The sequence below is a fragment of the Corynebacterium sp. MSK218 genome, from assembly GCF_030232655.1.
GTDB lineage: Bacteria > Actinomycetota > Actinomycetes > Mycobacteriales > Mycobacteriaceae > Corynebacterium.
This window is the reverse complement of sequence record NZ_JASPGN010000009.1, coordinates 1-57671: the sequence shown is the minus strand read 5'-3', so window position 1 is coordinate 57671 and position 57671 is coordinate 1. Positions and strand designations below refer to the sequence as shown.

Genomic DNA, 57671 nt, shown 5'->3' with positions numbered 1-57671 from the left:
GCCGCCATCGAACGCCGGGCTGAGGCCGCCCGTTATCTGCGCATGCTCATGCTGCGCCACCGCGATGCCGCCCGCCAGCGCTATGCGGAGCCGTTCGTCACGGCACTCAATGGTTTGGCACGCACCGTCTTTGGCAACGACGTGGATTTCCACCTGTCAGAAGAACTCAAGGTAGAAACGCGCAGCCGCAATGGTGACACCGTGGATTTTGAGGGCCTATCCGGTGGTGCCAAGGAGCAGTTGGGAATTTTGACGCGGTTTGCCATCGCGCAGCTCGTTTCTGGGGATTCCGTGCCCATCATTATTGATGATGCATTGGGGTCTACCGATTCTTCCCGCCTGCAGCTCATGGCAGCGCTTTTCACTAAGGCAGGAAAGAATTCCCAGGTCATAGTGCTGACCTGTATGCCGCAGCGCTATTCCTGGGTTGGCGGGCGTACCGAATTGAGCATGGAAAAATTAAAAGAGCTGTAACCCCTAGGTGTAGGGTTGTTGTCATGACTGCGGAAACTCGATGGCTTAACGAAGACGAACAAGACCTGTGGCGTCACATCCTTGCCTGCATCCGCAAAATCAACCGCGGCATGGAGGAGACCCTCTTGGCCTGCGGAGATATCTCGATGTCTGAGTATTCCGTACTGGTGTCCCTCTCGGAGGCCCACAACCATCGGTTGCGCCTGCGCGAACTGTGCTCCGAGCTGGAGTGGGACCGCTCCCGCGCTTCACATCAAATCACGCGTATGGAAAAGCGTGGACTCGTGACCAAAGAAAAATGCGAAGGCGATGCTAGGGGAGTCGAGGTCGTTATCACGAAACTCGGCATTGAGCGCCTTCAAGCATCCGTACCGGAACACGTTGAGTCCGTTCGCCGAATGGTCTTTGACCACCTTGACCCCGCTGATGCCCCGGCGCTGATGCGTTTCTGTGAGGGAGTAGTAGCGGAGAATAACCTGCCCGGCTATAAGGATTTTGTCCCCGACGATCTCCTGCGCGGACGCCGCTCTTAAGACCGAGCAACACACGGGTACAGTGGGCTCGGACAGCATTCTCGCCAGGAGGTGAATCCCCACATCATGATGGGACAAGAACTTTTCGAGCACCCGGAACGCCAATACGCTCAGTACCGCATTGAAGCGCTGAAGGAGTTGAGCGCGCAGGTGGGCCCAGTCGAGGACGTCGACGAGCTCAGCGATGAGCAGGCCGCGGCTTTTGAGCAGGCTCTAGAACAGCACCCAGAAAGTGCTGTGACCTTTGATGAGCTTTCCCAGCAATGGATCGTTGGTGCTGAGGATGACATCAATCGCATGTTCCAGGACCGCGAAGAATTCATCGAGGCGTTGGAGAATAACGAGGATCCTGGGGTCTAGCTCACACACGGTGTCAAACTTCCGACGGATAGCGACGGAAAATCAGCGGATAACTACGGCAGGTACTGCATAACCTGCTAACATACTTTGTGTTAATGGGCGAGCGTCCCTCAGCCGTGGGGGAGATGACTCCAGCATGAGCTCCTCAGACAAGGGAGCTAAATGAAAGGATTGAACATGACCAATCAGCGTGATTTTGCTCAGGAACAGCGCGAGGCTGCCGCACGCGACAAGTCTGACGGTTGGGTATCCGTCTTCGTTCAGTGGATTCCCATGATGCTCATTTCCTTGGTTATCCTGACTGCCCTCTTCTTCGGCATGTATTACATCGAGCACGGCACCTTGGACATCACTCAGGAGATCGTGAACCCGTTCATCACTCAGTAGAAGACGAACGCGGCGGCTTCATCGTGTGAAACCGCCCCTCATACTCTTCACCCAAAGCCCTTGGCGCATTGCGCTAAGGGCTTTTGCGTTTTGCTCCACCGCCCGTGTTCGGATGCGACAAGTTCAAGACCAGTGTGGTTTCTCCACCCGCCACACTGACCGCGCATGGGTTAGGTTCCGTGCGCAGAAGCCGCAAAAACCTTGGGGTCTAATAGGAGAGGCCTGTGGGGAGGACGTAAGGAAGGTACCTTTTGGGCAAAACTACCCCCGCTAGAGGTAAAAACTTTCGCATGTATACTAGCGCGGGGATGCGGGGTAGGCCTAACCTCGGCACGGTAAGGCAAGTTGTCAATACAAGGAGTGCTGCCGTGCGCTATACCAACGGTAATTACGAAGCTTTTGCCCGCCCCCGCAAGCCCGAAGGCGCAGACGAAAAGACTGCGTGGATCCTCGGATCCGGTCTGGCTGGTCTTTCTGCCGCCGCCTTCCTCGTGCGCGATGCCCAGGTCCCGGGAGAAAACATCCACATTCTTGAGCAGTCTGACATCGCCGGTGGTGCTCTCGATGGCATCAAAGAGCCGGAGGATGGTTTTGTCATCCGCGGCGGCCGCGAGATGGAGAATCATTTTGAGTGCCTGTGGGACCTGTTCCGCTCCGTGCCATCGCTAGAAATCGACGACGCCAGCGTGCTCGATGAGTTCTACTGGCTCAACCTTGATGATCCCAACTACTCACTGCAGCGCGCCACTGTGAACCGCGGGCAGGACGCGAAGACCGAGGGCAAGTTCACGCTGAGCCGTAAGGCTCAGAAGGAGCTCATCAAGCTCTTCCTAGCTACGCGCGAAGAAGTGGAAAACGTCCGCATCAACGAGTGGTTCACTGAGGACTTCCTGGAATCCAACTTCTGGATGTACTGGCGCACGATGTTCGCCTTCGAGGAGTGGCACTCCGCTCTCGAGATGAAGCTCTACGTCCACCGCTTCATTCACCACATTGGCGGCCTGCCTGACTTTTCCGCGCTAAAGTTCACCAAGTACAACCAGTACGAATCCCTCGTGCTGCCGCTGACGAAGTACCTCCAGGATCACGGTGTGCAGTTCGAATACGGCACGCGTGTGACCGACGTGGACTTCCGTATCGCTAACGGTGAGAAGCAAGCTACCTATATCCACTGGGAAAAGAATGGTGAAGAGGGTGGGGTGGCCCTGACAGAAAACGACCTCGCCTTCCTTACCATCGGGTCTCTAGTGGAGAACTCCGACAACGGTAACCACCACCGCGCGGCCAAGCTCAACGAGGGCCCAGCGCCGGCGTGGGACCTCTGGCGCCGCATTGCCGCCAAGGATCCGTCGTTTGGCCGTCCCGATGTCTTCGGCAGCCACATTCCGGAGACCAAGTGGGAGTCATGCACGGTGACCACGTTGGATGAGCGCATCCCGCGCTACATCGAAAAGATTGCTAAGCGTGACCCGTTCTCCGGCAAAGTAGTCACCGGCGGCATTGTCACTGCTCGTGACTCCAGCTGGCTGATGTCTTGGACGGTCAACCGCCAGCCGCACTTCAAGAACCAGCCGGATGACCAGATTGTGGTCTGGGTCTACGCACTCTACTCCGACAAACCCGGTGACTACACGGGCAAGACCATTGAGGAATCCACCGGTGAGGAAATTACCCGTGAGTGGCTCTACCACCTGGGTGTGCCTGTTGATCAGATTGATGAAATGGCCGCCACGGGTGCGAAGGCCGTTCCGGTCATGATGCCCTACGTGACCGCGTTCTTCATGCCGCGCCAGGCCGGCGACCGCCCGGACGTCGTTCCGGAGGGCGCGAAGAACTTCGCGTTCATCGGCCAATTTGCTGAGTCCGCGCAGCGTGACTGCATCTTCACCACGGAGTACTCGGTGCGCACCCCGATGGAGGCCGTCTACACGCTCATGGACCTCGAGCGCGGAGTGCCGGAGGTCTTCAACTCCACCTTCGACGTGCGCGCGCTTCTCGACGCCACTGTGCAGCTCCGTGACGGCGAAGCCCTCGGCTCTGGCCGTGATACGAAGGCGGGCCGCTTCATGCGCAAGCACTTCCTGGACAAGGTCGAGGACAACGAGATTGGTGAATTACTCCACGAAGCCGGCTTACTCAAGCCGCGCTCCTAAGTAGTATCGAGGGCTATGAGTGACAACGTTTATGTGCGCTACCTCAATGGCCCTCTCCGGTGGCTCGGAATCATCGTTGGCATCGCTGTTGTGGCAGCGCTTGTACCAACGATGACCGATTCTAACTGGGTAGCCATACTTTTCGGTGCGCTGGTCATCGCAGCAACGCTGGCCTGTATTGCCATGCGGGTTAAGCTCGTTGTGCGCGACGACGGCGTAACGGCATCTGTCTTGGGTGTTTTCAAGAAGACGATGTCGCTCGACGACATTACCGGCGTGAGTGTCGGTCCGGAGACTGGGCTGAAAGAGGGCGCGGGTCCCCGTGTTGTCGATGGTTCAGGGGCCTATATCGTCTCAGGGCCCACCGTGCGTATTGAGCAAGGCGCCTCCTCTTTTATCGCCTCGGCGAAGAATCCAGAAGAAGTTGCTGCGGACATTCAGTCCCGACTGTCGTAGTGCCGCATCGTGGGAAAGCGAGGAAAATGAATCTTAGACGTTCCACTGCCGGCAAATCACCTCACAGTCATCAGGGCTCACATTAGGGCTCGCTTTCACAGCAATGGCAAACCGGCGGAACAGATCGTTATCGCTTTCGTGTGCAACGAACCGCGAGTCTCCTCGGTTGATGTCCTCTGGGCGAACTGAATGCACTTCGTTGCAATTTACAATCGAACGTATTCGAAGCAGAGAACTTTCTCCCGGTTCGATTAAGACGAGAGTAAGCGACGGGTCTTCCACAAAGTCTCTGTAGAGAGTCGAGATGATGGACTGAGTTTTCTCGACCTTGGACGTGGCATTTACCATTAGCAAATTTCCGTTGCTTGCTACTGCTAGGACGAAAAAGCAATGTTCGGTCGCTGATTCAAATGGAGGATTGCCCTGAAACCAAAAGGCGTAGCCGGGAAAAAGACGATCTGCGGGTTCTGAGCTACCTAGGAGCTCGGCGATTGTTGGCACGAGACACTTCTCTTACATCAGATTTAGACCGGTAGTGCTCGACAGCTCCGCTCTTTCTCTGTAAGCTTCTCGGGCAGCAGAGAGAATTTCCGCATCTTCGAGAAAATATGGGTCGACATCAGGATTTCTAAAAAAATCAAAATTATTGATTTTCACGGAAGTTGATGGATTCGCTCTGATACGGGCTTCCTGTGCGAGCCACTCTGGGTAGCGATGACTGATGTCATTGGCAAGTTCAAATCGCCCGAAACTGTTAAAAGTTCGAGAAGCTTTGAGAAGCATTGTCTGATCGACGAGAGACAAAGTACTGGTGCCAATTTCAGAAATTGGAACAATGTCATGGCCACGGATTTCGAAAGAGTTCTTCCAAAGCTCAACGTCTTCCGGAGCAGCCGTTGCATCCTGGTTAATTAGCCTGTAGGCAAAGGATGGTACCGGGCCCAGCTTCATGGCAGCGTAAAGGGGATCGGTGATTGTGTGACCGAACCTTCTCAAACTGTACCGGTCAGCAGCCCAAAGATTCTTGACAACCTTGAGACGCTTGTCGGCGTCCATGCCGCCCTCACTGATCAGTAGGTTAACGGCTTCGACTACTTTTCGTGCGTTTCGTGACGGGGTAGCCATCATTTAAATGCCCTCTCGGTCCCCCAGATTTGTGTTTCCCTTATAGTAGCACCCTGAATCGAACCTATTTCGCAGATCGCACAAGCCCCGGCAAAAAGTGCCCCTGACAACAGTGCCCCTGACAGGGATCGAACCTGCGACCTTCGGTACCGGAAACCGATGCTCTAATCCGCTGAGCTACAAGGGCATCGCTGGCGAAATGCCAACGATGCGATTCTAGCGCATTGGGGTGAGTGCCTAGAAATTGACTCGCGCAGTGAGTGGTCCTTCAGGGAGTGCGGCTGGTGAGGTGATGCGGTGAGGTGCTTACTGCTCGAAGTAGCCGGGGGCGTCGGTGGTGTTGATGTGGCCGGTGCGCAGGTACTCCATGACGATGTCATCGACGGCGCCGTTGCCGGTGGCGAACTGGCCGTGGCCAGGGCCATGCACGGTGACGACATGGGAGTGCATGGCATCCGCCATGCCGTGGAAATCGCTATACGGCGTGAGTGGGTCGCCGGTGGCTTGAAGCTGGAGGGGCGGGGTGGTGAGGCGGGAGCCGTCGAGAAGCACAGGCGTCGTTATAGGTTCGCGCCCGCCACAGAACTGTCCGGAGCGGAATTGGTTGTTCTGCACCGTGAACGGGTCTTTGGTGACGAATGCGGACCAGACAAACGCCGCGCCATAACCGAATTCGTGAGGCGAGTCTGTCTCATTGCACAGCACAAGGTTGGTGGTAAAGCCTTGCGCGCGGGCGGAGGGGTCCGTGGGGAGGGAGTCCGTGGGCTGAGTATTACCGAGGTCAATGGCCTCTATCCCAGCGATGTGGCGGGCTGCCTTTTCCCACGACGAGGGGTAAGGCAGGACTGATGCGGTGATGTGAAGCGTTGGGGAGTCGGATTGGCTGGCACCGAGGTTGCGGAGCTGGTCGAAGAGATTCGCCAGCTGGACCCGAAGTGGGTTCGTCGCGGTCATGACCTCAGCACCACGCTGGCCGGTAAAGGTTAGGGGAGCAGGCAGGTCTTCGGTTCTAGCAGCGGGTGGATGCGCAGTGGGGCGCACACCGGATTCGCCGGCAACCTTGTCTGCCCAGCGACCATATACCTGCAGGGGAGTTGTGCCCAGGTGGTAGGTGGCGTCGTTCGCTGCGATGTAGCCGAAGAAGTCAGCAAGAGCCTGGTTGGTTCCGCGTTGCTGGCTGGCGGCCTGTCGGTTGAGCGGCGCAGACGGGGTGTAACCGGAATCGAGGATGACGCGGTCGGTGTGCTCCGGAAAGAGAGTGGCGTAGGTGGAGGCCACCACGGTGCCGTAGGAGACGCCAGAGGCAATGATCTTTTCCGTGCCCAAGGCGGCGCGGACCTGCTCCCAATCACGGGCGACGTTTGCCGTGGTCATGGAATCGGCATAGCCAGGGAAGGACTGTTCGCAGGCATCGCGCATCAGCTGGCCAAAACGCGTGAGCTGGGCCGCTCCCTCGGCGCCCTCGACTACGGAGCTGTCACAGTCAAGAGGAGTTGAAAAGCGTAAACCCCGGGGCTGTACACCCACCATGTCGTAATGTGCGGTGAGTTCCTCGGGCCAGAGAAAACTAGAGACAGCGTTCAGGGCATCACCGCCGGGGCCACCAGGGTTGATGAAGATTGCGCCGTGGGACTGCGCGGTGGCGGGACGGCGCACGAATCCGACCTGGATGCTGCCGCGCTCGGGAGCATCGTAGAAAGTAGGTACGGTAATGTGACCGCACTCGGCGCCAGGTGCATCGACGTCCGCAGGGCATGGTACCCAATCGATGGCTGGGGTTCCTGCGGGCGCTGGGGTTGGTGAAGGGCCAGCAACGGTGTGTGGTGCGGCATTGGCTAGTGGGCTGGCTATGAGCCCCGCACAGGCGAGCAGTGCGGCGGCAAGCGTGGCGGTCACCGCGCGAGCTGAGCCGAAAACGTGAGAAAGGCGCATAACAGAACTCCTTGCCGGTCTGGCTACAGTTCTAGTTTATGCGCCTTGAGCAGTGCTTTTCTTAGTTTTGACCTCTGCGTGTGAGGCGATGTGCAACCTCACACGCAAGTTACGTGTCCTACTGGTTCTGGGGCTGCTCAGCCTTAGGCTGGTCGAAGAAGCCCGGGGCATCGGCGGTGTTGACTTCGCCGGTGCGCAGGTAGTTAACCACAATGTTGTCAACAGCCTTGTTGCCAACGGCGAAGTGGCCGTGGCCCGGACCATGGACGGTAACCACGCGGGACTGCATCGGGTCCGACAGTCCACGGAAGTGAGCGTACGGGGTCTGCGGGTCACCGGTGGACTGGATCTGCAGTGGCTTGGTAGCCAGGTTTGCACCGTTGACTGCTACCGGCTTGGTAATTGGGGCGCGGCCGCCGCAGCCGGAGCCAGAGGAGTACAGCGAGTTGAACAAGGTGAACGGATCCAGGGTGAAGTAGTTCGACCACAGGAAGTCCGGGATCTTGGTCGGATCCGACGGCGCAGTGTTCTCATTGCACATGATGATGTTCTGCATGCTCGTCGCATTCAAAACCGCCTGCTGAGCCTGCTTCGGGTCCTGCGGACCTTCCTTAGCTGCTTCCTCAAAGTTGATGGGCTCAATGCCGGCAATGTGCTTAGCCAGGGTCTCCCATGCCTCTGGGCGGGGAAGAAGGTCACGGGTGGTGTTCAGCGTAGGTGAGGTCACCTGAAGAGCCTGCGGGTTTCGAGCCTTGCCCACTAGGTGCTCTGCCTGCACGCGCAGCTGGCCGGTGGCGGTCATAATGTTTGCGCCTGGCTGGCCGGCGAACTCCAATCCCGGTGGGAGGTCACCAATCTGCGCATCCGGCGGAAGAACGGTGGGGCGCACGCCGGCCTCGGCAGCGACTACCTGGGACCAGCGCTCGTATGCCTTCAGCGGGGTTTTACCAGCGTGGTAGGTGGCGTCATTCTTAGCCATGTAGGTGAAGAAATCTTCCAGGGCATTTTCATAGCCTGCCTGCTGGGAGGCGAAGATTCCGTTCCAGGCCATGTTCGGGTTCATGCCGGAATCGAGCACCATCTTGTCGGTGTGCTGCGGGAACAAGGTGGCGTAGGTCGAGCCCAGGAAGGTGCCGTAGGACAGGCCAGCGATGTTGATGCGCTCTTCGCCGAGTGCCTGGCGCACGACCTCCCAGTCGCGGGCGGTGTTTTCGGTGGTGATGGAATCGGTGTAGCCAGGGGTGTTCTTTTCACAATCCTGACGGGTGATGGCGCCAATCTGCGTCAGCGCAACGATCGGGCTATCACCAGGGTTGCTTGCCGTGCAATTGACGGGCGCGGATTCACGCAAGCCACGCGGCTGCACGCCGATGATGTCGAACTCCTGCTCTACTTCTTTAGGCCATGCAGCATTGTTGACCCAGCCGTAGGCGTCACCGTTCGGACCACCCGGGTTGGTGAACAGGCTGCCTTTTCGTTCACCGGTTGCCTTCAGGCGGATAAAACCGACCTCAATGGTGCCCTTGTCCGGGGCATCGTAGTAGGTCGGTACGGTCACATGACCGCATTCGGCACGCTCGTGGTCAACCCCCTCTGGGCACTCTCCCCATGTGATGGCAGGCTGGTCAGCGTGGGCAACGGCGGGTACGGCAACTAGGCCGGCAGCGAGAGCTACAGGGCCTAGAACCGAGCCCAGAACGCGAGAAAGGCGCATAGAACAAGGCTCCTAAAATGGTGAGTAGGTACTCGCCTTATCCTATGCGCCATAGGTGATGACTGACAGCTAAGTCAGCATTAAGGAGGGGGAGTGGCTACCCCCGTTTACCTCACTACTTAACAATCACCACAATGAGATCGCGCGGACCGTGGACACCCTCCACACGGGTGAGCTCAATATCGGACGTCGCAGACGGGCCGGAAATCCAGGTGGCTGGGCGCTCCGGGTTCATGCGGGAGACAACCTCCGGGATGCCGTACACGATCTGGTCGTCGCGCACGATGCAGATGTGGCGGTCCGGAACCAGAGTCAGGGCACGGCGGCCACACAGCTCGTTGGACTCCAAGACGATGGTGCCGGTCTGTGCCGAGGTGACGTGGGACTCGGTAAGCACCGCGTCAACGTCGTTCAGCTCGCGCGGATCCTTGGCATTGTCATCCGGGTTGGTGGTGCCCTCGAAACCGTTGAGCAGGCCGGTATCGATACCAGGCGCGTAGGTAACGGTGGAGCAGCCACGGTCCTTCAGGATGGCCACGATGGTGGAATTCAGCCCAGCCTCATCGGTGACGTGGACGTCAGCCTTGTAGTCCTCGAGGCGGTCGACGAGCATGTCGCGCAGTTCATCGTCACTCAGCGTGCCCTCACGCTGGTACTCACGCGGAACCTCGACGTGGTCCGGCAATCCGGCCTGCTTCTGAGCAGAAGAGATACGCTTCAGAATCTCTTCCTTGGCGGCGCTGTTCTTGATGGTCACTTGATGCCCTCCTTCTTGGCTTGGGCGAGGAGTTCTTGGGCTTCGTCAGAGTTGAACCACTGACGGAAGGACTTCTTAGGCGGAACGGCAGTATCGCGTACATCGGACCAACCGGACATGAACAGCGGCAGCTTGTCGATGACACCGTTGAAACCACCGAGGACGCGACCCAGAGCCACCATGTGGGTGACCTGGTTCCACACCTTCGGGTTGCTCCACAGCAGCTGAGGAACCTTGAAGATCTTCTCCTCAATCGGCGGGGTAGCGTTGGTGACCTTCTGGTGGCGGTTTTCCAGAATGACCTGGGAGAGCGGGATGCGTACCGGGCAGACCTCGTCGCAACGGCCACACAGCGAGCAGGCATAGGGCAAGCTTGCCGACGGATCATTGTGGTCCTTCATGCCAGTCAACTGCGGCGTCAGGGAGATACCAATCGGGCCCGGGTAGACGGAGCCGTAGGCGTGGCCACCGGCGCGCTCGTACACCGGGCAGACGTTAAGGCACGCGGAGCAGCGGATGCACTTGAGCGCCTGGCTGCCCACCGGGGAGGACAGGGCAGCGGTGCGGCCGTTGTCCAGGAGAACCAGGTGGAAGTTCTGCGGGCCGTCACCTTCGGTCACGCCGGACCACATCGAGGTGTACGGGTTCATGCGCTCAGCGGTGGAGGAGCGCGGCAGCAGCTGCAGGAAGACCTCAAGGTCCTGGAAAGTTGGGACGAGCTTCTCAATACCCATGACGGTAATGAGGGTCTCCGGCAGGGTCAGGCACATACGGCCGTTGCCCTCGGATTCCACGATGTTGACGGTGCCAGTCTCAGCCACACCGAAGTTTGCGCCGGAGATGGCAACCTTGGCCTTCATGAACTGCTCGCGCAGGAACTGGCGGGATGCCTCAGCAAGCTCAGCAGGCTCGGCCTTGAGGGAGTCATCGGTATTCGGCATCTTGTTGACGAAGATGTCACGGATTTCCGCGCGGTTACGGTGGATGGCCGGGACCAGAATGTGAGACGGCTTATCCTCACCCAGCTGGACAATGAGCTCAGCCAGGTCGGTCTCGCGGGCGTGGATGCCAGCTTCTTCGAGGTGCTCGTTGAGCGCGATTTCCTGGGTAGCCATGGACTTGACCTTGACCACGTCGGTCTCGCCGGTCTCCCGAATGAGGCCCTCGATGATCTCGTTGGCTTCCTTGGCGTCACGGGCCCAGTGCACGATGCCGCCGCGCTTGGTCACCTGCTCCTCAAACTGGAGGAGGAGCTCGCTCATGCGGGCGCCGACGTCCTCCTTGAGGGCGGAACCAGCGTCACGCAGCTGCTCCCAGTCCGGTGTCTCATCGACAGCGCCCTGGCGCTTATTACGAATGGAGGTGGTGGCGTGGTGCAGGTTGCGGCGCTGGGTAGCGTTGTTGAGACCCACGTGTGCCAGCGGCACAAAAGCCTTGGAACCGCGCAGGTTGCCGTAGCCTTCAGGCGCGCGCGGCGGGGTGGTGTCGAGGAAGGAAGTCATTAGAGCATCTTCTCCTTAGAGTAGGCCGCAGACTCCGGGGTCCACGGGTGTTCCTTGGTGGAGGCGAGGATCTCAGCCAGGTGAATGGCGCGCACACCAGCTCGCTGACGGGACAGTGCACCACCGATGTTCATGAGGCAGGAAGAGTCACCACCGGTGACGAACTCTGCATCAGTTTCGCGGACGTGGCGGGTCTTGTCACCGACCATGGCCGCAGAGACCTCGGCGTTCTTGAGGGCGAATGTGCCGCCGAAGCCGCAGCATTCTTCCTTGTTAGGAAGCTCCACTAAGTCGATTCCCTCAACCGCCTGCAGTAGCTGGTAGGGGCGGTCACCAAGCTTGAGGAAGCGCAGGCCGTGGCAGGAAGGGTGGTAGGTCACGCGGTGCGGGAAGAATGCTCCCACGTTGGTCACGCCGGCGACGTCCACGAGGAACTCTGGCAGGTCCAGGGTCTTTTCCGTGGTCTTCTTAGCGCCATCGACATCAGCGGCGGTACCAAAGCGTTGAGCAATCATCGTGTGCTGCTCGCGCACTGCACCCACACAGGAGCCGGAGGCGGAAACCACGTAATCGATGGACGGATCAGCGAAGGCGTCCGCGTAGGAGCGGATCATGCCTAGGGTTTCCTTCTGATAACCGGTGTTGATGTGCATCTGACCGCAGCAGGTCTGCTCTTCAGGGAAGACCACGTCATAGCCCAGACGGGACAGGACGAGGGCCGTGGCCTTGTGCGCATCGGGGAACAGAGAGTCACCGATACAGGTGGAAAACAATGCTATTCGCATTAGTGTTGCGCTCCTTATCTGCCCCGCACGCCCTCTGCCGTCTTCATGGAGAAAACCTGCACGTAGAAAACAGAGCCGCGCAGAACATGTGCCTACAGGTATAGGCAGAATCCTACCGTGGAAAATCAGTTTTCTCGACACGAAAAATTCCCACTACCTGGCACTTTAACGCAACATTAATGTTGTGAATTTCTTACGTGCATAGATGCTGACACATCAGCCGCCGAGCAGTAAGGACTACTCAGCGGCTGGAGGAGCGGGTGCGCCCGAATCCGGGGGCATACGTTCTAAGGGGTGCGCGATGCGCCGACCAATTTCTACGGAACGAGGACGCGGTTCTACGGGACCAGGAAGCCTAGAACGTTGGTCATGAGGAAGACGATGATGCAGACGACGGCAAGGAAGGCTACGGAGTAGCCCACGACGGCTTTGAAGATGCGGGACTCCTCGCCTTCCATTTTCACTGCGGTAGCGGCAATGGCCAGGGACTGTGGGGAAATCATCTTGCCCACAACGCCACCCGAGGTATTGGCGGCCAACATCAGGTCCGGGTTGACGCCGATGCGCTCGGCGGCGGTGACCTGCAGGTTGGCAAAGAGCGCGTTGGCGGAGGTATCGGAACCCGTCACGGCGGTACCAATCCATCCCAGAACCGGGGAGAAGAGTGCGAAGATGCCGCCAACGGAGGCCACAAACTGGCCAATGGAAATGGTCTGACCGGAGTAGTTCATGGTGTAGGCCAGCGCCAGAACCAGGATGATAGTCAGCGCGGAGAACTTCATGCGGTTGATAACTTCGCCGAACTTCGTCAGCGGCGCGGAGGCTTCCAGCGTGTAGCGGCCGTTTTCGTTGAAAGCCATGTAGATGATGCCGGAGATGAGTAGCAGAGTGCCCGGGTTGCCCAGCACGTTGAACTTAAAGGCGGTGTCCATGGCGTTTCCGTCGGCGTCGATAATGGTGCCGTCGAGAAGCGGCCAGGCGATGTTGAGCTGGATGAAACCGAAGATGGCCGGCCATGCAGTGGCCACGGCGAAGACGGCGGTCACCACGGCGTAGGGCAGCAGCGCCATCCAGATGCGGCGGCCGTTGAGGTCAGAGACCTCCTCCTGAGCGGGCAGCTCCATGCGCTCGCGCAGGCTGTCCACGCCCTTGGGCTTCCACACGCGGAGGAAGAGGAAGCCCGCGCCCAGGGAGACAATGCAGGCCACGACGTTGGTGAGCTGGTATGCAAAGAACGTGGCGGCGGCCCACTGCGCGATGGCGAAGGACACACCAATGACCGCTGCGGCAGGGCCGGCCTCCTTGACGCCACGCATGCCGTCGAGGATAAAGAGGATGAAGAAGGGCACGACCGCCGCGATGAGCAGCACCTGCAAGGAGATGAGGCTGGCGATGTCCGCGGTCTGCTCGGCGGTACGACCACCCACGGAACCGGCGGTGGTGACCGGGATACCCACGGCACCGAAGGCCACCGGTGCGGTGTTCGCAATCAACACGGTGGTGGCAGCCTTCAACGGCTTCACACCCAAAGCCAAGATCATCGTGGCGGTAATAGCCACCGGTGCACCGAAGCCGGCAAGGGCCTCCAGCAGGCCACCGAAACAGAAAGCAATGAGGATGGCCTGGATGCGAATATCGCCATCACCCAGCAAGTCAAAGGTCTTGCGCAGGTCCTCGAAGCGTCCGGAAGACACGGTCACTTCGTAGAACCAAATGGCGGTGATGATGACCCAGACGATGGGGAAGAGGCCGAAGAGGCCGCCGCGCAGCGCGGAGGACAGTGCCATATCGGCCGGCATGCCGATGCCGAAGATGGCGATGAGAAGCGCCACGAGAAGTGCGACTGCACCCGAGGTGTGAGCGCGGGCTTTCAGGCCCAGCAGCATGATGAAGAACGCGATCAGCGGCAGGGTAGAGACCGCTGCGGTGGCTCCCACGCTGCCAGCAATGGCATCGGTGGTGATGTTAAAGGTTGACATAAAGCTCAATTCACAGTGTTTCTCGTACCTCCTCCGGGTACTGCCTGCCCCACTGAGAGGCAGTGACCTGTATGAAGGAGGAGGTGCGAGGCGATGGAACGATACAGTTAGCGTGTTTAGCGTAGAACCTCACACCCAGATGTGCCGCATTGTTCACCTGATGGGGGTGAGTGAGCTTCCTAACGCTTGGGCTTCCCAGGTGCGCGAGAGACCTGATAGTGCCTCCCAGCGGCAAGGACGATAGACTTTGGCCCTATGAATCCTGAAGATCTTTCCGCCCTGATCAAAGAAACCGCTGCGGCCGTCCTTACCGAACACGAGCTGGACGCATCCGTCCTACCGGAGACCGTGACCGTCGAGCGCCCGCGTAACCCGGAGCACGGCGACTACGCCACGAACCTGGCCCTCCAGGTGGCCAAGAAGGCGGGCACCCAGCCGCGCGAGTTGGCGCAGTGGCTTGCCGACGCCCTCGCAGGCAACGACGCCATTGATGAGGCCTCCATCGCTGGCCCAGGTTTCCTTAATATCCGCCTAGCTGCTGCGGCCCAGGGCGCGATTGTCTCCCAGGTGCTCGCTGCCGGCGCGGAGTTTGGCCGTAACGACACGTATGCGGGCAAGAAGATCAACCTAGAGTTCGTCTCCGCGAACCCGACTGGCCCCATCCACCTCGGCGGTACTCGCTGGGCAGCAGTGGGCGATTCGCTCGGCCGCGTGCTCGAGGCCTCTGGCGCGGACGTGACCCGCGAGTATTACTTCAACGATCACGGCGGCCAGATCGACCGTTTTGCCCGCTCCCTCGTGGCTGCCGCGAAGGGTGAGCCGACTCCGGAGGATGGCTACGGTGGCGATTACATCAAGGACATTGCCCAGGGCGTGCTCAAGACGAACCCGGCAGCCCTCGAAGGCAGCGATGCCGAAGTGCAGGAGAATTTCCGTGCCGACGGCGTGGAAATGATGTTCGCCCACATTAAGGACTCTCTCCACGAGTTCGGAGTCGACTTCGACGTCTACTTCCATGAGAACTCCCTGTTCGAGTCCGGCGCTGTGGACAAGGCCATCCAGACGCTCAAGGACAACGGCAACCTGTACGAGTCCGACGGCGCGTGGTGGCTCAAGTCCAGCGAATACGGCGATGACAAGGACCGCGTGGTTATCAAGTCTGATGGCGATGCCGCCTACATCGCCGGTGATATCGCCTACGTTGCGGACAAGTTCGACCGCGGCCACGACCTGGCTATCTACATGTTGGGCGCGGATCACCACGGCTACATCGCTCGCCTGCGTGCTTCTGCCCAGGCGCTGGGCTATGACCCGGAGTCCGTGGAGGTGCTCATCGGCCAGATGGTGAACCTGCTGCGTGACGGCAAGGCCGTCAAGATGTCCAAGCGTGCCGGTACTGTCATTACCCTCGATGACCTCGTCGAAGCCATCGGTGTGGACGGCGCGCGCTACTCGCTCGTGCGTTCTTCCGTCGACTCCACCCTGGACATTGACCTGGGCCTGTGGGCCTCCCAGTCCGCGGATAACCCGGTGTACTACGTCCAGTATGGCCATGCCCGCATCTGCTCTATCCTGCGGAAGGCAGCGGACCTGGGTCTGGATACTGCGGCGCTTGGCGACGCCTCCCTCGACCTCCTCACCCACGACAAGGAAGGCGACCTCATTCGTACCTTGGGCGAGTTCCCCGAGGTTGTGGCCACCGCAGCGACCCTGCGCGAGCCGCACCGCATTGCGCGCTACGCCGAGGAGCTTGCGGCCGTCTTCCACCGCTTCTATGACCAGTGCCAGGTCCTTCCGAAGGCAGACGAGGAGACCGAGCCTATTCACCTCGCTCGCTTGGCACTGGCCAGCGCTACCCGCCAGGTCATGGCCAATGCCTTGACCATGGTGGGCGTGAGCGCGCCGGAGAAGATGTAAGAATGGCGGATTTCAATTCTCTTCCCTCTCACGTCTGGCCCCGCAATGCGTCGCGCGGCTCCGACGGCGTGGTGTCCATCGCCGGCGTCAAGCTCACCGAGCTGGCAGAAGAATATGGCACTCCGCTCTACGTCTTCGATGAACAGGATTTCCGCTCGCGCTGCCGCGATATGGCCAAAGCTTTCGGTGGGCCCGACCATGTGCACTACGCCTCCAAGGCGTTCATTACCAAGCGCATTGTGCGCTGGGTCGATGAGGAGGGCCTGTGTCTTGATGTGGCCTCACTCAATGAGGCCAAGCTGGCGCTGGCCGCGGGCTTTCCGCCGGAACGTATGACCGCGCATGGCAACAACAAGGAAGATGAATACCTTGAGCTGTGCGTCGAGAATGGCATCGGCCACGTCGTCCTCGATAACGAGGAGGAGCTCTCCCGCCTCAACGGCATTGCTGCGGCAGCAGGACGTATACAGCCGGTGATGATCCGCGTCAAGCCTGGTGTTGACGCACACACGCACGAATTCATCGCTACCGCTCACGAGGATCAGAAGTTCGGCATTTCGCTCTCTACCGGCGCTGCCTTCACGGCTGCCAGCAAGGTGCTCGAATCCGCCAACCTTAAACTGGCTGGCCTGCACTGTCACGTTGGCTCTTCGGTCTTCAATGCGGATGGCTTCAAGCTGGCCGCCGAGCGCGTGCTCAGCCTGTACAAGCGTATTCACTCTGAGCTCGGTGTAGCGCTCGAGGAGCTGGATCTGGGCGGCGGCTTTGGCATTCCATATATGGAATACGAGGAAGCACTGGATGTGGCCACCTTGGCCAAGGACCTCCTGGAGGCCGTCGAGCGCACCGCTACCGAGCTCGGAATCACGCCGCCCTTCGTCCTTGTGGAGCCCGGCCGCTCCCTGGTGGGGGCGTCCGCCGTGACGCTTTACCGCGTCGGCACCGTCAAGGATGTCGAAACCGGCAAGGCGGATCTACCGATGCGCCGCTACCTGTCGGTCGACGGCGGCATGTCGGACAATATCCGCCCAGCACTCTATGGTTCGGACTATGACGTGCGCGTGGTCAACCGCCGCACGCAGGGCGAGCCGGTGGACTCCCGCATCGTGGGTTTCCACTGCGAGTCGGGCGATATTCTCGTCGACGAGCGCCGATTCCCCTCTGATATTACGACAGGGGACATCCTCGCCTTCGCCACGACCGGCGCCTATCAATACATGATGGCGTCTCGCTACAACGGTGCGCTGCGTCCAGCAGTCGTGTCCGTGCGCGATGGGCAGCACCGCCTCATGCTGCGGCGAGAGACCATCGATGACTTGCTGGCGCTGGACGTCGATTAGCACTGCGGCACCATTTCATTCAAGGGGATGGTGCCGGTCGCGGGGGCACTTCCCAGCGCCTGCATGGAAATAGACAGCTCGTTCTGTATAGTGATGGGCTGTCACGTAAGAACCACACGTAACTTCGCAAAGGGACACCATGACGACGACGAACCGCACCGCTAAGCCCGAAGGCGAGCCCGTAGGAATCGCCCTGCTGGGATTCGGCACCGTAGGCGCCGAGGTTTTCCGCCTCGTGCAGGAAAACGCTAATGCTTTTGCCCATCGTATTGGCGGCCCCGTGGAGATCCGCGGCGTGGCCGTCCACAACAAGAACAAACTGCGCCCGGGCGTGCCCCAGGACTTGCTGACTGATGACGCTAAGGCCCTCGTCCTCCGCGAGGACATCGACCTCGTCGTCGAAGTCATCGGCGGAATCGACTTCCCGCGCGAGCTCGTCCTCGCCGCACTCAACGCCGGCAAGTCCGTGGTCACTGCCAATAAGGCCCTGGTGGCCGCACATGCTGATGAGCTGGCTGAGGCTGCCGACCGCGCCGGCGTGGACCTCTACTTTGAGGCAGCCGTGGCCGCTGCCATTCCGGTGGTGGGCGCCCTGCGCCGCTCCCTGGCTGGTGATCAGATTCAGCGCATCTCCGGCATCGTTAACGGCACCACCAACTTCATCCTTGATGCCATGGAGTCCACCGGCGCCTCCTACGAGGATGCACTGGCAGAAGCCACCCGTCTGGGCTACGCGGAGGCTGACCCCACCGCGGACGTTGAGGGACACGACGCCGCTTCCAAGGCAGCCATCCTCGCCTCCCTGGGCTTCTATACTCGCCTGACCTTTGACGATGTCTACTGCGAGGGCATTTCCAAGGTCACCGCTGAGGACATCAAGGCCGCTAACCAGGCTGGCTACTCCATTAAGCTGCTCGCCATTTGTGAGCGCCTCGTGGACGAGGAGAGCGGTGCGGAGTCCGTCAACGCTCGCGTGCACCCGACCCTCGTGCCCAAGGACCACCCGCTGGCTTCCGTCAGCCAGTCCTACAACGCCATTTTCGTCGAGTCGGAAGCTGCAGGATCTCTTATGTTCTACGGTAACGGTGCCGGTGGTAACCCGACTGCTTCGGCGGTCCTCGGTGACGTCGTGGGCGCTGCCCGCAACATTGTTCACGGCGGCCGCGCCCCGGGGGAGAACACCTACGCCAACCTGCCCATCGCTGAGTTTGGTGAGGTGGAGACCCGCTACCACGTAGACATGGAGGTGGATGACCGCACCGGCGTGCTGTCAGTCATCTCTGGCGTCTTTGCCCGCCATGGTGTTTCCCTGCGCACCGTGCGCCAGGAAGATGGTGAGGAGACCGCTCGCCTCATCGTGGTCACCCACGCTGCGAAGGAAGCGGTGCTTGAGGACATCGTCGCCGCCCTCGGCGAGCTCGACGAGGTCAAGGCCGTCCACTCTGTTATCCGCTTAGGCGTCTAGGAGTTTGCCATGAGCATCGACATCGAAGTGGGCACGAAGGTCACCGTCAAGGTACCGGCTTCCTCGGCCAATCTGGGTCCAGGCTACGACACCCTGGGTATTGCGCTGAGCCTTTACGACACCGTGGAGGTCGAGGTCATCCGCTCTGGCCTGGAGGTGGAGATCTTCGGCGAAGGCGCCGACGATCTGCCGCGAGATGACTCTCACCTCGTGGTGAAGGCGATTCGCTCGGCACTTAAGGCGGCTGATGCCGAGGTTTCCGGCTTGCGCGTGGTGTGCAACAACAACATCCCGCAGTCCCGCGGCCTGGGTTCTTCTGCTTCTGCCGCCGTAGCTGGCGTCGCTGCGGGTAACGGCCTGGCTGGTTCGCCGCTGTCAGAAGAGCAGGTGGTGCAGCTGTCCTCGGCCTTCGAAGGTCACCCGGATAATGCCGCGGCCTCCGTATTGGGCAATGCGGTGGTCTCTTGGACCACCGTGCCTGTCGATGGTCGCTCCTTGCCCGAATACCGTGCTGCGACTCTCGACGTCCACGAGTCCATCAAGGCCACTGCACTGGTGCCGGATTTCCATGCGTCGACGCAGGCCGTGCGCCGCGTGCTTCCTTCCCATGTCACGCACGGCGATGCCGCCTTCAACGTCTCCCGCACAGCAGTCAACGTTGCGGCTTTGACCTCTTACCCGGAACTACTCTGGGAAGGTACGCGCGACCGCCTACACCAGCCTTACCGCGCAGACGTCCTGCCGGTGACCGCTGAGTGGGTTAACCGTCTGCGCAACCGTGACTACGCGGCCTACCTCTCCGGTGCTGGCCCCACCGTCATGGTGTTGCACACCGAGCCCATTGAGGAATCCATCCTGGATGAGGCCCGTGAGCAGGGACTGCGCGTACTTGAGCTGGAGGTCGCTGGACCGGTGACCGTCGAGCGCGGCTAGCCTAGCTAGCTGGATTTTTCCACGTTGATCCGGCACACTCCGTTGCCGGACTTGGGAATGAGCTTGAGGTTTAGACGCCCGCCGGAATCGGCAGCCGCCTGCTCCAAGAAGCCATCGTGGATGGCGCAGACGAAGGGGGAGGGCTCTACTCCGGCGGTCACAAACGGGCAGGCGTGCAGCTCCACATCGGTGCGGCCCTCCTGGTCGAATTGCTCGGCCGAGGTTACTGGGTCAAAGCCCATTTCGCGCATCATCCGGTGCAGCGAGCCGAGCGCTTCAGCACCATGGCTGCTGGCAGCGGTCTTCGCCCACTCGCGGCCAAGCTCCCGCGCCTGCTCTGAGGAATAATCATTGAGCTGCTCCTTAGCCGCCAGGGCTTTAATCAACACACTGATCAGCGTGACGTACTCCTCCGCGACCGAACGGTTGTCCGGCACCCGTACTTGGAAGATCAGGGAGGGGCGCCCGCGCCCTTGGGCCGGGGCGGTGACTACTCGCACCGCGCCGGCGTTGACGAGTTCATCCAGATGCCCGCGCGCGGTGTTGACATGCATGCCCATTTTCTTAGCAATCTCTGCGGCCCGTGCTCCTTGCGGAAACTTCTGCAAAACCGAGAGGACTTCGCGCTGCTTGGGGGAGAGCTTCATCGTGTCGGGAAAGAGCTCGGTCGATGAGCGAGGACTTTGTGTAGAAAATGTGGACATGGACTGTAGCTCCTTGATTAACGCTACGAGGATCCTACATCCAGACCGCTGTTTTTCTACTATTGCGGTCAGTACATATACCGAGATCTTCCTCACGACATGGGTAAATACACTGGATTAAGTACGGGTGTAGACCGTGAGGGCGCTGGCGTCGAGGGCCACGGGCACCACCTGGCCGGGAGCGTTTCTACGCGCTGGCTGGCCCACCGTGACTCGCTGGCCGTCAATATCAACGAGGGTAGTGCTTCCCAAATCAGCCACAATGGTGGCGCTCAAACTGGTGGCGCCCTGCGCGCCAATGGGGTCGAAGCACAGCGCGGTTTGAGGGAAGGCCGCCCAGTGTTCGCCGTTGCGGTCTGGAGCAAACGTGTCTCCTCTGAAGGAACCGCGCAGTACATTAACGCCCGCTAGTTCTGCCATGAAGCGGGTGGTAGGTTGCTCCAGTAGGCGGTCTGCAGGGCCTTGGGAGACGATGTCGCCGGCTTCCATCACTGCGATGTCGTCTGCCAGCGTGGTGAGGTCCACGCGGCTGTGGGTGACGATGACCGTGGTACGGTCAGCGGCCGAGATACGCAGGAGATGGCGCCACCGCGCGGCGGATTCGACGTCCATGGCGGCAAAGGGCTCGTCCACAATCAATACCTCGGGACGAGTGGCAAGCGCGCGCAGTAGGGCGACCTGCGCGGCTTGTCCGCCGGAAAGCTCGGAGACATGCCCGAGCTCCTGCAATCCGGATGCGCTCAGAAGTTCCTGTGTGCGTCCTGCGTCCATGGTCACCATGGTCAAAGCTTGTGCCACGGTGGCGGTGGGCGGTAGCCCGGGGTCCTGGGAGAGCATGACCACGCGCTCGGCGTTAGTTTGTGCTCCTTGCAAGCGCCCGCTAATAAAGCGCATCAGCGTGGTCTTGCCGGCGCCGTTGGGGCCAACCACCGCGGTCACGCGCCCGCCACGGAACGTTGTGGTGGTGTTGTCGACCGTTACGGAAAGCTCGTGGGCAGGCTCCGGCGGGGCGGTTGCTGAGCGAAGCGTATCCGGGTCCATCGGTTGCAGAGCGTGAACAGCTTGTTCGCGGCGCCGGCGCAGCAGCAGGGGCATCCCGGCAGCGGTGAGCGTGAGGATGGCTATCCCAATTAGTATCGCCGACAGAGCGTAGGCATTGTCCGCGCTTACCTCCCGTTCAAGGTAGATGCCGCTCGGCATGGTCCGAGTAGAACCAGGCAGGGAACCGGCGAAGGTGATTGTCGTTCCAAATTCACCTAGTGAGCGAGCGAAAGCGAGCGCACCGCCAGTAAGCACGGCCGGAAGGATAGCGGGGAGGATGATGCGCCGAAGGATGGTCCCTGAACTCAGGCCAATGCCCCGCGCGCTGGCCACGACTTCGGGGTCGAGCTGCCGCAGTGCGGAGTCTACCGCCACAACTACGAAGGGGAGGGTGACAAATAGATGAGCGGCCACGACGCCGGGGAAGGCAAAAGATATGTGCAGCCCTGCTTGCTCCAATGCCGGGCCAAGCAGTCCGCGGCGCCCGAGCAGCGCGGTAAGGGCCAAGCCGCCCACCACAGGAGGCATGGCCAAAGGAAGGTAGACCACCAGTCGCACAAGGTGAGACACGCGGCGCAGCTGCTGGAGCCACAGAGCCAGGCAGGTGCCTAGGAACGTGGACAGAACGGTAGACAATACCGCTGCGGACAGACTGACCCGGAGGAGGTCATGGGTCGCCGGAGCACTCAGCGTGTCTGAGAGCTTCGGCCACGGTACCCGCACTCCAAGGGCGAGGACAGGGGCGAGGATGTAGATCGCGGCGAGCGCGCCGGCGACGATGACCGGCCATGTTGTCCGCGGGTGCTGCTCGCGCAAAATCGCGCGTGACACTTAGTTCACCGGGGTGAAGCCGAACTTTTCCCATGTGCTGTCAAAATCCGACTCGAGGAGAGAGAGGACCTCTTGGGCTTCCTCATGTCGGGGCGAATCAGACACGACCGCGCCCATGATCTCGTTACGGAAGTCTTCCGCGTGGTCGAGCGGGATGGCTTCGACGTCTTCGTTAGCAGCGGCGTCGGTGGAATAGACCCACCCGGCGTCTGCCTCGCCGGAGGCGACCTTACCCAGGACATCAGCTACCTGCCCCTCCAGGGAGGAGGCATGCAGGTCCCAGTTGTTGGCCTCCATGATGCGTGTGGAGATGGCACCGCAGGGCACGCTGGGATCGCAAAGAACCAAGCGAGCGGAGGAATCCAGGTCTGCCGCGGAGCGCAGACCTAAAGGATTGCCCTTCGGCACCACCATGACCATGACGTTGCTCGCGAGGGCCACGGGGGCATCAACGTTTCCCTGAGCGGTTGCGTCATCCATGGTCTCGCGAGAGGCAGTAAGGAGCAGATCTGCGGGCGCTCCTTCATTGATCTGTTGAACGAGCGCGGAAGAGCCGCCATTGTTGAAGGCCAGCGGAGTTTCAGAAGCGCTGGAGAGGTCGTCATTGAGCACGCGCGTGGAGGACGCTGCAAATACCTGCAATGGCTCGTCGGAGCTGGAGGTGCAGCCAGCGACAGTCAGCGCGGCGGCAAGGACGGGGACGGCAATCTTGAGAAGGCGCATGTTCAGTCAGCTTACGGGAGTTCTACGCGGTTCGCGTGAATTTAATATGTACTTCCTTTGGTTCCTTCTTGAGGTACTCACGCGTGAAGGACTCCTCCCGCTGGTCCACCTCCTTGAGCAGCGGAAGCGGGTCGTGGGGAGCAATGAGAATCATGGATTCGCCCACGTTGAGGGTGCCCAGCGCTCCGTGGATGGCACCGTGGCGCACTGCGTGAGGGATTTCGGAGGCGTTGAGGGTGGGGATGTCGTGGCCCTTGGAGGCGTCAACAAGCGGCAAGTTCATTCGGGTTATCCCTTTCGAGTTCTAGGGCGGCGGGCGTTGCTGCCCGTGCCATCAATTTACTACGATTATATCCGTGCAAATAAAAATGTCAGATATGTCTCTGCGTGATGTCTCGCTGGCTTCGCGCCGGCGCTGGCACACCATTGCTTTCAGCCTCGTCGCGTTCTGGATCGCAGTGGGCGTGGGAATCGCAGTGGCGAATTTTTGGGGAGCACCCGTGGTGTGGTGGGACCTCATCCACCCATTCACCCTCGGCGCGCTGACCACCGCCATTCTGGTTTTCAGCACCCACTTCACGGAGGCGCTGACCCGCACCCCGGCCACAGGGTTCCTCGGGGTGGGCGCGCGGGTGGGGCTGGTTCAGGTGGGGCTGGTTCTTCTACTCGTTGATCGCGCAGGCTACGACTGGGGCGTGCTTGCGGATATCGGCTCCGCTTTCGTCATCGCTGCCGTTGCGTGGCACCTGTGGGCGCTGTGGGGCAAGCTCCGTGGGTCATTGTCTGGTTCCTTCGCCGTCACCGTGCCCTTTTATCTGGCTGCGGCCTGCTTCATGGTTCTCTCGGTGCTCGTGGTCATCCTTGCTGCGCACGGGGTGGGAAACTACTCGTTATTGGTGGCAGCGCACTCACGCGGGATGGTGTGGGGCTTTGCCTTGCTTACCATCCTGGGCACGGTCATCACGCTTGTGCCGACGTTTACCCGGACCCCCATTTCCTCGGTGGCCCGGGCGCGGTGCAGCCGGGCTTTGGCAGTGCATTGCGTGGGCCTGGCGGCGGCCATGCTTGCCGACGCCTCCGGGCTCACCCGCGCCGCCGGCATGGCACAGCTGCTCACGGTGCTCGCTGCCGTGCTCATCATCCAGCCCGTGCTTGCCAGCGCTCTTGGCGGCGAAAAGACGACGGCAAGCGTGTCCGCGATGGCAGGCCTGGTGTGGATGGTGGCGCTCTGCGCCGGTGATGCCGCCGCTACCGTCGCAGGGGCCTACCCGCGTGCGGTTACCTTGCTGCTCATGCCAGCGTTCGTTGGTGCCGGCCTGTTGCAGCTCGTAACCGGGGTGCTTCACCACATGCTGCCCATCCTGGCCGGGGCAGCCCGTCCCGCGCGTGGACACCTTCCTGGGTTCCTGCGCGTGGCGCTCATCAACCTCGGCGGCGTGCTCAGCCTCCTCGGCATTGCCAGCGCGTTCGTGGCCGGGCTTATCATGATGGGGCTAGGCCTCATCGCCAATATTGTGGCCCTAGTGTGGGCCCTCGCATCATCTCAAGGAGAAGTTCATGTCAAGCGCGCCCGCTAAACCCCAGCAATCTGATAAACAGTGGGCATCCTGGCTCATCATCATCGTGGCGCTCCTCGCAGTCATTGGGCTGGCGGTTTTCAATTCAGCCACGGGCAGGCAAGACCCAGCTACGGTGGCATCCGCCGACGCCGTGACTGTGGATGTGTCCGTTGACGGCATGGCCTTTGTCCCGTCCTCCATTGATGTGGCAGCGGGCAGTCACCTCGTTGTGAAGTTCACCAACACCGGTGACCAGGTTCATGACCTCAAGATTGGGCGCGAGGAGACGGGCCGGGTGGAACCGGGCGAGACAGTGCAGCTCGATGCCGGAGTCATCGAGGAGTCCGTGGAAGGCTATTGCACGATCGCCGGCCACAAGATGCAGGGCATGACGTTCATGGTCAACGTCGATGACTCCGCTTCGAGTGGGCATGATCATGCGGGGGCGTCGGAAAGCACGGGCTCTGCTGGTGCCCCGGCGAAGGTGCCCTCGGTTGCCGAGCGCATGGCAGCTCGCGAAGGCTTCGAAGCCGTTGACGCCTCCCTTGCCCCCGCCGAAGGGGACCTCCATGAGGAAACATGGGTAATGACCGAGGAAGAGATGGAAGTCGCCCCAGGAGTGCGCCAAACTCGCTGGCTTTTCAACGGGCAGGCGCCCGGCCCAACCCTGCGCGGCAAGGTGGGGGATACGTTCCGCATCACCATCAAAAATGAAGGCTCGATGGGACACTCGGTGGATTTTCATGCCGGTGAGGTCAACCCGGATAAGAACATGAAGACGATCCAGCCAGGTGAATCGCTGACCTATGAATTTGTGGCGCACCGCGCAGGTATCTGGATGTACCACTGCTCAACCATGCCGATGAGTCTGCACATTGCCAACGGCATGGCAGGAGCGGTGATCATCGATCCGCGCGGCGAGGATGCGCTGGCAGACGTCGATGCGGAGTACATCATGACGGCGAGCGAGGTCTTTTTGGCCTCCGCGGGTAAGGAAGCTGAGGGCGCAAACACGCAGCGCGTCAGCGACGGCGACTATGACCTTACGGCCTTTAACTACTATCCCAATCAATATGACGAAGGCTTAGCCCCGCTGCGCGCGAAGGTGGGCGATACCGTGCGCATCTGGCTGGTTAACCTCGGCCCGGATCTGCCGTTGAGCTTCCACGTCGTGGGCGAGCAATTCGACACCGTGTACAAGGAAGGCGCCTACCTGATCAAGGGCGCGAAGGATTCCGGTTCCCAGGCGCTGGACCTTCTACCGGCCCAGGGTGGATTCGTGGAGATGACCTTTAACGAGCCGGGGACCTATTCCTTTGTTAACCACCTCATGACGAATGCGGAGAAGGGCCAGCACGGCCAATTCATCGTGGAATAGACGGCTAGCAGGCTAGCAGGGGGAAAGAGAAGCGGCCTGGCAGCGGCCCTCAGTGAGAGGGCTGTGCCAAGCCGCTTGAGCATTAACTAGGCGCCGTGCGAGGGAGTCTCGCTGGCATCGAGCTGCGCGCGGTGGGAGCGTACAGGTTCCCACGCGGTGTGCCCGCGCATGTCAGTGGTGCGGTTATCCCGAGAACGGTAGACCACGTACGGGCGGGTGACGTAGCCCACCGGGGCGGAGAAGGCATGGACCAATCGGGTAAATGGCCATACTGCGATAATGGTGAATCCACAAAGCACGTGCACCTTGAACTGCCACGGCACATCCACCATGGTTTCCGGGTGGAGGTTGAACACTAACAAGTCACGCAGCCACGGGGAGATGGTCTCACGGTAGTCGTATCCATGAGGCCCACCAAATACCTGGGTGCTTACCGTCGCGATAGTGCCGGAGGCAATCGCTAGGCCAAGCACGAGGTACATCACCTTGTCCGAGGTTGAGGTCGACAGGAACACGGAGCGATTGACTATGCGGCGATAGAGCAGGCCGATGAAGCCCAGCACGACGGCGATGGCGGCAAGCGTGCCGGGGATGGTGGCGATGAGGTGGTAGGCGGCATCGCTAATTCCCATCGCCCGCGTCCAGGATTTGGGAATGGCGAGGCCCATGAGGTGGCCGATGATCACAAAGACCATGCCCCAGTGGAACAGCGGGGAAGAAAGGCGGAGCAGCTTTGACTCGTAGATCTGGGTGGAATGCGTGGTCCAGCCAAACTGGTCGGTGCGCCAGCGCCAGAACGTGCCTACAACGAAGGCAGCGATAGCCAACCACGGGAATGCGCCCCAGAGGAAGTTAGTGAAATAGTCCATGGGTGGTCCTTAAATGTAGTCGGGTTGGGTGGTCGGAAAAGGAAGATCAGCGATGCCCACCATCTCTGCCGGTGTGCCCGTGCGGATAAGGTCAACGTATTTTTGCGCGGTGTCGGGATCCACGGCGGGCAGGGAAGCACACACCGCGGTGATGAGCGACGCAAAGGGCGAACCCAAGCCCAGCAATGCTGCGCGCAGCACCTCGAGGCCCTGGCGGTGGCTGGCCAGCATCTCGATGGCGTGCGCGTGGTGAGCGCCCTCAGCCAAAGCAACGGCCTCGAGGACCACGCAGAGGTGATCCGCTAGCTCGTCGTCGTTGGGGAAAAGCCCCATCGACTCTAGTTGTTGGCGGAAGGCCAGGATTGCCATGCCGCGTTGGCGGGTATCACCAACCGCATAGTAGGAAAGGTAGAGCGAACACCGGCGGCGCTGATCGAAAGTCTCCACGTAGTGTTCTTCGATGGCTCGTAGGCCGGCTTCTGTGGCCCAGGCAGCGAACTCCGAAAAACAGGTTCGCACTTCCTCAGGCAGCCCGGCGGTGGATTCCTCCACCACGGCAAGCCGCTCAAGGTAGTCCGCGTTGGGGTAGTGGAGCAACACGGCCGCGGACATCGCTACGGTACGGCGTTGCTCTTCGCTCAATCTCACCGGATCCACGAAGTCTGTCGGGACCGGCCCGGTGTGCGTGCGCGCGGTTCGCTTAAGATCCTTTGCCCCACCTGCGGTGCCGATGCCGGCCGGAGTGCCGTAACCAGCGATGGCGTCGTCAAGCGGCGCACCCGCTGGACCACCGTGCGAGGCGGTCGTGCGGTGAGCGGCGCCGTGCTTTGCTGCTGCGCGGCGCTGCGCCAGCTTCTCAAAGATATTCATCCTCGTTCTCCTAGCTTGTACATGCTGGTGTGGACGCTGGCCTTTAGTCCTCGCGCTTGGGCGGGAACATGGAATCGGGGCGATCCCCTGTCCAGGACAACAAGGAGACCGGCTGGCCTTCCCCCGATGCTCCAGTGGAGCAGGCCTCGGGTGCGCCCATGCCCAGGTCATGGAAGATCTCATCACTCTGGCGCGCTGGATCGACGCCGCCGAAAGGATCGAGAGCGGAAATGCCACGCGGGGTTTCGGGGGAAGCGGTGGGGATGACATAGCGGTCGTCATACTTGGCGATGGAGAGCAGACGATACATCGCCTCCATGTCCTTGCCCGTCATGCCCACGGCTTGAGCGATTTCCTCCTGTGGTTCGTTGCCTAGGTTGATATCGCGCATATAGGAGCGCATGGCCACGAGGCGGCGCAGTGACTTTTCCACCGGCACGGTATCGCCCGCAGTGAAGAGGCCCGCGAGGTATTCAAGCGGGATGCGCATGTTCGACAACGCGCTGAAGAGGATCTTATGGTCTTCTCCGTCGTTGCCGGTGGCACTGACCTGGTCCACGATGGGGGACAGCGGCGGGATGTACCAGACCATGGGGAGGGTGCGGAATTCTGGGTGCAGAGGCAGGGCCACGCCGTAGGTGAAGATGAGGTCGTAGATGGGCGAGTTCTGCGCGGCATCGATCCAGGAATGCGGAATACCTTCGGCCTGCGCGGCACGCACGACTTCCGGATCGTGGGGGTCCAGCATGATCGACTTCTGCGCCTCAAAGAGGTCCTTCTCGTCTTCAGCCGCAGCGGCCTCAGCGACGCGGTCGGCGTCGTACAGGATGACGCCGAGGTAGCGCAGGCGGCCAACGCAGGTCTCGGAGCACACGGTGGGCTGGCCCACCTCAAGGCGCGGGTAGCACAGCGTACATTTCTCTGCCTTGCCGGTCTTGTGGTTGAAGTAGACCTTCTTGTAGGGGCAGCCAGAAACGCACATGCGCCAGCCTCGGCAGCGATCCTGGTCCACCAGCACGATGCCGTCCTCAGTGCGCTTATACATGGCACCTGAAGGGCACGAGGAGACGCAGGTGGGGTTGAGGCAGTGCTCGCAAATACGCGGCAGGTAGAACATGAAGGAGTCTTCGATCTCCTTCTTCACCTGCAGGTTCATCGCGTGCAGTGTGGGGTCTTGGTTCAGCGTTTCCGTGGAACCGCCCAGGTTATCGTCCCAGTTGGACGACCATTCAATCTTGTTGATCTCGCGGCCATCGATTTGGGAGACCGGCTTGGCGGTGGGCTGGGTCTTCTGCCCAGGCTTTGCCCCCATGAGGTCCTCATACTGGTAGGACCAGGGCTCGTAGTAGTCCTTGATGGTAGGCAGGTTGGGGTTGTGGAAGAGGGTGGCAAGCTTCTTGAGACGGCCGCCCGCCTTGGGCTTGAGCTTGCCACTGGACGTGCGCTCCCAGCCGCCCTTCCACTTCTCCTGATCCTCCCAGGTCCGCGGGTAGCCCACACCGGGGCGGGTTTCTACGTTGTTGAACCAGATGTACTCAGTGCCCTCACGGTTGGTCCAGGCCTGCTTGCAGGTCACCGAACAGGTGTGGCAGCCGATGCACTTGTCCAGGTTCATGATCATGGAGATTTGTGCCATGACTTTCATTAGTACGTAACCTCCTGTGAACGACGGCGTACGCGTGTGACTTCGTCGCGGTTATTGCCGGTGGGGCCGATGTAGTTGAAGTGGTAGGTCAGCTGGCCGTAGCCACCGGCGATGTGCACCGGCTTGATGGAGATACGGGTCAGCGAGTTGTGCGTGCCGCCGCGGCGCCCGGTGAGCTCGTTGAGCGGGGTGCCAACGGTGCGCTCTTGGGCGTGGTTGCAGATCATGGTGCCTTCCGGGATGCGGTGAGAAACAATCGCACGCGCGGAGACCACACCGTTGCGGTTATAGACCTCCACCCATTCGTTATCGCTCACGCCGATCTTGGCGGCGTCCTTATCGGACATCCACACCACCTGGCCGCCACGCGAGATCGACAGCACGTGAAGGTTGTCAAAGTACTGCGAGTGAATGGACCACTTGTTGTGTGTGGTCAGGTAGCGCAGCGTGACCTCGACTTCGCCGCGCTCATTCTGCAGAGTCTGGCCGGGGGCGAATTCGCCGTGCATGCGCACGTGGTCGAGAGGCGGGCGGAAAATCGGCAGGGCTTCGCCGTAGTCGAGGAACCAGTCGTGGTCCACGTAGTACTGCATGCGCCCCGTCACGGTGTGCCAGGGTTTATCAAACTCCACGTTGATGCTGAACGCCGTGTAGCGGCGCTTCCCGCGCTTGTCCGCGGTCCACTCCGGCGAGGTGATGACTTCTGTCGGGCGTTCCTTAATGGAGTCCCAAGTAATGCGCACGTCCTCGTCTGGGGCGCCCAGCGGGGTGAGGTCCTTGCCGGTGCGAGAAGAGAGGAACTCAAATCCCTGCTTGGCTAGCTCGCCGTTGGAGACACCAGATAGGTGCAAGATGGCGTCGATGACCTTGGTGTCCTTGGTGAGGTCTATCAACTGGCCTTGCGACGTTTCAGACGTGCCGCAGATGAGTTCCAGTTCCTTGACCTGCTTGGACACATCGAACTTGGTGCCATGCACGCCGGTTCCGGCCTTCGCTGGCAGGGCCCCAAGGTGCGTCCATTTCTCGTAGATCTTGGTGTAGTCACGCTCGACGACGTGCAGCTTGGGCATGGTTTTGCCCGGGATGAGGTGCTGCTTGTCGACGTCCGGCACCACACCGCGCGGCATACCCATCTCATCGGGAGAGTCGTGGTGCGAAGGCTGCGTGATGATATCGGTCTGAGTACCCAGCCATTTGACTGCCTTATCGGACAGCGAAGCTGCCAGGTCCCTGAAGACCTCGAAGTCAGTGCGCGCCTCCCACGGCGGGTTGATGGCGGCATTGAAGGAGTGCAAGTAGGGGTGCATGTCCGTGGAGGACATGTCGTGCTTCTCGTACCAGGTAGCCGCCGGCATGATGATGTCAGAGACCAGCGTGGTCGAGGTGTTGCGGAAATCCGTGGTCATCATCAAGTCGAGCTTGCCTTCAGGAGCTTCGTTGACCCATTTGATGGTCTTCGGGCGATCCTCTTCACGGAGCTCCTCAGCACTGGCGTCGGAGTCCACGCCCAGCAGGTGACGCAGGAAGAACTCCGTTCCCTTGGCGGAGGAACCCAGAAGGTTCGTGCGCCAGTTGAGCAGGATGCGCGGCCAGTTTTCCTCGGCCGAGGGGTTATCGTAGGAAAACTCCAATTCGCCAGTGCCGAGCTTCTCCACGACATAGTCGGAGATGTCCTTGCCTGCCTGCTTAGCCTCTTCCGCGATGATGAGGTTGTTCTTATTGAACTGCGGATAGGCGGGCATCCAACCGCGGCGCATCGATTCAGCCATGGTGTCGGAGACCATCTTGTCTCCGATGCTTCCGCGGCTGGCCAAGGGGGAACCGAGATGCGAGGCACGAGAGTTGTCGTACCGGTACTGCTCGGTGGCGAAGTAGTAGAAACCAGTGGAGATCATCTGGCGCGGCGGGCGTTGCCAGTCGGTAGCCATAGCCCACTGGGTCCAGCCGTTGACGGGACGCAGCTTTTCTTGGCCCACGTAATGAGCCCAGCCACCACCGTTGACGCCCTGCGTGCCACACATGGAGGTCAGGGCCAGGAACGTGCGGTAGATGGTGTCAGCGTGGAAGTAGTGGTTGACACCGGCTCCCATGATGATTTGGGAGCGGCCCTTGGAGTCCGCGGCGTTTTGGGCAAACTCACGTCCGATGCGGATGGCGGTCTCTGCCGGCACACCGGTCAGCTCTTCTTGCCATGCCGGGGTTCCTACCTCGTTGGAGTCGAAGAAGTCCTTCGGCCAACTACCGGGGAGGTTCAGCTCGGGGCGCTCAACGCCGTAGTGGGCCAGCATGATGTCGAAGACGGTGGTCACCTTCGTGCCATTCACGTCACGCACGGGGACTCCGCGGTGGACGATGCCCGCGCCAATGGGGCCATGGCCGCCATCTGCGGCTTCTCCCTCCACGTCGGCGTCCAAATCAAAGCGCGGGAAGAGTACTTCGGCGGTGCCGAACTCGTCGGTCTCGGCGATAGACATCACTGAGTCAACGTTGTCCTGCGAGAGGTTCCACTTGGCGGAGTCCATATCCCAGCGGTCAGCCATCGTTCCGCCTGGGTCCACGACGCGGCCATTTGGTTCCATTACGAGAGTGCGGGACTCGGCATTGGCGGACTGCGCCAGGGGGTCAGTGTCCAGCTCAGCAGCGGTGAGGAACTTGCCCGGGGTGTAGGTGCCATCCTCGCGCTCATCGAGGGTGATGAGGAAGGGCGCGTCGGTGTACTTGCGCATGTAGCTGAGGAAATAAGGCTCTTGGCGCTCGACGTGGAAGGTCTTTAGGATGACATGCCCCATGGCAAAAGCGAGGGCAGCATCTGTGCCGGGTTCAATGCGTGCCCACTCGTCGGCGAATTTGGTGTTATCCGCAAAGTCGGGAGAGACCACGACCACCTTGGTGCCCTTATAACGGGCCTCCACCATGAAGTGAGCATCCGGGGTGCGGGTGACCGGGATATTCGAGCCCCACATCATGAGATAGGAAGAGTTGTACCAATCTCCGGACTCTGGCACGTCGGTCTGGTCACCAAAAGTCTGCGGTGATGCTGGCGGGAGGTCAGCGTACCAATCGTAGAAGGACAGCGCGACGCCGCCGATCATCTGCAGGAAACGAGTTCCCGCACCATAGGAGACCTGGGACATAGCGGGAATGACGGTGAAACCGAAGATGCGGTCCGGGCCGTATTTACGCAGTGTGTAGACGTGTGCGGCGGCTGCGATGTCGATGGCTTCTTCGTAGGAGATGCGGATGAGACCGCCTTTTCCTCGCTGGGAGACGTAGGCGCGGCGCTTTTCAGGATCCTCCTGAATTGCCTTCCACGCCAGGACGGAATCCCCGTCGTGCTTAGCCTTTTCTTCACGGAACATGTCCACCAAGACACCGCGGGCGTAGGGATAACGTACGCGAGTGGGTGAATAGGTGTACCACGAGAAGGAAGCGCCACGCGGGCAACCGCGGGGCTCGTACTCCGGCATGTCAGCGCCGGTGGTGGGGTAGTCCACAGCTTGGGACTCCCAGGTGATGACTCCGTCCTTGACGTAGACCTTCCACGAGCACGAGCCGGTGCAGTTGACACCGTGCGTGGAGCGGACCATCTTGTCGAAGGCCCAGCGGTTGCGGTAGAAGACGTCCGCTTGGCGGCCGCCGCGGAGGAAGAGTTGCTGGCCCGAGTCGCTGGCCTCGCCCTTGCGGAGGTGCGCGCCTAGCTTGAACAGCGGGTTTTGTTTGTCGTTGTTGGGCCCATCGTAATAAGCCATGTGGTGGTCTCCTTGAGATAAGTTTCGCGGGGAGAGTCTGTAGCCCCGGTGCGGTTAGCCGGGGAACGGGGCATTGGGGCGGGCGTAGTAGACCCACACCAAGACTGTGGTGACGGCGAAGTACACCACGCAACCCCAGAAGAACGCGGCGGCCGGCATCATGGACAGCAGGACGCCCACGACGAAGGGACCGAAGGCGCCGATCGCCCCGGTCCAGCCAATGACGCCGCCAGCTTGGCGCGGCGGCAGGATCATAGGCATCTGCTTAAACGTTCCGGCGTTACCCAGACCGGTGAAGAAGAACATGATGAGCATTGAACCCAAGAACCACCAGAACTGATCCGGGCTGGAGGGATTCAGGAAGAGTGCGGCGACAGCCGTGAAAACGGTCATTCCCGCACAACCAATGAAGGTCCAGATCGCGCCGCCGAACCTATCGCACAGCGGGCCCCAGAGAGCGCGTACGAGCGCACCAATGAGTGGGCCGAGGAATGCAAAGGCTGCTCCCTTAGGGAGGTTGTCATAAGAACCGGCGAACTGGGAGTCCGCGCCGAAAGTCTGGTTGATGAGGAGCGCCATCTGGGCGGCGAATCCGGAGAAAGCACCGAAAGTCATGAGATACACCACGGTGAGAATCCAGGTGTTCTTGTTGCCGAAGATGTCTATCTGCTGACGGAAGTTGGCTTTGACCGGCACGTCCTTAAGAACCATCCACGCGACGACGGCGCCGACGAGTGCCCAGGGAACGAGGAAGATGGCAGGGTTGTGGACGAAGATTTCGCCGGCGTCAGTGCGCTGCGGAGCGACAAAGCCGATACCCAGCAGGGTGAATCCCATGAGCCACGGTGCCACGAGCTGGATGAACGAGATGCCGAAGTTACCGATTCCTGCCTGGATGCCCAGGGCGGTGCCGGACATGCGCTTGGGAAAGAAGTAACCGGTGGAGGGCATGAATCCGGAGAACACACCGCCACCGATGCCGGAGAGGAAGGAGAGGGTGAGCAGCCACCAGTACGGGGTAGAGGTGTTCTGCACTGCAAAGAACCAGCCCAACATGGGGATGATGAAGAGCAGCGAGGAGAGGCTGACTAGTTTTCGGGTGCCGATCATTGCCGGCAGGAACATAAAAAGCAGTCGGAAAAGTCCGCAAGATAGACCTGCGATGGAGGTTAACCAGTAGAGCTGCGATTTAGTGAGATCAAAACCAATTTGGTTTAGCATCGGCGCGATGGCGGACACCAAGTACCAAGTGGCAAAACCGATGATCAAGACGAATGTGGATACCCACAGTGTGCGCCAGGCAATTTTAGAATCCCAGCGAGCTGGATCCTCTGGATCCCAGCCCTGGATGACCTTTCCTGTGGTGTTGAGAGCTGACATGATGCCTCTCTTGGTTGAAGTGAGCCTGTAACTGCCAAAATACCCGAGATTCTCCGTTAATATGGCATTTAACAAGAAGAATGTCGTGGAAAATAAAGGCACAAAAATGTTGCGAAATTCGTTGTCGTTCGGATTTCTGCGGAGCGGATGTGTGTGGATTCCAGCTTCTGCGATTCTCAACTACTGGAGGAAGAAACATGACGCCATGGACGACGTCCATTATCGTCGCCTCGGACCGCGTACTATGCGGGGAGAAAGCCAATAACGCTGGAGTTCGCGCACAGGAGCTAGCGGAGGAATTCGGCTGCGCGGTGGTGAGCACCACGGTGGTGGCGGAGAGCTTTGAAGCAATCGATGAGGCATTAAGAGCCGCGTTGGAGTCAGGTGCACGGGTGGTAATCGTTATCGGTGCTACTGGCACTCACGTCGGCAACGTCACACCGGAGGTTACAGAGCGCTACGTGCGCGTGCGCCTACATGGTGTGGAAACCCAAGTGCTCATGGAGGGGCTGAAAAATTCGCCTAAGGCCGGGCTGTGCCGAGGGATCATCGGCCTTGACCGCCACGGCGGAAACCTCATCATTAATAGTGCTTCCTCCCGCGGTGCGGTGGAGGATACCCTCGGTGTGGTCCTGCCATTGCTGCCGGATATTCTCGGCAGTTGCGGTAGCGGTGGCACTAAGCCGAGCCAGTGATTCTTTGCTCATAGGCCCGCAATTCCTGCGGGGTGTCGTAATCGCGGATTTCCTCGCCCACTTGGACTATCGCTATCGAGTCCGCGGCGCGGAGGAGGGAACGTGCGGAGCGATTGTGCACTCCGCCCAGGCGCGACAATGCGCCCCCCAGGGCGTCGACGCGCCACACCGCGCATAGTGGTTGAATCTGTTTTCCCGTGGCAGCAACTGCGACTGAATGCTCGCCGAGCCCGTCGATCAGTTTCGGGATGGCCAATGGGGACTCCGGTGCATCGACGGCCACAACCGCAACGAGATCGCGCTGCCCGTGCGTAGCTGAATTCTTCGCTGCGAGGAAGCGATAGCCAGCCGCGATGCCTGCGGCGGGCCCACCATAGAGCGGAGATTCGCAGACCTGGGGGCTGCCCAGCCAGTGCGGAGACACCACCACACTGGGAGTGCCATAAGGCAGGTAGCTGTGCAACCGGTCGAGCAAGCGCTGCCCGCCAACCCGGATGCTGGCCTTGTCCGCTCCGCCCATGCGGCTGCCGCGACCGCCGGCAACAATGATGGCGGCAAAAGGCGCAGTGCTGGCTAACATGTGGGCAACTCGCGGGACCAGTCGCCCGAACGCCCACCGGATTTGGCGGTGATGCCACAGCGGCGGATGTACGCGGAGCGGTCGACGCCCTTGACCATGTCAATGATGGATAGTGCTGCCACATTTACCGCGGTCAAGGCCTCCATTTCCACGCCGGTGCGGTCGGCCGTGCGCACGGTAGCCTCGATGAAGACGTGATCCTCGGCCAGTGCGATGTTGAGCTCACAGCCATGCACTCCGATGGTGTGGGCCAGGGGAAGGAGATCCGGGACCTTCTTAGCTGCGGAAATGCCGGCTACGCGTGCCACTGCAAGGACATCGCCCTTCGGGACGGTGCCATCGCGCAACGCGCCAAGAACCTCTGGGGAGCAGGCCACTTCTCCTTGCGCGGTGGCGGAACGCACCGTGGGCTGTTTCTCCGTGACATCGACCATGTAGGCCGAGCCGGATTCATTAAGGTGGGTGAACTTCACTGATCATTCTCCTTGTTAGAATAGGTATACCGTTAAGCTGTCTTGTACGTCTTCACCAGCATTAACCGCCGCGAAGCCGTGCGTACCTGACAATGAGGCGACGAGGTGACTGCCCACTGTGCGGTGGCTAAAAGGTACGGCCACAGGTGTAGGTCCTCGAAAGTCCAAGCGCACAGGTATCAGCGTGGTTTTGGCCGGCGCAGCCGGCGGGAATTCCGTCGCATCAATTGTGGCGTTCACATGGGGGCGCTGCCAGGAGGACTCGGGGCGTGGATGTCCAGCTAACACAGCGAGAGCCTGACTGACATAAAGGTGAAAAGACATATACGCCGCCACCGGATTTCCCGGCAAGCTCAGCACCGGCGTGCCCTTCCACATGGCCTGCCCCTGGGGAGCGCCAGGCTTGTGAGCCACGTGCCCGAACCAAGCGCCCTGGTTCTGGCCTAGGGTTTCATGCACGACGTCGAAGGCCCCTGCGGAAACACCGCCGGTGGTGACAAGGAGATCACAGTTCTCAGCGAGAACATCTAATTTCAAAGCAAGCTCAGCCGCGTCGTCGCTGCTGTGAAGGGTGGCAACGACATCTGCGCCGGCCTGGTGCGCGAGCGCGCTGAGCATGGGGCCATTGGAATCAGGAATGCGTGTTCCGGACTCCGCTGATGCAGTGAGGTCATCGTGCATCTGCCCGCTGAGCTCGGCTCCGGTAGAAATAATCCCAACGCGCGGGCGCAGATACACACTGACGCGTGATACCTCAGCGGAGAGTAGGGCGGCGAGCGTTCCGGCGTCGACAAGCTCGCCAGCGCGCGCAATGACCTCCCCTTGGGCTATGTGCTCACCACGGGACCGGATGTGGCGGCGATGCGGAGCCTCCGCAATAGTGACCTGTTGTGGCACGGGTTGCGGTCCCGGTGGGGTAGTGGTCAATTCGACCGGCACCACACAGAGAGCGGAGTGCTCCTCAGGTACTGGTCCACCAGTCATGATGCGCACAGCCTGGCCGGGGGATGGCTCGAGCGGAGTACTGCCGGCGGGGACATCGCCAACCACTGGAAGCGTCCACGGCCCCGGACCATCCTCGAGGCTGGAGGCGTGGATGAGAAAGCCGTCCATTGCGGAGTTGCTAAACGGCGGTAGAGGAATCTTCGCGCGAACATCCTGCGCCAACACCAGACCCACGATGGAGACATCGACGTCACGCTCCTGACTTCGCAGGGGCGATGAGCTGATAACAAGTTCAAGTACCGCGGCGAAGTGCTCCTCCAGTGTGCGGGCGTTGCTCTGGCCGGAGGCCCTACGCGGGGAGGTGAAAGGTTCAGATGAATGGGAAGAATTCAGCACGTCAATAGCCTAACAGCGGGATTAAAAGGAACCTTGTAGCGCTTATCCGCCGATTGCAGACATAGGGCGGTCTGGCTGCAAGAACCCTTCGTCGTTAACGCCATGGCCAGGAAGCTTGGCCCACATCTCCTTGGCCCACGCGTGAGCCAATTCGGAATCACTAGCTCCAGAGCGCATGAGATCCCGCAGTGAGGTTTCCGAATTGCCAAAGAGGCAATTGCGCACAGCGCCGTCGGTGGTCAGCCGGGTCCGATCACAGCTGCCACAGAAAGGGTGCGTCACGGAAGCGATGACTCCGATGCGCCCAGAGGGAGTGTCTGCGTCGAGTCCGGTAGCCTCCCACAGTGCAGCTGGGGCGGAACCACGCTGCTCGGATGCAGGCTGCAACTCAAAAACCTCAGCAAGGCGGGCGAGGATATCATCAGCGGTCACCATCTGTTCCCGATCCCATTGATCGCGCGGCCCTAATGGCATCTGCTCGATGAAGCGTAGCTGCGCGCCTCGCTCGAGGCAGTAGCGCGCCAAGGGGACGATGTCCTCTTCATTTACTCCGGGCATAACTACGGCATTAACTTTGACCGTGCCCAGACGCCCCTCGCGGTGGGCGGCTGTGGCGGCTTCGATGGCAGCGAAGACATCGCCCAGCCTGTCGCGCCGGGTGAGCCGGGCATAAAGCTCAGGATCAATAGTGTCTAGGGAGATATTGACGCGGTCCAGCCCCGCCTCAATGAGGCCGTCCAGGCGGCGGGGGAGTCCCAAACCATTGGTTGTCAGTGCGGTGGCGGGGGCTAACTTCTCGTCTGTCCGTAGCTGCGTCGTGGCGGCGATAATCTTCTCGAGCGACTTGCGCAGCAAAGGTTCGCCGCCGGTAAAACGCACCTGGCGGATGCCCAGCTGAGTCACGGCAATCCGGATGAGGCGGATAGTCTCGTCGTCGCTGAGGGTCTGTTCCGTGGCCATCCACTCGAGGCCCTCGGCTGGCATGCAATACGTGCAACGCAGATTACATCGATCCGTCAGCGAGACACGAAGGTCGCGTGCTTGACGTCCGTAACGGTCGAGCAAGTCGCGGCGGCCATCGTTTAAGGCAGGCGGCAGGTCCGGAGGCCTTGCGTTGGCCCCGCCGCGGGGGATTCCGCGCGGGGAGGGCGTAGGCAGGAAGACGCGATCAGACATTAACCACACTTTAGCCGGAGTAAAAGCAGATCTATAGTCGCTCGGCCTCTTTATTGTGGTGCGCCCTCTTCGGCGTCTAAGCGCTGTGACTCGCCCGGCCCCTTGAGACGGATGATGTTGTAGTCACCTTCAGCCAGGTGAGCACGCAGGTCCTTCTTATCGAACTTGCCCACGGAGGTCTTATCGATGGATTTCACAAAGGTCCAGTACTCCGGAAGCATCCAGGAGGGCAGCTCTGAGCGCATAGCATCGCGCAGACGCTCGGCGGTCTCAATGGTGGGGGAAATCCCCGCTGCCAACACTGTGACGGCAAGTGGGCGCTCGACCCATTGCTTATCCGGGTAGCCAATAACGGCGCATTCGAGCACCAACGGGTTGGCCATGATGAGGTTTTCTAGCTGTACTGAATAGATCCACTCGCCACCGGAGCGGATGACGTCACGGGCGCGGTCCTCCACGGTAAGGAAGCCATCCTCGTTGACGTAGCCGACGTCACCGGTGCGCAGCCATCCATCCGCAGTGAACTTGGACTCGGCATCCTCCACGTCCTTGCCGCGGAACTCGTGGGCGGCACCGCCGTCTTCGGAGGTGGGCGAGTGATAGTAGGAACCAGTAACGAGGTTGCCGCGCACCTGAATCTCGCCGGCGTTGCGGTCGGTGGTGTTGACCACATGCCCGTCATTGACCACGCGGTACTGCAGGGAGGCAGGGAAGCGGCCCTGGGAGATGCGGTAGGCCCAGCGCGCCTCGCCGGAAGCACCTGAAGGCGGGCGCGCAACGGTTCCGACGGTGGTAGTCTCCGCCATGCCCCAGACGTGCACCACGTCGACACCGTAGCGCTCCTCCCACATCTTGATGAGCTGTGGTGGCACAGGCGAGCCACCGGCAAAAATTTCGGTGAGCGTCATGCGCTCCGGCGGGTTCTTGAGGTAGTGCACAAAGAGCTGAATCCAAATGGTGGGCACGCCATGCGCTACGCGCGGGGAGGTTGCGGCGATGATTTTGGCCAGGGTGGCGGGGGAGACGTCGGCGTCGGGAAGCACCAGCGGCGTGCCCGTCATCCACGCCGCAAAAGGAACGCCCCAGCTCAGCACGTGATAGATGGGAATACAGCAGAGGAAGGTCTCTCCATGTGTCACGCACAGCGAATCGGAAGCACGCAGCTGCATGCCCTCGAGATACAGCGCGCGGTGCGAGTAGAGCACGCCTTTGGGCGCGCCGGTGGTACCGGTGGAATAACACAGGGCGGCCGCGGTGTGCTCATCCAAGGTGGGCCAGTCATAGACCGTCGAGCGGCCATCGAGCAGCTCCTCGTAGCTGTAGACCTCGATGCCCTGGGGCATGGGAACAGTGAGCTTATCGACGTCCGTAAAGACCACCGCACGCACACACTCCACGCCCTTGAGGACATCCGCAAGCTGCTGGCCAAGGCGCCCATCGGCGACAATAACTTGTACTTCCGCATGGTTGACGATGTGCCGAATCTGGTCATTCATCAGCTGCTTGTTGAGCGGGGTAAAGACCGCGCCTTTGCAGGCGGTGCCAAAGAGGACCTCGAGGTGCTCCGCACAATTCCATAGCAATGACCCCACGCGTTCATCGCCGGTAACCCCGAGAGTGTCATGAAGCGCATGAGCGAAAGCTGCGGCACGTGCCCCAATATCGGCGAAGGTGGTTTCCTCGCGCTCATTGCCCGGATCGTCACTATGCCACGTGATGACCTGAGTTTGGCCGTGGACGGAGGAACCGTACTCCAGGATGCGCGTCAGGGACAGGGGGATATCCTGCATGGTGGAGAGCATGCGTACCACTTTAGCCGTGTCAGTGTGAGCGCGGTGGAAGGATGCGGTATAGTTATCCGCGACTGGCGGGGAGGCCTTCCCCGCACCTTCCGAGCATCCTCCACGGTGCGCACTCGTGAGACTGTGCACGACGGTGAAGGGGAGTAGAGATACGCTCGCAGTCGCCTCTTAAAACATCTCCCATCAGTGACCCACGGCTTTAGTTCTTTTCCGCGCCGCGGGGGCGCGTCTACGAGGGGAGAGCCACACAAACCCACCGCCCACGGGGATCGCGGTTGCGTGAACTCGCTGGTGGCGGCGGACCACTTCAATTACACACTGGCTTCCAACGCCCCACGCGTGGGCTGTACCGCTTGATTGCGGCCTGGCCATGTTGGTGCTCGTTGGTGAAGCGACGAAAGGATATCCGTGAGCGATACGGACAAGACCGCAGCACAGGACTTGGCGTCCCTGAAGCTGCCGGAACTGCGCAAGCTTGCAGCGGAACGCGGACTCCGCGGCGTCTCCGGACTGCGCAAGGGGGACCTCATTACTGCTCTGACCACCGGCCAGGTTCCGGTGCGTGCCGCGAAGGCAGCGGCAAAGGCTGCCGACGCCCCCAAGGCAGAGGACAAGACCGAGGAGAAGGCCTCCACTCCGCGCCGCGCCGCGCGCAAGGCCTCCCGCCCGGCTGGTTCCGCCGAGGAGAAGAGCCACGATGCCCAGAAGGGCGCCAATAGTAACCCTGAGCAGGGCTCCGACCAGGGCGCTGAGCAGGGTGATAACAACGCGGACAAGGGTGGCAAGAACGACGAGCAGCGCTATGAATCGCGCTCCCAGGCCCGCCGCGCTCGCCGCAACCGTGCCCGCCGCCAGGAGCGTGAGGCGCGCGAAGAGGCTAAGGCTTCCGGTCACGATGACCACAATAACGGTGGCCAAAACAACAGTGGCCAGGACAAGGGCAACTCTGGCAACCAGGGCGGCAAGAACGACGCCAACCACGACGGCCAGGGCAAGTCGGAGGACAACCAGGGCCGAAACGACAATGGTGGCGGCAACAATAATGGTGGTAACAATAACGGCGGCAACAACCGCCGTGATAACAACAACCGCCACGATGACGACAACAACCATGGTGGTGGCGGACGTCGCAACCGTCGTAACCGCCGCAACCGCCGCGGCCGTGACCGCGATGGCGGCAGCAATGGTGGCAATGACTTGCAGATCCGCGAGGGCGATGAGGTGCAGGTCGTTGGCGGCATCCTGGAGGTCGTAGACAACAACGTGGCCTTCCTGCGCACCACGGGTTACCGCGCAGCGAGCTCCGATGTCTTTGTCAACAACAACCTCGTGCGCCGCTTGGGCCTGCGCTCCGGCGATGCGCTGACCGGCAAGGTCAAGGTTTCTGGCCCGACCCACACCCACGGCAACGGCCGCAACCGCCGCAAGTACAACCAGCTGGTGGAGGTCGATACCGTTAATGGTCTCGATCCGTCGAGCGCCAAAGAGCGTCCGGACTTCGCCAAGCTCACCCCGCTCTACCCGAATCAGCGTCTGCGCCTGGAAACGGACCCGAAGATCCTCACGACCCGTGTCATTGACCTCATCATGCCGATTGGTAAGGGTCAGCGTGCGCTCATCGTCTCCCCGCCGAAGGCCGGTAAGACGACGATTCTGCAGAACATCGCTAATGCGATTGCCACGAACAATCCGGAGTGCTACCTCATGGTTGTCCTCGTGGACGAGCGTCCTGAAGAGGTCACCGACATGCAGCGCAGCGTCAACGGTGAGGTCATTGCCTCTACCTTTGACCGCCCGCCGTCAGAGCACACCTCCGTGGCAGAGCTGGCCATCGAGCGCGCCAAGCGCTTGGTGGAGCAGGGCAAGGATGTCGTCGTCCTGCTCGACTCCATTACTCGCCTGGGCCGTGCCTACAACAACTCTTCGCCGGCCTCCGGCCGCATCCTTTCCGGCGGTGTGGACTCCAACGCCCTTTACCCGCCGAAGCGTTTCCTCGGTGCTGCCCGCAACATCGAAAACGGCGGTTCGCTGACCATCATCGCCACCGCGATGGTGGAGACCGGCTCCACCGGTGACACCGTCATCTTCGAGGAGTTCAAGGGCACCGGCAACGCCGAGCTCAAGCTTGACCGCGCCATCTCTGAGCGCCGCATCTTCCCGGCTGTGGACGTCAACCCGTCCGGCACCCGCAAGGACGAGCTCTTGCTCGTCCCGGAGGAAGCACGCATCATGACCAAGCTGCGGCGTATCCTCTCTGGTCTGGACTCCTTCGCCGCCATTGACTTGCTCATCAAGCAGCTCAAGAAGACCCGCTCCAACGGTGAGTTCCTCATGCAGGTGGCGTCCTCTGCGCCTATGGCAGCAGACACCGATGAGGAGGACTACAAGTAATGTCGAACCAGGTTTCCCTCGTTGACGATATTGTCTCCGAGTACCAGGGCATCGAAATGCAGATGGCTGATCCGGAGGTAGCCGGTGATCAGTCCCAGTTCCGCAAGCTGTCCAAGCGCTATGCCGAGCTGCGACCCATCGTCGCCGTGAACGACGAGCTGGTCCAGGCCCGACAGGACTTGGCCGATGCCAAGGAAATGGCCTACGAAGACCACGAGTTCCAGCCTGAGGTCGACCGCCTCGAGCCGCTCGTCGTGGAATTGGAAGAAAAGCTCGCTGACCTGCTCGCACCGCGCGATGAGCAGGACTCCGAGGACATCATTATGGAGATTAAGGCCGGTGCCGGTGGTGAAGAGGCAGCCCTCTTCGCCGGCGACCTGGCTCGCATGTACGAGCGCTTTGCCGACAAGGCCGGCTTCCAGTGGGAGGTCCTAGGCCTCAACGAGTCGGATCTGGGCGGCGTGAAGGACATGTCCATCTCCTTCAAGTCCAAGACCCCGTCCCGCGACGGTGCCTGGAGCGTGTTCAAGTTTGAGGGCGGCGTGCACCGCGTGCAGCGCATCCCGGTAACGGAGTCCCAGGGCCGCATCCAGACCTCGGCTGCCGGCGTTCTGGTCTACCCAGAGCCGGAAGAAGTCGAAGCAGTCAACATCGACGATAAGGATATCCGCGTCGACGTGTACCGTTCCTCCGGTAAGGGCGGTCAGGGTGTCAACACCACTGACTCCGCTGTGCGTATTACCCACCTGCCGACCGGCCTGGTGGTGACGTGTCAGAAGGAACGTTCCCAGATCCAGAACAAGGCGCGTGCCCTGCAGGTTCTGCAAGCTCGCCTCGACCAGATGGAACGCGAAGCCCGTGAGGCCGAAGCCGGCGAGCAGCGCGCCTCCCAGGTGCGCACCATGGACCGCTCCGAGCGCATCCGCACGTATAACTGGCCGGAGAACCGTATTACCGATCACCGCATTGGCTACAAGGCCAACAACCTAGACGCGGTGCTCAACGGCGATATGCACGAACTTATTGAGGCCCTCCAGGCCCAGGAGCGTGCTGAGCGCCTTGAGGCCGAGGGCTAGGGCATAAGGCTAGGACGACACACGGTGACGTTTCACACCTATCAGGAGGCGCTTCGCGATGCCGCGGGGCGCCTTCGCGCTGCCGGAGTCCCCTCACCCGAGTGGGACGCACGCCTGCTGGCCGCGCATCTCATCCACTGCGGTCACATGGATATCCCCATGGATCAAGCGCCCATCCCGGGTTTTGACGTGGCCTATGGGGCGCTGGTGGGGCGTCGTGAAGCGCGCGAGCCCCTCCAGTACATCCTGGGCCACGCGTGGTTCGGTCCGCTCGAGCTTGAGGTGGGACCTGGCGTGTTCATTCCGCGCCCAGAGACGGAGGTGCTTTCCGATTGGTGCGTGAGATTTCTTCAGAAAACTCACGCAGAGGAAAGTCGTGTCGTTGACCTGTGTACGGGGTCCGGGGCGCTGGCGCTCTACGTCGCGCACTATCTGCAGCGGGCACAGGTGTGGGGCGTGGAGCTTTCCGACGCCTCCCTGGCCTATGCCCAGCGCAACGCCGCACGTCACGCCCCTGAACTTCAGTTGGTTCAGGGTGATGTGACAGACCCACAGGTCCTTTCCGAGTTGGATGGCACCGTGGACTTCGTGCTTACGAATCCGCCCTACGTTCCCGAGACTCCGGACCTGGAGCCGGAGGTGTACCAGGACCCCCACGAGGCCGTCTTTGGTGGGGCGGACGGGATGGACACCATTACCGCCATGATTCCCACCATCGCGCGCCTATTGCGCCCAGGCGGGAGAGTAGGCCTTGAGCATGATGATGAGACCTCCCACAAGGTCCAGGAAGCATTCCGCGCGCATGGCGGATTCGAGCAGGTCGACATACTTCGTGACCTCACAGGTACCGCGCGGTTTGTGACGGCAGTGCGCGGAGTACAGTAGATTGGTCAAGGATTGGCCAACCAGCCGACGCACAATGAGCGTGGCATAAAGGAGAATCTCACCGATGCAGGGACAGATTTTTAACTGCGCGGATGCAGCCGAGCGCGAAGAAGGCATGGAGCTCGCAGTCAAGGCAGCTAAGTCTGGGCGTCTCGTGGTCATGCCTACCGATACCCTCTACGGGCTGGGCTGTGATGCCTTCGATAACGACGCGGTGGCCAGCCTCCTTGCCACCAAGCATCGAGGACCCGATATGCCGGTACCGGTGCTGGTGGGGTCGTGGGATACCGTTAAAGGCCTCGTGGCACGGTTGGATGACACAGCCCAGAACCTTATCGAGGCGTTCTGGCCTGGCGGGCTGTCGATCGTCGTCGAGCAGGCGCCGTCTCTGCCGTGGAACCTGGGGGATACGCGCGGCACGGTGATGCTGCGCATGCCGCTTCACCCCATCGCCATTGAGCTGCTGCGTGAGGTCGGCCCCATGGCTGTCTCCTCAGCGAATATCTCCGGCCACCAGCCACCAACGACCGCCATCGCTGCTAAGCAACAGCTGGGCAAAGCGGTGACGGTGTACCTCGATGGTGGGGAAGCAGAGATTGGCAAGCCCTCGACGATCATTGATCTCTCCGGTCCGCACCCCTATTTGCTGCGCGAGGGAGCGTTGACGGCCGAAGAGATCGCTGAAGTGATTGGTGTAACCCCAGAGTCCCTGCGCACCCGCCCGAGCGCACAGAGCTAAGGAGCGCGCACCGTGGCAGGAACAGGCGTGCCGCTGCGAGAATTGGCCTTGGTCATCTTCGTCGCGGCTGCATTTACGTATCTCAGCACTGGTCTGGTGCGTACTTTTCTCGTGCGCACGGGCCGGGTGGCGGAGATTCGCCTGCGCGATAGCCACTCGCAACCCACCCCGCAGTTGGGCGGCGTGGCTATGTTTACTGGCTTTGCTGCGGCAGTCTATCTTGCAGGCCAGCTTCCAGCCTTGACTCGTGGCTTTATGCCCGTGACTCCTGAGATGAATGCCGTGCTCTGGTCGGCTGCGGCCATTGTGCTGGTGGGCGTGGTCGATGATCTGATTGAGCTGAGCGCGATAGTCAAACTGGTGGGCCAGCTTGTCGCCGCTGCACTCATGAGCGGTTTAGGCCTGACGTGGACATTGCTCTTCCTGCCATTTGGTGATGGAACCACGGTTATCCTCGACCAAGTCCAGAGCACACTCTTGACTGTGTTCTTTACGGTGCTGCTCATCAACGCCATCAATTTCGTCGATGGTCTCGACGGTTTGGCTGCGGGCCTTGGCATGATTGCTGGTGGCGCCATTCTCGTCTTCTCGCTCACGGTACTGCATGACCAAGGCGGGGCAGTCTCGGCCTATCCGCCGGCGATTATTGCTGCCGCACTCGTGGGAATGTGTGCCGGCTTCTTGCCGCATAACTTCGAGCCCTCACGCATCTTTATGGGCGATAGCGGTGCGATGCTCATTGGCTTGCTGCTGGCGGCTGCATCCACCTCGGCTTCGGGCAAAATCAACATGTCGCTGTACGGAACGGTGGACATGGTGGCACTCATGTCACCGGTGATCGTGGTCATCGCGGCGGTCTTTATTCCAGTCCTGGACCTTGTCTGGGCGGTTATTCGCCGCGTTTCCCAGGGGCGCTCGCCTTTCGCGGCGGACAAGGCGCATATCCACCACCGCTTGCTGTCATTGGGGCATACGCACCGCCGGACGGTGCTCGTGCTCTACTTGTGGGTCTCAGCGGTGGGGTTTGGTGCGGTGTCCTTTTCCATCGTTCCCGCGCCCGTGGCAGCGGCACTAGCCGTGCTTGCCCTTGTCGTCGCCTTCGTGGTGACCCTCATCCCGCTGCGCCAGGGCAAGATTGGGCGCAAGTCTCGTCCCACGAGCGTGGTGCTCGAATTGGATCCCTCCTGAGGTAGGGTAAGGGGCTGTGACTGAATCAACGAGCTCTGACCAGCTATCGCCCTACGACGATCATCGCCGCCCGCTGAAACGCGCACTGCGCTTGGGTGCGATGGGGCTCGTGGTGGTGACCATCGCCTCCCTCGCCATTTGGGGCGGAGTGCGTGGCACGCCGGGCCTTCTGGGCGTGCTGGTTGGCGCAGCCATCGGCGGTGGTTTCGTGCTCTTTACGGCCGCTTCGGTGCTGCTGACTGCTCGTACGACGCCGTCCACGACCATGGCTGTGGTCCTTGGCGGATGGCTGCTCAAGGTGGTCATCCTCATTATGGTCCTGCTGCTCATTAAGGACTTGGAGTTCTACGACACTATGGCGCTTTTTGTCACCGTTCTTTGTGCATTGGCGGTCACCCTGGGAACTGAGGTATGGGGAGTCGTGACCTCCAACGTGACGTACGTGTCGTAACTCAGCCGGGGTATCACCCCGACCACCATGCTTGCCACCCTTACTGGATACCCTAGGAGGGTGGCTTTTGTATGTATTGATGTGGCATTGCTGACACTCGGAGTTACCCCCGTCAAGGTGGGCAAATAGGGGTATGTGACCAAGTCCACTGACTGGGGTTTTGGCAGAATGTAGGCGTTTTAGGTCTATCCGTGAGGGTGGGGTAGCGAGTTGCTTGAGGCACGGTGCCCCCACGTGCGAAAACTTGTCATCAAACTGATACCATTCACTTCGGGTTACCGCGGGTTAGTGTCATGCTAGCCCGATACAGTGCGGTTTATCCTTGTCTTGTTCACGCTGATGTGCGACGGAGTCCGTGATCAAGGCAAAGAGCTGAAGACGTCCATCGCACCACATAGCCTTCGACAAGCTGTGTGGCCCGAACACGGGAGAGAACGCTGAGCGTTACAACATTGGCCATGAAGGGTAGCTTTCACGCACCCGAACTGGATCCAGAACTTTTCCCGGGGCACGTAACCGATGACGGTGAAGTCGTCGACCTCTTGTTTGCTGACTTCGCCAACGGTTGGTTCGCTTTGGATCGCATCATGCTGGTTCGCCTGTTCATGGCAGCCATCCTGGTGCTCCTTTTTGTTGTCGCCTTTAAGAACCCCAAGCTGGTTCCTAAAGGATTGCAGAACGTAGGCGAGCATGCGATTGACTTCGTGCGAATTCACATCGCAGAAGACATCTTGGGCAAGAAGGAAGGACGCCGTTTCCTTCCGATTTTGGCCTCTATCTTCTTCGGCGTTTTGTTCTGGAACGTAGCAACTATTGTTCCGGGCCTGAACATCTCTCCGAACGCCCGTATTGGTATGCCGATCGTGTTGGCCATCGTGGCGTACATCGCCATGATCTACGCCGGCGCGAAGCGCTTCGGTTTCGGCAAGTTCGTCAAGTCCTCGGTGGTTATTCCTAACCTTCCGCCGTTGCTGCACGTTCTTGTTGTGCCGATTGAGGCATTCTCTACGTTCGTTATGCGTCCAGTCACGCTGGCACTTCGTCTGATGGCGAACTTCCTGGCTGGTCACCTCATTTTGGTCCTGTTGTACTCGGCAACGAACTTCTTCTTCTTCCAGTTCAACGCCTGGACCGCATTGAGTGGCCTGACGCTGGTCGCAGCGGTTCTGTTCACGATTTACGAGATTATCGTCATCTTCCTGCAGGCATACATCTTTGCCCTGCTGACGGCGGTATACATCGAATTGTCGCTGCATGCAGACTCGCACTAACAACAACGCGAACCTCGCGGTTAACTAAATATCCCCAGAATCCATCCTCACTGCTTCCTGCGGAACAGTCCGCGGGAGAAACATTGAAAGGGAACGACTTTCATCATGAACGAAATCATTCTTGCTCAGGACGCTGCTGAGTCCACCCTCAAGGGCCTCGGCGCCATCGGCTACGGCATCGCAACCATCGGCCCGGGTCTGGGCATCGGTATCCTCGTCGGCAAGACCGTCGAGGGCATGGCTCGTCAGCCGGAGATGGCTGGTCAGCTGCGTACCACCATGTTCCTGGGTATCGCCTTCGTTGAGGCCCTCGCCCTCATCGGCCTCGTTGCAGGCTTCCTGTTCTAAAGAGCGCTTTACACAAGTAAATCGAACTTTAAGAACGGAGCCCCATGAACAACGTCATTTACTACCTTGCAGCGGAAGGAAGTGAGCACCTGCCGCTGGAGAGCGGCAACTCCATCCTTTCGCCCAAGATGTACGACTTGGTCTGGTCTCTCATTCCGTTCGCCGTCATCCTGCTGATTTTCTGGAAGTTTGTCCTTCCGGCATACAGCAAGATGTTGCAGGAGCGTGAAGACCGGATCGAGGGTGGCCTTAAGCGTGCGGAGGCTCAGCAGGCCGAAGCAAAGGCCGCTTTGGAAAAGTACAACGCTCAGCTCGCTGACGCTCGAGCAGAGGCTGCTGAGATCCGTGAGCAGGCGCGTGAGCGCGGCAAGCTGATCGAGGCAGAGGCTAAGGAAGCTGCAGAAGAAGAGTCTCGTCGCATTCTTGCCGCTGGCGAGAAGCAGCTGGAAGCTTCCCGCGCACAGGTCGTGTCTGAGCTGCGTTCCGACATCGGACAGAACTCCATCAACTTGGCAGAGAAGCTTCTCGGCGGCGAACTTTCCGACGCCACGAAGCAGTCCTCCACCATTGATAGCTTCCTGTCCGAGCTCGACACTGTGGCACCGGCCGGAAAGTAGGCAACGATGAAGGCAGCTAGCCGCGAAGCACTCGCTACCGTTGAGTCCAAGCTGGATGGTTTTCTTTCCGGCGACAACTCGGTAGCTACTGCTACCCAGGCAGGCCAGGACCTCTTCGAGGTTGTCCGCGTCCTCGACGGTGACCGCGAACTGCGCGTTGCCCTGACCGATGATGCGGCCTCCTCTGAGGATCGTAAGTCCTTGGTCCAGAAGCTTTTCGGCGGCAAGATTTCCCCGGTAGCACAGCAGGTGCTCGAGGAAGCCGCCGCCGCACAGTGGTCCTCCCCGCGTGATATTGCCCGTGGCCTCGTGAAGCTTGGCCGCCGCGCTCTTCTGCGTGGCGCTGAGTCCGAGGGCAAGCTGGGCCAGGTAGAAGACGAGCTCTTCTCCCTGTCGCGCGTGCTGGACCGCGAAGGCGAACTGACCCAGCTGCTTTCAGACCGTACTGCGACGTCCGACCGCAAGGTTGGACTGCTGGCAAGCGTGCTCTACGGCAAGGTCACTATGGTCACTGAGGCGCTCGCGCTGCAGGCCATTGGCCGCCCGGAGCAGAACCCGATTGATGATATTGCCGCACTGGCAGACTCCGCAGCCGAGCTGCAGGGCCGCTCCATTGCGCGCGTGACGTCGGCGGGTGAGCTAAACGATAGCCAGCGGGCAGCACTCGCTGAAAAGCTGGGCAAAATTTATGGTCGTGCGATGTCCATCCACTCTGAGGTTGACACCAGCCTCCTCGGTGGTATGACCATCCGCGTTGGCGACGAAGTCATTGATGGTTCGACGGCAGGCAAGATTTCCCGCCTTCGTGCTGTCATGGCATAAGCCGAAACGACAGAAACGATTAAGTAATTGCTGGAAGATACTACCGAGAGCAGGAAGAACATGGCGGAGCTGACGATCTCCTCCGACGAGATCCGTAGCGCGATTGCGAACTACACCTCGAGCTACTCCGCGGAGGCCTCCCGTGAGGAGGTCGGCGTGGTCATTTCGGCAGCTGACGGTATTGCGCAGGTTTCGGGCCTGCCGTCCGTCATGGCGAATGAGCTGCTCGAGTTCCCAGGCGGCGTCATCGGCGTCGCTCAGAACCTTGACACCAACTCCATCGGTGTCGTGGTCTTGGGCAACTTCGAGTCCCTTAAGGAAGGCGACGAGGTCAAGAGGACCGGCGAAGTCCTCTCCATCCCTGTGGGCGAGGAATTCCTCGGCCGCGTTATCAACCCACTGGGCCAGCCGATTGACGGCATGGGCCCGATCACCGCTGAAGAGGACCGCGTCCTCGAGCTGCAGGCACCGTCCGTGCTGCAGCGTCAGCCGGTGGAAGAGCCGATGCAGACCGGCATCAAGGCAATTGACGCCATGACCCCGATTGGTCGTGGTCAGCGTCAGTTGATCATTGGTGACCGTAAGACGGGTAAGACCGCCGTCTGTATCGACACCATCCTGAACCAGAAGGCTAACTGGGAGTCTGGCGACAAGAACAAGCAGGTCCGCTGCATCTACGTCGCCATCGGCCAGAAGGGCTCCACCATTGCTGGTGTGCGCCACACCCTGGAGCAGCACGGTGCACTGGAGTACACCACCATCGTGGCTGCTCCGGCATCCGACGCCGCCGGCTTCAAGTGGCTGGCACCGTTCTCCGGTGCAGCTCTGGGTCAGCACTGGATGTACCAGGGCAACCACGTCCTGATCATTTACGATGATCTGACCAAGCAGGCCGAGGCCTACCGTGCGATTTCCCTTCTGCTGCGCCGCCCGCCGGGCCGCGAGGCATACCCGGGTGACGTCTTCTACCTCCACTCCCGTCTGCTGGAGCGCGCAGCAAAGCTCTCCGACGACATGGGTGCAGGTTCCATGACCGCACTGCCGATCATTGAGACGAAGGCGAACGACGTCTCCGCCTTCATTCCGACCAACGTGATTTCTATTACCGACGGCCAGGTCTTCTTGGAGTCCGACCTGTTCAACCAGGGCGTCCGTCCGGCAATTAACGTCGGTGTGTCCGTCTCCCGTGTCGGTGGTGCAGCACAGACCAAGGGTATGAAGAAGGTTGCCGGTAACCTCCGTCTTGAGCTGGCTGCCTACCGTGACCTGCAGGCCTTCGCTGCCTTCGCGTCCGACCTTGACTCTGCCTCCAAGGCTCAGCTGGAGCGCGGTGAGCGCCTCGTTGAGCTGCTGAAGCAGTCCGAGTCCTCTCCGCAGCCTGTCGAGTACCAGATGGTTTCCATCTTCCTCGCAGACCAGGGCATCTTCGACGTCGTTCCCGTCGAGGACGTACGCCGCTTCGAGAAGGAGCTGCACGATCACCTCAACTCTGCAACCCCGCAGGTGTTCGAGCAGATTCAGGGCGGCACCGCTCTGACCGACGAGTCCAAGGATGCGCTTGTTGCCGCAGCCAAGGACTTCACCCCGTCCTTCCGCACCTCTGAGGGCCACAACCTCGGCACTGAGGCTCCGGTGGATCCGCTCGACGCTGAAGAAATCAACAAGTCCGAGCTCAACGTCTCCCGCAAGACGGCCAAGTAGAGTCCGCACACTCTAAGAAGTAACCGTCTAGAAAAAGAAGGGAGGAGCGAAAACCATGGCTAATCTTCGTGAACTGCGTGACCGCATCAGGTCCGTCAATTCCACTAAGAAGATCACCAAGGCACAGGAGCTCATTGCTACCTCGCGCATTACCAAGGCACAGGCCAGGGTCGAGGCGTCGCAGCCTTATGCGCACGAGCTGTCAAACGTGTTGAACAAGCTCGCCGCGCACACAAACCTGGATCACCCGATGCTCCGTGAGCGTGAAGATGGCAAGGTTGCCGCAATCCTCGTGGTCTCCTCTGACCGCGGTATGTGCGGTGGCTACAACAACAACGTCTTCAAGAAGGCGGCCGAGCTTGAAGCATTGCTGAAGAGCGAGGGCTTCGAGACCGTCCGCTACGTCACGGGTAACAAGGGCGTTGGCTTCTACAAGTTCCGTGAAGCCGAGGTCGCAGGCAGTTGGACTGGATTCTCACAGGATCCGACCTGGGAGGCGACGCACGACGTGCGCCACCACATCATCGACGGCTTTATCGCCGGTTCGAAGGGCCAGGCTAAGACCCGCGCGGGAATCAATCTCGAGGGCGAGACCGTCCGCGGCTTCGACCAAGTGCACGTTGTGTACACCGAGTTCGAGTCCATGCTGACCCAGACGGCGCGTGTGCAGCAGCTGCTGCCGGTGGTACCGGTTATTGAGGAAGAGGACTTCAACATGGGTGAGTCCGCGCTTTCCGACGCCTCGTCGGCCAATCAGGTCACCCCTGATTACGACTTCGAGCCGGATGCGGACACCCTCATGGAAGCACTGCTCCCGCAGTACGTGTCCCGCCTCCTGTTTGCGATGTTCTTGGAGTCCTCGGCCTCCGAGTCCGCCGCACGCCGTACCGCAATGAAGTCTGCAACTGATAACGCTACCGAGCTGGTCAAGGACCTCTCCCGCGTTGCCAACCAGGCACGTCAGGCGCAGATTACCCAAGAAATCACAGAGATCGTCGGTGGCGCTGGGGCGCTCGCCGAAAGCGCAGAAAGTGACTAGATTATGACTACAGCTCTGCAAGAGCAGAACACACAGTCGTCGGCTACTGCCGGCCGTGTGGTGCGTGTCATCGGTCCGGTCGTCGACGTGGAGTTTCCGCGTGGCGGGCTGCCGGCACTGTACAACGCACTGACCGTCGAGGTGACCCTCGAGGCTGTTGCAAAGACCGTCACCCTTGAGGTCGCTCAGCACCTCGGTGACAACCTCGTCCGTGCCGTGTCCATGGCTCCGACCGACGGCCTCGTCCGCGGTGCAGCCGTAACCGACACTGGCAAGCCGATTTCCGTCCCCGTGGGCGATGTGGTCAAGGGCCACGTCTTCAACGCCCTCGGTGACTGCCTCGACCAGCCGGGTCTGGGCCGCGATGGCGAGCAGTGGGGCATCCACCGCGAGCCGCCGGCATTCGACCAGCTGGAGGGTAAGACCGAAATCCTCGAGACCGGTATTAAGGTCATTGACCTTCTCACCCCGTACGTCAAGGGCGGCAAGATTGGCCTCTTTGGTGGTGCAGGTGTGGGTAAGACCGTTCTTATCCAGGAGATGATTACTCGTATCGCACGCGAGTTCTCCGGTACCTCCGTCTTCGCCGGCGTCGGCGAGCGCACCCGTGAGGGCACCGACCTCTTCCTCGAGATGGAAGAGATGGGCGTACTCCAGGACACCGCCCTCGTGTTCGGCCAGATGGATGAGCCGCCAGGAGTTCGTATGCGCGTGGCTCTGTCCGGTCTGACCATGGCGGAGTACTTCCGCGATGTCCAAAACCAGGACGTGCTGCTGTTCATCGACAACATCTTCCGTTTCACCCAGGCAGGTTCTGAGGTGTCCACGCTGCTCGGCCGTATGCCGTCTGCTGTGGGTTACCAGCCGACCTTGGCTGATGAGATGGGTGTGTTGCAGGAGCGTATTACCTCCACCAAGGGTAAGTCCATTACCTCCCTGCAGGCCGTCTACGTGCCGGCCGATGACTACACTGACCCGGCTCCGGCCACCACCTTCGCCCACCTCGATGCCACCACCGAGCTGGACCGTTCCATTGCTTCTAAGGGTATTTACCCGGCAGTGAACCCGCTGACCTCTACCTCTCGTATTCTGGAGCCGTCCATCGTGGGCGAGCGCCACTACGAGGTGGCACAGCGTGTCATCGGTATCCTGCAGAAGAACAAGGAACTCCAGGACATCATCGCCATCCTTGGTATGGACGAGCTGTCTGAGGAGGACAAGGTCACCGTTCAGCGAGCACGTCGTATCGAGCGCTTCCTGGGCCAGAACTTCTTCGTCGCAGAGAAGTTCACCGGCCTGCCGGGCTCCTACGTGCCGCTGGCTGACACCATCGACGCTTTCGAGCGCATCTGCAACGGCGAATTCGACCACTACCCAGAGCAGGCCTTCAACGGCCTGGGTGGCCTGGACGACGTCGAGGCTGCGTACAAGAAGCTGAGCGAGAAGAAGTAGGGAGAGGCACATGGCTGACATCACCGCCGAATTGGTTTCCGTCGAGCGCCTGCTGTGGACCGGCAAGGCCACCATGGTGACGGCTGAGACCACCGAGGGTGAGATCGGCGTGCTTCCTGGCCACGAGCCTATGGTTGGTCAGCTGATCAACAATGGCGTCGTGACCATCCACCCAGCGGACGGCGAGCGCCGCGTCGCTGCCGTCCAGGGTGGCTTCCTCTCCGTATCCGAGAACAAGATCACCGTCCTCGCGGATTGGGCCATCTGGGCCCGCGAGGTCGATGAGGCCCAGGCTCAGGAAGACCTGAAATCTGAGGATGAGTTGACGAGGTCCCGCGGCGACGCTGCATTGCGCGCCGTGCGCCGCTTCAACAGCTAACGGATTAGCGGAGAGGGGAGAGAACGGGCAGCAATGACCGCCCTTCCCACTCTGGCTTGAAAAGAACCCCCTGCACTTCCTTTCACGAGGAGGAGCAGGGGGTTTCGCCTTACCCACACAAACTGGCATTGCAATGTTGCTAGGCGGTACAATCGTTGAAACATATCGCCTTGCCGTAAAGGAACGTGTGCCATGAATTTTCAGGTGTTACAGGGGCTGCTTTTCGTCCTTCTCCTGATTGTTCTGGCTGTCATCATTCTTGCCGCAGTGCGCTTTTTTACACTGCGCTCGCGCGGCACCACGGTGCTCCTGCGCGTTTTGCCGGCCAAAGATTCCCATTCGTGGCGTCATGGTTTGGTGCGCTACAACGGCGAATACATGGAGTATTTCAAGCTTCGCTCTGTTCTTCCCCGCGCCAATATGCGGTTCAATCGCCTCGACATCACCTTGAACGGAATCCGTTCGCTGGATGATGACGAGGCTTCTTTTATGCCCGCTAGCGACCAGGTTATGGGGATCAGCGTCCATGGCAAGGACTATGAGATTGCTTCCGATGCGCACGGCATCATGGCCCTAAATGCCTGGGTGGAAGCAGCACCGTCGAAGCGCAAGGAGAAGCTGAACTATCATCAGATGCGCCAGCGTGCCAGCCGCTTTCCAAAGAAGTAGGCTGCACCCGTTAGGGTAGAGGGCATGCGTGTAGTCATCGCCCGTTGCTCTGTAGATTACGTCGGCCGCCTCGACGCCCACTTGCCTATGGCGGACCGACTCATCCTTATTAAGGCCGATGGTTCGGTGTCTGTGCATGCGGATGACCGTGCTTACAAGCCGTTGAACTGGATGACTCCTCCGTGCACCTTTGAGGAGTCGGAGATTACGGATATCGATGGCGAGGACACCGGCGAGAAGTTGTGGTTGGTGGAGAACCCTAAAGGCGAACAGCTCCGTATCACCATCGCAGAGGTGCACCAAGACATCGCTATGGACTTGGGCGAAGACCCAGGCTTGGTCAAGGACGGTGTCGAAGCACACCTGCAAGAGCTTCTGGCGGAACACATCGAAACGCTAGGGGAGAAGTACTCGCTTGTCCGCCGCGAGTATCCCACGGCGATTGGTCCGGTGGACATTATGGCGAAGAACTCCCAGAACGAGTTCGTGGCTGTCGAAGTCAAGCGCCGCGGTGGTATCGATGGCGTCGAGCAGCTGACGCGTTACCTGGAATTGCTTAACCGCGATGACCTGCTGGCGCCGGTCCATGGTGTGTTTGCGGCGCAGGAAATCAAGCCGCAGGCCCGTACTTTGGCTGAAGACCGCGGGATTCGCTGCGTGGTGCTGGACTACCAGGAGCTGCGCGGTATCGAGTCCAACGAGCTGCGTCTGTTTTAATGCCACGCCGAAACCGAAGAATCCGGGAGGAACCTCGCTTCTTGCCGCGGGATGGCGGCGCGTTGCTCGGTTCGCAGACCGTTGCTGGGCCGAGTTGGATGAATGGTGAGCCCTTCATCATGCGGCACATCGGCAGTTCGGCTGCGCAGAAGTTTTATGTGTGCCCCGGCTGCAACCAAAACATTCCGCCCGGGGTTGCGCACATTGTGGCGTGGCCGCGCGATAGCGGTAGGCAAGGCGATGACCGCCGGCACTGGCACCGCCACTGTTGGGAGCGGCGGTAGACTAGCGGGCATGATTGTTGCCTTTTCTGTAGCCCCGACCATCGTGGGTGATGAGAGCGCCGAGATGTCGGACGCCGTGGCGGAGGCCGTGCGCGTGGTTCGTGCATCCGGCCTACCCAACGAGACCAATGCCATGTTTACCCTCATTGAAGGCGAGTGGGACGAAGTCTTTGCGGTGATTAAAGAGGCCACCGATGCCGTCCGTAAAGTCTCGCCGCGCACGAGCCTGGTTATTAAGGCCGATATTCGCGAAGGTGTCACCGGGCAGATAACCCAAAAAGTAGAATCCGTTAACCGTTACCTGGAGGAGAATCAGTGACCGGACCATACGTTGGAGGCGCCCTCGATTTGGGAGCCATTAAGCAGCAGGCAGAAGCTAAGGCGAAAGCACAGGAGCAGGGATCCACTGGTGTCCCCGCAGGAATTCAGCCCTTCTTTGAGGTCACGGAGCAAAACTTTGAGAATGACCTTGTGCGTCGCTCCGCTGAGGTACCGGTCATCGCGCTTATCGGTTCCCCGCGTTCGCCAGCCTCGGAGCAGTTGAAGAAAGACTTCGAGGAGATGGCCGCGGCAGGCGGCTTAAAGTTCATCGTGGGCTACATCAACGCTGATGTAGTGCCGCAAGTCGCCCAGGTCTTCGGTGTGCAGAACCTGCCTACCACCGTGGCGATTGCCGCCGGCCAGCCGGTCACCAACTTTGAAGGCAGCCAGCCACGGGAGAACCTGGAGCAGTGGGTAGCGGCGATCGTCGAGAAGCTCGGCCCCCAGCTGCGCGGCCTGCAGGATACTGGTGCTGAGCAACCCCAGGAGGAGGCATCCGACCCGCGCCTGCTCGTGGCAGAGGACGCGCTGAATGCCGGCGATTTCGACGCCGCTATCGCTGCTTACGATGAGGTGCTTGCCGCCGAGCCTGACAATGCCGAAATCAAGCAGGCGCGTGCCACCACCGTGGTGCTCAAGCGGCTTAAGGCATCCGCGAAGGATGGCGACCCCATTGCGGAAGCTGAGGATAAT

At 60.5% G+C, this 57671-nt stretch carries 53 protein-coding genes and 1 tRNA gene (1 of these 54 running past the window's edge); 32 read left to right on the top strand and 22 right to left on the bottom strand.

Features of this window, described 5'->3' with window-relative positions; genetic code table 11:
* The 6 genes from QP922_RS08700 to QP922_RS08675 form a co-directional block, all read left to right on the top strand.
* On the top strand, positions 1-474 hold the 3' end of the coding sequence (locus QP922_RS08700) for an AAA family ATPase (protein WP_284808945.1). 2097 nt of this gene lie to the left of the window's left edge; 474 of the gene's 2571 nt are visible here — the last part of the coding sequence; its start codon lies beyond the left edge, outside the window; its stop codon occupies positions 472-474.
* A gap of 23 nt (positions 475-497) precedes the next feature.
* Entirely contained in the window at positions 498-1007 is a 510-nt protein-coding gene (locus tag QP922_RS08695) for a MarR family winged helix-turn-helix transcriptional regulator (RefSeq protein WP_284808944.1), read from the top strand.
* A 66-nt stretch (positions 1008-1073) separates the two neighbouring features.
* Positions 1074-1367: a molecular chaperone GrpE gene (locus QP922_RS08690; RefSeq protein ID WP_284808943.1), complete on the top strand. Its 294-nt coding sequence runs from the start codon at positions 1074-1076 to the stop codon at positions 1365-1367.
* 177 nt (positions 1368-1544) lie between these two features.
* A complete protein-coding gene (locus QP922_RS08685) occupies positions 1545-1754 on the top strand; it encodes a hypothetical protein (RefSeq protein WP_284808942.1) in 210 nt (69 codons plus the stop codon).
* A 368-nt stretch (positions 1755-2122) separates the two neighbouring features.
* On the top strand, positions 2123-3907 hold the full coding sequence (locus QP922_RS08680; RefSeq protein ID WP_284808941.1) for an oleate hydratase: 1785 nt from the start codon (positions 2123-2125) through the stop codon (positions 3905-3907).
* A 15-nt stretch (positions 3908-3922) separates the two neighbouring features.
* A complete protein-coding gene (locus QP922_RS08675) occupies positions 3923-4363 on the top strand; it encodes a hypothetical protein (RefSeq protein ID WP_284808940.1) in 441 nt (146 codons plus the stop codon).
* Positions 4364-4876: 513 nt separating this feature from the next.
* Here the strand turns inward: QP922_RS08675 and QP922_RS08670 are convergent.
* The 8 genes from QP922_RS08670 to QP922_RS08635 form a co-directional block, all read right to left on the bottom strand.
* A complete protein-coding gene (locus tag QP922_RS08670; protein WP_284808939.1) occupies positions 4877-5491 on the bottom strand; it encodes a Panacea domain-containing protein in 615 nt (204 codons plus the stop codon).
* 110 nt (positions 5492-5601) lie between these two features.
* Positions 5602-5675, bottom strand: a tRNA-Arg gene (locus tag QP922_RS08665).
* Positions 5676-5794: 119 nt separating this feature from the next.
* Positions 5795-7420, bottom strand: coding sequence for an alpha/beta fold hydrolase (locus tag QP922_RS08660; protein ID WP_284808937.1), 1626 nt, complete (start codon positions 7418-7420; stop codon positions 5795-5797).
* A gap of 118 nt (positions 7421-7538) precedes the next feature.
* Complete coding sequence (locus QP922_RS08655; protein ID WP_284808936.1) at positions 7539-9134, bottom strand: alpha/beta fold hydrolase; 1596 nt, start codon at positions 9132-9134, stop codon at positions 7539-7541.
* Between the two features lie 115 nt (positions 9135-9249).
* Positions 9250-9891: a LutC/YkgG family protein gene (locus tag QP922_RS08650; RefSeq protein WP_284808934.1), complete on the bottom strand. Its 642-nt coding sequence runs from the start codon at positions 9889-9891 to the stop codon at positions 9250-9252.
* Positions 9888-11393 (bottom strand): LutB/LldF family L-lactate oxidation iron-sulfur protein, encoded by a 1506-nt coding sequence (locus tag QP922_RS08645; RefSeq protein WP_284808933.1) that lies wholly within the window; start codon positions 11391-11393, stop codon positions 9888-9890. Before QP922_RS08645 ends, QP922_RS08650 begins: the two co-directional genes overlap by 4 nt.
* Positions 11393-12178 (bottom strand): (Fe-S)-binding protein, encoded by a 786-nt coding sequence (locus tag QP922_RS08640; protein ID WP_284808931.1) that lies wholly within the window; start codon positions 12176-12178, stop codon positions 11393-11395. The genes QP922_RS08645 and QP922_RS08640 overlap by 1 nt, the downstream gene beginning before the upstream one ends.
* A 338-nt stretch (positions 12179-12516) precedes the next feature.
* Entirely contained in the window at positions 12517-14157 is a 1641-nt protein-coding gene (locus QP922_RS08635) for an L-lactate permease (protein ID WP_284808929.1), read from the bottom strand.
* A gap of 255 nt (positions 14158-14412) precedes the next feature.
* Here QP922_RS08635 and argS point away from each other — a divergent pair, with 255 nt between their 5' ends.
* The 4 genes from argS (at position 14413) to thrB (ending at position 19812) form a co-directional block, all read left to right on the top strand.
* Entirely contained in the window at positions 14413-16074 is a 1662-nt protein-coding gene (gene argS, locus QP922_RS08630) for an arginine--tRNA ligase (RefSeq protein WP_284808928.1), read from the top strand.
* A 2-nt stretch (positions 16075-16076) separates the two neighbouring features.
* Positions 16077-17414, top strand: a complete 1338-nt coding sequence (lysA, locus tag QP922_RS08625) for a diaminopimelate decarboxylase (RefSeq protein ID WP_284808927.1) — start codon at positions 16077-16079, stop codon at positions 17412-17414.
* A gap of 139 nt (positions 17415-17553) precedes the next feature.
* Positions 17554-18879: a homoserine dehydrogenase gene (locus QP922_RS08620; RefSeq protein ID WP_284808926.1), complete on the top strand. Its 1326-nt coding sequence runs from the start codon at positions 17554-17556 to the stop codon at positions 18877-18879.
* A 9-nt stretch (positions 18880-18888) separates the two neighbouring features.
* Positions 18889-19812: a homoserine kinase gene (gene thrB, locus QP922_RS08615; RefSeq protein WP_284808925.1), complete on the top strand. Its 924-nt coding sequence runs from the start codon at positions 18889-18891 to the stop codon at positions 19810-19812.
* 5 nt (positions 19813-19817) lie between these two features.
* Here thrB and QP922_RS08610 read toward each other — a convergent pair whose 3' ends face one another.
* The 4 genes from QP922_RS08610 to QP922_RS08595 all read right to left on the bottom strand — a co-directional run bounded on the left by QP922_RS08610 (position 19818) and on the right by QP922_RS08595 (position 23394).
* A complete protein-coding gene (locus tag QP922_RS08610) occupies positions 19818-20516 on the bottom strand; it encodes a helix-turn-helix transcriptional regulator (protein WP_284808924.1) in 699 nt (232 codons plus the stop codon).
* A 117-nt stretch (positions 20517-20633) separates the two neighbouring features.
* On the bottom strand, positions 20634-22388 hold the full coding sequence (locus QP922_RS08605) for an ATP-binding cassette domain-containing protein (RefSeq protein ID WP_284808923.1): 1755 nt from the start codon (positions 22386-22388) through the stop codon (positions 20634-20636).
* Positions 22389-23111 carry a molybdate ABC transporter substrate-binding protein gene (modA, locus tag QP922_RS08600; protein ID WP_284808922.1) on the bottom strand — a complete coding sequence of 241 codons (723 nt, stop codon included), beginning with the start codon at positions 23109-23111 and terminating at the stop codon, positions 22389-22391.
* A gap of 22 nt (positions 23112-23133) precedes the next feature.
* Positions 23134-23394, bottom strand: coding sequence for a DUF2249 domain-containing protein (locus QP922_RS08595; protein ID WP_070528820.1), 261 nt, complete (start codon positions 23392-23394; stop codon positions 23134-23136).
* A gap of 94 nt (positions 23395-23488) precedes the next feature.
* Between QP922_RS08595 and QP922_RS08590 the strand changes: the two genes are divergently transcribed.
* Together QP922_RS08590 and QP922_RS08585 are read left to right on the top strand one after the other, a co-directional pair.
* The gene (locus QP922_RS08590; RefSeq protein WP_284808921.1) at positions 23489-24688 is read left to right on the top strand and encodes an NnrS family protein; all 1200 of its coding nucleotides are present in this window, start codon (positions 23489-23491) and stop codon (positions 24686-24688) included.
* Complete coding sequence (locus tag QP922_RS08585; protein WP_284808920.1) at positions 24669-26048, top strand: multicopper oxidase domain-containing protein; 1380 nt, start codon at positions 24669-24671, stop codon at positions 26046-26048. Before QP922_RS08590 ends, QP922_RS08585 begins: the two co-directional genes overlap by 20 nt.
* Positions 26049-26134: 86 nt before the next feature.
* Here QP922_RS08585 and narI read toward each other — a convergent pair whose 3' ends face one another.
* The 5 genes from narI to QP922_RS08560 are packed head-to-tail and all read right to left on the bottom strand — an operon-like array spanning position 26135 to position 34561.
* Positions 26135-26917 carry a respiratory nitrate reductase subunit gamma gene (narI, locus tag QP922_RS08580; protein ID WP_284808918.1) on the bottom strand — a complete coding sequence of 261 codons (783 nt, stop codon included), beginning with the start codon at positions 26915-26917 and terminating at the stop codon, positions 26135-26137.
* Positions 26918-26926: 9 nt separating this feature from the next.
* Positions 26927-27787: a nitrate reductase molybdenum cofactor assembly chaperone gene (gene narJ / locus QP922_RS08575; RefSeq protein ID WP_350309353.1), complete on the bottom strand. Its 861-nt coding sequence runs from the start codon at positions 27785-27787 to the stop codon at positions 26927-26929.
* 43 nt (positions 27788-27830) lie between these two features.
* Positions 27831-29432 (bottom strand): nitrate reductase subunit beta, encoded by a 1602-nt coding sequence (gene narH / locus QP922_RS08570; RefSeq protein WP_284808917.1) that lies wholly within the window; start codon positions 29430-29432, stop codon positions 27831-27833.
* The gene (locus QP922_RS08565) at positions 29432-33181 is read right to left on the bottom strand and encodes a nitrate reductase subunit alpha (protein ID WP_284808915.1); all 3750 of its coding nucleotides are present in this window, start codon (positions 33179-33181) and stop codon (positions 29432-29434) included. Before QP922_RS08565 ends, narH begins: the two co-directional genes overlap by 1 nt.
* Positions 33182-33235: 54 nt before the next feature.
* Positions 33236-34561 (bottom strand): nitrate/nitrite transporter, encoded by a 1326-nt coding sequence (locus QP922_RS08560; protein ID WP_284808913.1) that lies wholly within the window; start codon positions 34559-34561, stop codon positions 33236-33238.
* A 197-nt stretch (positions 34562-34758) separates the two neighbouring features.
* Between QP922_RS08560 and QP922_RS08555 the strand changes: the two genes are divergently transcribed.
* On the top strand, positions 34759-35256 hold the full coding sequence (locus QP922_RS08555) for a molybdopterin-binding protein (protein WP_284808911.1): 498 nt from the start codon (positions 34759-34761) through the stop codon (positions 35254-35256).
* Here the strand turns inward: QP922_RS08555 and mobA are convergent.
* The 5 genes from mobA to QP922_RS08530 are packed head-to-tail and all read right to left on the bottom strand — an operon-like array spanning position 35240 to position 40628.
* On the bottom strand, positions 35240-35836 hold the full coding sequence (mobA, locus tag QP922_RS08550; RefSeq protein ID WP_284808909.1) for a molybdenum cofactor guanylyltransferase: 597 nt from the start codon (positions 35834-35836) through the stop codon (positions 35240-35242). The genes QP922_RS08555 and mobA overlap by 17 nt on opposite strands.
* Complete coding sequence (gene moaC / locus QP922_RS08545; RefSeq protein ID WP_284808908.1) at positions 35830-36309, bottom strand: cyclic pyranopterin monophosphate synthase MoaC; 480 nt, start codon at positions 36307-36309, stop codon at positions 35830-35832. The genes mobA and moaC overlap by 7 nt, the downstream gene beginning before the upstream one ends.
* A 15-nt stretch (positions 36310-36324) precedes the next feature.
* A complete protein-coding gene (locus QP922_RS08540; RefSeq protein WP_284808907.1) occupies positions 36325-37650 on the bottom strand; it encodes a molybdopterin molybdotransferase MoeA in 1326 nt (441 codons plus the stop codon).
* A gap of 42 nt (positions 37651-37692) precedes the next feature.
* Positions 37693-38826 (bottom strand): GTP 3',8-cyclase MoaA, encoded by a 1134-nt coding sequence (gene moaA / locus QP922_RS08535; protein ID WP_284808906.1) that lies wholly within the window; start codon positions 38824-38826, stop codon positions 37693-37695.
* Between the two features lie 50 nt (positions 38827-38876).
* A complete protein-coding gene (locus tag QP922_RS08530; RefSeq protein ID WP_284808905.1) occupies positions 38877-40628 on the bottom strand; it encodes a long-chain fatty-acid--CoA ligase in 1752 nt (583 codons plus the stop codon).
* Between the two features lie 408 nt (positions 40629-41036).
* On the opposite strand from QP922_RS08530, the gene rho reads away from it, so the two are divergent.
* The 19 genes from rho to QP922_RS08435 form a co-directional block, all read left to right on the top strand.
* Positions 41037-43019: a transcription termination factor Rho gene (gene rho / locus QP922_RS08525; RefSeq protein WP_284808904.1), complete on the top strand. Its 1983-nt coding sequence runs from the start codon at positions 41037-41039 to the stop codon at positions 43017-43019.
* On the top strand, positions 43019-44095 hold the full coding sequence (gene prfA, locus QP922_RS08520; RefSeq protein WP_039674978.1) for a peptide chain release factor 1: 1077 nt from the start codon (positions 43019-43021) through the stop codon (positions 44093-44095). Before rho ends, prfA begins: the two co-directional genes overlap by 1 nt.
* A gap of 24 nt (positions 44096-44119) precedes the next feature.
* Positions 44120-44980 carry a peptide chain release factor N(5)-glutamine methyltransferase gene (gene prmC, locus QP922_RS08515; protein ID WP_284808903.1) on the top strand — a complete coding sequence of 287 codons (861 nt, stop codon included), beginning with the start codon at positions 44120-44122 and terminating at the stop codon, positions 44978-44980.
* Between the two features lie 64 nt (positions 44981-45044).
* Positions 45045-45719, top strand: a complete 675-nt coding sequence (locus tag QP922_RS08510) for an L-threonylcarbamoyladenylate synthase (RefSeq protein ID WP_284808902.1) — start codon at positions 45045-45047, stop codon at positions 45717-45719.
* Positions 45720-45731: 12 nt separating this feature from the next.
* Positions 45732-46907: an MraY family glycosyltransferase gene (locus tag QP922_RS08505; RefSeq protein ID WP_284808900.1), complete on the top strand. Its 1176-nt coding sequence runs from the start codon at positions 45732-45734 to the stop codon at positions 46905-46907.
* Positions 46908-46923: 16 nt separating this feature from the next.
* A complete protein-coding gene (locus QP922_RS08500) occupies positions 46924-47358 on the top strand; it encodes a Cg1360 family ATP-synthase-associated protein (RefSeq protein WP_284808899.1) in 435 nt (144 codons plus the stop codon).
* A 458-nt stretch (positions 47359-47816) separates the two neighbouring features.
* On the top strand, positions 47817-48629 hold the full coding sequence (gene atpB, locus QP922_RS08495) for a F0F1 ATP synthase subunit A (protein WP_284808897.1): 813 nt from the start codon (positions 47817-47819) through the stop codon (positions 48627-48629).
* A gap of 105 nt (positions 48630-48734) precedes the next feature.
* Complete coding sequence (locus QP922_RS08490; RefSeq protein WP_042530472.1) at positions 48735-48977, top strand: ATP synthase F0 subunit C; 243 nt, start codon at positions 48735-48737, stop codon at positions 48975-48977.
* 44 nt (positions 48978-49021) lie between these two features.
* Entirely contained in the window at positions 49022-49594 is a 573-nt protein-coding gene (locus tag QP922_RS08485; RefSeq protein WP_039674991.1) for a F0F1 ATP synthase subunit B, read from the top strand.
* A gap of 6 nt (positions 49595-49600) precedes the next feature.
* Positions 49601-50416, top strand: a complete 816-nt coding sequence (locus QP922_RS08480) for a F0F1 ATP synthase subunit delta (protein ID WP_284808894.1) — start codon at positions 49601-49603, stop codon at positions 50414-50416.
* A gap of 60 nt (positions 50417-50476) precedes the next feature.
* Positions 50477-52117 (top strand): F0F1 ATP synthase subunit alpha, encoded by a 1641-nt coding sequence (gene atpA / locus QP922_RS08475; protein ID WP_070672478.1) that lies wholly within the window; start codon positions 50477-50479, stop codon positions 52115-52117.
* Positions 52118-52172: 55 nt separating this feature from the next.
* Positions 52173-53156 (top strand): F0F1 ATP synthase subunit gamma, encoded by a 984-nt coding sequence (locus QP922_RS08470; protein ID WP_284808891.1) that lies wholly within the window; start codon positions 52173-52175, stop codon positions 53154-53156.
* 3 nt (positions 53157-53159) lie between these two features.
* The gene (gene atpD, locus QP922_RS08465; RefSeq protein ID WP_039674999.1) at positions 53160-54608 is read left to right on the top strand and encodes a F0F1 ATP synthase subunit beta; all 1449 of its coding nucleotides are present in this window, start codon (positions 53160-53162) and stop codon (positions 54606-54608) included.
* Between the two features lie 10 nt (positions 54609-54618).
* Positions 54619-54987 (top strand): F0F1 ATP synthase subunit epsilon, encoded by a 369-nt coding sequence (locus QP922_RS08460; RefSeq protein ID WP_284808888.1) that lies wholly within the window; start codon positions 54619-54621, stop codon positions 54985-54987.
* A gap of 192 nt (positions 54988-55179) precedes the next feature.
* Positions 55180-55656 carry a DUF2550 domain-containing protein gene (locus QP922_RS08455; protein WP_284808886.1) on the top strand — a complete coding sequence of 159 codons (477 nt, stop codon included), beginning with the start codon at positions 55180-55182 and terminating at the stop codon, positions 55654-55656.
* 24 nt (positions 55657-55680) lie between these two features.
* Entirely contained in the window at positions 55681-56373 is a 693-nt protein-coding gene (gene nucS, locus QP922_RS08450; protein WP_284808884.1) for an endonuclease NucS, read from the top strand.
* A complete protein-coding gene (locus tag QP922_RS08445; RefSeq protein WP_284808883.1) occupies positions 56373-56657 on the top strand; it encodes an Rv1322 family protein in 285 nt (94 codons plus the stop codon). Before nucS ends, QP922_RS08445 begins: the two co-directional genes overlap by 1 nt.
* A 10-nt stretch (positions 56658-56667) precedes the next feature.
* Positions 56668-56976 (top strand): MTH1187 family thiamine-binding protein, encoded by a 309-nt coding sequence (locus QP922_RS08440; RefSeq protein ID WP_070672463.1) that lies wholly within the window; start codon positions 56668-56670, stop codon positions 56974-56976.
* Positions 56973-57671 (top strand): thioredoxin domain-containing protein (locus QP922_RS08435; RefSeq protein ID WP_284808881.1); only part of this gene is annotated, 699 nt, incomplete at its 3' end. The genes QP922_RS08440 and QP922_RS08435, both read left to right, overlap by 4 nt.

Coding starts and splice junctions, on each gene's coding strand:
- QP922_RS08695 (WP_284808944.1), top strand. CDS start 498: ATGACTGCGGAAACTCGATGGCTTAACGAAGACGAACAAGACCTGTGG.
- QP922_RS08690 (WP_284808943.1), top strand. CDS start 1,074: ATGATGGGACAAGAACTTTTCGAGCACCCGGAACGCCAATACGCTCAG.
- QP922_RS08685 (WP_284808942.1), top strand. CDS start 1,545: ATGACCAATCAGCGTGATTTTGCTCAGGAACAGCGCGAGGCTGCCGCA.
- QP922_RS08675 (WP_284808940.1), top strand. CDS start 3,923: ATGAGTGACAACGTTTATGTGCGCTACCTCAATGGCCCTCTCCGGTGG.
- QP922_RS08670 (WP_284808939.1), bottom strand. CDS start 5,491: ATGATGGCTACCCCGTCACGAAACGCACGAAAAGTAGTCGAAGCCGTT.
- QP922_RS08660 (WP_284808937.1), bottom strand. CDS start 7,420: ATGCGCCTTTCTCACGTTTTCGGCTCAGCTCGCGCGGTGACCGCCACG.
- QP922_RS08655 (WP_284808936.1), bottom strand. CDS start 9,134: ATGCGCCTTTCTCGCGTTCTGGGCTCGGTTCTAGGCCCTGTAGCTCTC.
- QP922_RS08645 (WP_284808933.1), bottom strand. CDS start 11,393: ATGACTTCCTTCCTCGACACCACCCCGCCGCGCGCGCCTGAAGGCTAC.
- QP922_RS08640 (WP_284808931.1), bottom strand. CDS start 12,178: ATGCGAATAGCATTGTTTTCCACCTGTATCGGTGACTCTCTGTTCCCC.
- QP922_RS08635 (WP_284808929.1), bottom strand. CDS start 14,157: ATGTCAACCTTTAACATCACCACCGATGCCATTGCTGGCAGCGTGGGA.
- argS (WP_284808928.1), top strand. CDS start 14,413: ATGAATCCTGAAGATCTTTCCGCCCTGATCAAAGAAACCGCTGCGGCC.
- lysA (WP_284808927.1), top strand. CDS start 16,077: ATGGCGGATTTCAATTCTCTTCCCTCTCACGTCTGGCCCCGCAATGCG.
- QP922_RS08620 (WP_284808926.1), top strand. CDS start 17,554: ATGACGACGACGAACCGCACCGCTAAGCCCGAAGGCGAGCCCGTAGGA.
- thrB (WP_284808925.1), top strand. CDS start 18,889: ATGAGCATCGACATCGAAGTGGGCACGAAGGTCACCGTCAAGGTACCG.
- QP922_RS08610 (WP_284808924.1), bottom strand. CDS start 20,516: ATGTCCACATTTTCTACACAAAGTCCTCGCTCATCGACCGAGCTCTTT.
- modA (WP_284808922.1), bottom strand. CDS start 23,111: ATGCGCCTTCTCAAGATTGCCGTCCCCGTCCTTGCCGCCGCGCTGACT.
- QP922_RS08595 (WP_070528820.1), bottom strand. CDS start 23,394: ATGAACTTGCCGCTTGTTGACGCCTCCAAGGGCCACGACATCCCCACC.
- QP922_RS08590 (WP_284808921.1), top strand. CDS start 23,489: ATGTCTCTGCGTGATGTCTCGCTGGCTTCGCGCCGGCGCTGGCACACC.
- QP922_RS08585 (WP_284808920.1), top strand. CDS start 24,669: ATGTCAAGCGCGCCCGCTAAACCCCAGCAATCTGATAAACAGTGGGCA.
- narI (WP_284808918.1), bottom strand. CDS start 26,917: ATGGACTATTTCACTAACTTCCTCTGGGGCGCATTCCCGTGGTTGGCT.
- narJ (WP_350309353.1), bottom strand. CDS start 27,787: ATGAATATCTTTGAGAAGCTGGCGCAGCGCCGCGCAGCAGCAAAGCAC.
- narH (WP_284808917.1), bottom strand. CDS start 29,432: ATGAAAGTCATGGCACAAATCTCCATGATCATGAACCTGGACAAGTGC.
- QP922_RS08565 (WP_284808915.1), bottom strand. CDS start 33,181: ATGGCTTATTACGATGGGCCCAACAACGACAAACAAAACCCGCTGTTC.
- QP922_RS08560 (WP_284808913.1), bottom strand. CDS start 34,561: ATGTCAGCTCTCAACACCACAGGAAAGGTCATCCAGGGCTGGGATCCA.
- QP922_RS08555 (WP_284808911.1), top strand. CDS start 34,759: ATGACGCCATGGACGACGTCCATTATCGTCGCCTCGGACCGCGTACTA.
- mobA (WP_284808909.1), bottom strand. CDS start 35,836: ATGTTAGCCAGCACTGCGCCTTTTGCCGCCATCATTGTTGCCGGCGGT.
- moaA (WP_284808906.1), bottom strand. CDS start 38,826: ATGTCTGATCGCGTCTTCCTGCCTACGCCCTCCCCGCGCGGAATCCCC.
- QP922_RS08530 (WP_284808905.1), bottom strand. CDS start 40,628: ATGCTCTCCACCATGCAGGATATCCCCCTGTCCCTGACGCGCATCCTG.
- prfA (WP_039674978.1), top strand. CDS start 43,019: ATGTCGAACCAGGTTTCCCTCGTTGACGATATTGTCTCCGAGTACCAG.
- QP922_RS08510 (WP_284808902.1), top strand. CDS start 45,045: ATGCAGGGACAGATTTTTAACTGCGCGGATGCAGCCGAGCGCGAAGAA.
- atpB (WP_284808897.1), top strand. CDS start 47,817: ATGAAGGGTAGCTTTCACGCACCCGAACTGGATCCAGAACTTTTCCCG.
- QP922_RS08490 (WP_042530472.1), top strand. CDS start 48,735: ATGAACGAAATCATTCTTGCTCAGGACGCTGCTGAGTCCACCCTCAAG.
- QP922_RS08485 (WP_039674991.1), top strand. CDS start 49,022: ATGAACAACGTCATTTACTACCTTGCAGCGGAAGGAAGTGAGCACCTG.
- QP922_RS08480 (WP_284808894.1), top strand. CDS start 49,601: ATGAAGGCAGCTAGCCGCGAAGCACTCGCTACCGTTGAGTCCAAGCTG.
- atpA (WP_070672478.1), top strand. CDS start 50,477: ATGGCGGAGCTGACGATCTCCTCCGACGAGATCCGTAGCGCGATTGCG.
- QP922_RS08470 (WP_284808891.1), top strand. CDS start 52,173: ATGGCTAATCTTCGTGAACTGCGTGACCGCATCAGGTCCGTCAATTCC.
- atpD (WP_039674999.1), top strand. CDS start 53,160: ATGACTACAGCTCTGCAAGAGCAGAACACACAGTCGTCGGCTACTGCC.
- QP922_RS08460 (WP_284808888.1), top strand. CDS start 54,619: ATGGCTGACATCACCGCCGAATTGGTTTCCGTCGAGCGCCTGCTGTGG.
- QP922_RS08455 (WP_284808886.1), top strand. CDS start 55,180: ATGAATTTTCAGGTGTTACAGGGGCTGCTTTTCGTCCTTCTCCTGATT.
- nucS (WP_284808884.1), top strand. CDS start 55,681: ATGCGTGTAGTCATCGCCCGTTGCTCTGTAGATTACGTCGGCCGCCTC.
- QP922_RS08445 (WP_284808883.1), top strand. CDS start 56,373: ATGCCACGCCGAAACCGAAGAATCCGGGAGGAACCTCGCTTCTTGCCG.
- QP922_RS08440 (WP_070672463.1), top strand. CDS start 56,668: ATGATTGTTGCCTTTTCTGTAGCCCCGACCATCGTGGGTGATGAGAGC.